Source organism: Pseudomonas syringae, assembly GCF_023278085.1.
In the GTDB taxonomy this organism is placed as follows: Bacteria; Pseudomonadota; Gammaproteobacteria; order Pseudomonadales; family Pseudomonadaceae; genus Aquipseudomonas; species Aquipseudomonas syringae_Q.
Genome location: NZ_CP066265.1, coordinates 4095411 through 4153081, shown reverse-complemented (window position 1 = coordinate 4153081; position 57671 = coordinate 4095411). Strand labels below are relative to the sequence as shown.

Annotated in this window: 45 protein-coding genes (2 of these 45 cut by a window edge); 14 read left to right on the top strand and 31 right to left on the bottom strand. The window is 59.8% G+C overall.

The features are described from left to right. The 3 genes from I9H07_RS18525 to I9H07_RS18515 form a co-directional block, all read left to right on the top strand. Positions 1 to 111 carry the end of a nuclear transport factor 2 family protein gene (locus I9H07_RS18525; RefSeq protein WP_236424081.1) on the top strand. The gene continues 381 nt to the left of window position 1, outside the view, so the window shows 111 of its 492 coding nt (coding positions 382-492); its start codon lies off the left edge, out of view; it ends in the stop codon at positions 109 to 111. After that, complete coding sequence (locus I9H07_RS18520) at positions 104 to 445, top strand: GIY-YIG nuclease family protein (protein WP_024673719.1); 342 nt, start codon at positions 104 to 106, stop codon at positions 443 to 445. Before I9H07_RS18525 ends, I9H07_RS18520 begins: the two co-directional genes overlap by 8 nt. Positions 446 to 509: 64 nt before the next feature. Continuing rightward, complete coding sequence (locus I9H07_RS18515) at positions 510 to 1442, top strand: glutathione S-transferase family protein (RefSeq protein WP_058391205.1); 933 nt, start codon at positions 510 to 512, stop codon at positions 1440 to 1442. Between the two features lie 62 nt (positions 1443 to 1504). Here I9H07_RS18515 and I9H07_RS18510 read toward each other — a convergent pair whose 3' ends face one another. Both I9H07_RS18510 and yejK read right to left on the bottom strand, forming a co-directional pair. Further along, positions 1505 to 1855, bottom strand: coding sequence for a glutaredoxin family protein (locus I9H07_RS18510; protein WP_236424083.1), 351 nt, complete (start codon positions 1853 to 1855; stop codon positions 1505 to 1507). A 5-nt stretch (positions 1856 to 1860) separates the two neighbouring features. Beyond that, the gene (gene yejK, locus I9H07_RS18505) at positions 1861 to 2862 is read right to left on the bottom strand and encodes a nucleoid-associated protein YejK (protein ID WP_024645628.1); all 1002 of its coding nucleotides are present in this window, start codon (positions 2860 to 2862) and stop codon (positions 1861 to 1863) included. 393 nt (positions 2863 to 3255) lie between these two features. Between yejK and I9H07_RS18500 the strand changes: the two genes are divergently transcribed. After that, complete coding sequence (locus tag I9H07_RS18500) at positions 3256 to 3537, top strand: HU family DNA-binding protein (protein WP_020292090.1); 282 nt, start codon at positions 3256 to 3258, stop codon at positions 3535 to 3537. A 268-nt stretch (positions 3538 to 3805) separates the two neighbouring features. On the opposite strand, the gene rlmF is transcribed toward I9H07_RS18500, so the two are convergent. The 5 genes from rlmF to I9H07_RS18475 form a co-directional block, all read right to left on the bottom strand. After that, entirely contained in the window at positions 3806 to 4792 is a 987-nt protein-coding gene (gene rlmF, locus I9H07_RS18495) for a 23S rRNA (adenine(1618)-N(6))-methyltransferase RlmF (protein ID WP_024675738.1), read from the bottom strand. A 142-nt stretch (positions 4793 to 4934) separates the two neighbouring features. Continuing rightward, on the bottom strand, positions 4935 to 7781 hold the full coding sequence (locus I9H07_RS18490; protein WP_236424084.1) for a valine--tRNA ligase: 2847 nt from the start codon (positions 7779 to 7781) through the stop codon (positions 4935 to 4937). A 148-nt stretch (positions 7782 to 7929) separates the two neighbouring features. Then, positions 7930 to 8367, bottom strand: coding sequence for a DNA polymerase III subunit chi (locus I9H07_RS18485; RefSeq protein ID WP_236424089.1), 438 nt, complete (start codon positions 8365 to 8367; stop codon positions 7930 to 7932). A 7-nt stretch (positions 8368 to 8374) separates the two neighbouring features. Then, complete coding sequence (locus I9H07_RS18480; RefSeq protein WP_058824924.1) at positions 8375 to 8803, bottom strand: DNA polymerase III subunit chi; 429 nt, start codon at positions 8801 to 8803, stop codon at positions 8375 to 8377. A gap of 59 nt (positions 8804 to 8862) precedes the next feature. Further along, positions 8863 to 10353 (bottom strand): leucyl aminopeptidase, encoded by a 1491-nt coding sequence (locus I9H07_RS18475; RefSeq protein ID WP_236426489.1) that lies wholly within the window; start codon positions 10351 to 10353, stop codon positions 8863 to 8865. A gap of 318 nt (positions 10354 to 10671) precedes the next feature. On the opposite strand from I9H07_RS18475, the gene lptF reads away from it, so the two are divergent. The 3 genes from lptF (at position 10672) to I9H07_RS18460 (ending at position 14270) form a co-directional block, all read left to right on the top strand. Continuing rightward, complete coding sequence (gene lptF / locus I9H07_RS18470; protein WP_024675733.1) at positions 10672 to 11799, top strand: LPS export ABC transporter permease LptF; 1128 nt, start codon at positions 10672 to 10674, stop codon at positions 11797 to 11799. Next, entirely contained in the window at positions 11786 to 12847 is a 1062-nt protein-coding gene (gene lptG, locus I9H07_RS18465) for an LPS export ABC transporter permease LptG (protein ID WP_024675732.1), read from the top strand. The genes lptF and lptG overlap by 14 nt, the downstream gene beginning before the upstream one ends. Before the next feature lie 200 nt (positions 12848 to 13047). After that, positions 13048 to 14270, top strand: a protein-coding gene (locus I9H07_RS18460) for an IS3 family transposase (protein WP_200866803.1) whose coding sequence is annotated in 2 segments (ribosomal slippage) — positions 13048 to 13399 and positions 13399 to 14270 — 1224 coding nt in all. Because the reading frame shifts where the segments join, the coding sequence is not laid out codon by codon here. Between the two features lie 55 nt (positions 14271 to 14325). Here I9H07_RS18460 and I9H07_RS18455 read toward each other — a convergent pair. From I9H07_RS18455 to I9H07_RS18410, 9 genes are all read right to left on the bottom strand, one after another. Next, on the bottom strand, positions 14326 to 14538 hold the full coding sequence (locus I9H07_RS18455) for a cold-shock protein (RefSeq protein ID WP_005891387.1): 213 nt from the start codon (positions 14536 to 14538) through the stop codon (positions 14326 to 14328). A 403-nt stretch (positions 14539 to 14941) separates the two neighbouring features. After that, positions 14942 to 16066, bottom strand: a complete 1125-nt coding sequence (gcvT, locus tag I9H07_RS18450) for a glycine cleavage system aminomethyltransferase GcvT (protein WP_236425636.1) — start codon at positions 16064 to 16066, stop codon at positions 14942 to 14944. Between the two features lie 66 nt (positions 16067 to 16132). Further along, positions 16133 to 18997: an aminomethyl-transferring glycine dehydrogenase gene (gcvP, locus tag I9H07_RS18445; RefSeq protein WP_236533979.1), complete on the bottom strand. Its 2865-nt coding sequence runs from the start codon at positions 18995 to 18997 to the stop codon at positions 16133 to 16135. Positions 18998 to 19007: 10 nt separating this feature from the next. Beyond that, complete coding sequence (gcvH, locus tag I9H07_RS18440) at positions 19008 to 19391, bottom strand: glycine cleavage system protein GcvH (protein ID WP_024675729.1); 384 nt, start codon at positions 19389 to 19391, stop codon at positions 19008 to 19010. A gap of 348 nt (positions 19392 to 19739) precedes the next feature. Continuing rightward, complete coding sequence (locus tag I9H07_RS18435; protein WP_024675728.1) at positions 19740 to 21233, bottom strand: TolC family protein; 1494 nt, start codon at positions 21231 to 21233, stop codon at positions 19740 to 19742. A 93-nt stretch (positions 21234 to 21326) separates the two neighbouring features. Beyond that, the gene (locus I9H07_RS18430) at positions 21327 to 27977 is read right to left on the bottom strand and encodes an Ig-like domain-containing protein (protein ID WP_432760455.1); all 6651 of its coding nucleotides are present in this window, start codon (positions 27975 to 27977) and stop codon (positions 21327 to 21329) included. Further along, a complete protein-coding gene (locus I9H07_RS25155; protein WP_248957186.1) occupies positions 27932 to 29365 on the bottom strand; it encodes an Ig-like domain-containing protein in 1434 nt (477 codons plus the stop codon). Before I9H07_RS25155 ends, I9H07_RS18430 begins: the two co-directional genes overlap by 46 nt. A 214-nt stretch (positions 29366 to 29579) precedes the next feature. Then, positions 29580 to 30983: a DUF4347 domain-containing protein gene (locus I9H07_RS25150; protein WP_432760450.1), complete on the bottom strand. Its 1404-nt coding sequence runs from the start codon at positions 30981 to 30983 to the stop codon at positions 29580 to 29582. Positions 30984 to 31098: 115 nt separating this feature from the next. Further along, positions 31099 to 31935 carry a sulfotransferase family protein gene (locus I9H07_RS18410; RefSeq protein ID WP_058391211.1) on the bottom strand — a complete coding sequence of 279 codons (837 nt, stop codon included), beginning with the start codon at positions 31933 to 31935 and terminating at the stop codon, positions 31099 to 31101. Positions 31936 to 32287: 352 nt separating this feature from the next. On the opposite strand from I9H07_RS18410, the gene I9H07_RS18405 reads away from it, so the two are divergent. After that, positions 32288 to 32878, top strand: coding sequence for a phage tail protein (locus tag I9H07_RS18405; RefSeq protein ID WP_024675979.1), 591 nt, complete (start codon positions 32288 to 32290; stop codon positions 32876 to 32878). Between the two features lie 53 nt (positions 32879 to 32931). Next, the gene (locus I9H07_RS18400; RefSeq protein WP_058391212.1) at positions 32932 to 33243 is read left to right on the top strand and encodes a hypothetical protein; all 312 of its coding nucleotides are present in this window, start codon (positions 32932 to 32934) and stop codon (positions 33241 to 33243) included. Here the strand turns inward: I9H07_RS18400 and I9H07_RS18395 are convergent. From I9H07_RS18395 to gap, 15 genes are all read right to left on the bottom strand, one after another. Beyond that, positions 33236 to 33748: a GNAT family N-acetyltransferase gene (locus I9H07_RS18395; RefSeq protein ID WP_058391213.1), complete on the bottom strand. Its 513-nt coding sequence runs from the start codon at positions 33746 to 33748 to the stop codon at positions 33236 to 33238. The two genes, I9H07_RS18400 and I9H07_RS18395, sit on opposite strands and share 8 nt — an antisense overlap. A gap of 29 nt (positions 33749 to 33777) precedes the next feature. After that, positions 33778 to 35874 carry a biotin/lipoyl-binding protein gene (locus I9H07_RS18390; protein WP_058391214.1) on the bottom strand — a complete coding sequence of 699 codons (2097 nt, stop codon included), beginning with the start codon at positions 35872 to 35874 and terminating at the stop codon, positions 33778 to 33780. Then, positions 35874 to 37196, bottom strand: a complete 1323-nt coding sequence (locus tag I9H07_RS18385; protein WP_024675975.1) for an efflux RND transporter periplasmic adaptor subunit — start codon at positions 37194 to 37196, stop codon at positions 35874 to 35876. The genes I9H07_RS18390 and I9H07_RS18385 overlap by 1 nt, the downstream gene beginning before the upstream one ends. Further along, positions 37193 to 37942, bottom strand: a complete 750-nt coding sequence (locus I9H07_RS18380) for an efflux RND transporter periplasmic adaptor subunit (protein WP_201022788.1) — start codon at positions 37940 to 37942, stop codon at positions 37193 to 37195. Before I9H07_RS18380 ends, I9H07_RS18385 begins: the two co-directional genes overlap by 4 nt. A gap of 87 nt (positions 37943 to 38029) precedes the next feature. Continuing rightward, positions 38030 to 40147 carry a putative bifunctional diguanylate cyclase/phosphodiesterase gene (locus I9H07_RS18375; protein ID WP_236425457.1) on the bottom strand — a complete coding sequence of 706 codons (2118 nt, stop codon included), beginning with the start codon at positions 40145 to 40147 and terminating at the stop codon, positions 38030 to 38032. Positions 40148 to 40156: 9 nt separating this feature from the next. Continuing rightward, positions 40157 to 40546, bottom strand: coding sequence for a response regulator (locus I9H07_RS18370; protein WP_024675972.1), 390 nt, complete (start codon positions 40544 to 40546; stop codon positions 40157 to 40159). Next, positions 40531 to 42261: a PAS domain-containing sensor histidine kinase gene (locus tag I9H07_RS18365; protein ID WP_058824202.1), complete on the bottom strand. Its 1731-nt coding sequence runs from the start codon at positions 42259 to 42261 to the stop codon at positions 40531 to 40533. The genes I9H07_RS18370 and I9H07_RS18365 overlap by 16 nt, the downstream gene beginning before the upstream one ends. Before the next feature lie 174 nt (positions 42262 to 42435). Next, complete coding sequence (locus I9H07_RS18360) at positions 42436 to 43944, bottom strand: sigma-54-dependent transcriptional regulator (protein WP_024675970.1); 1509 nt, start codon at positions 43942 to 43944, stop codon at positions 42436 to 42438. Positions 43945 to 44399: 455 nt separating this feature from the next. Further along, complete coding sequence (locus tag I9H07_RS18355; protein ID WP_024673302.1) at positions 44400 to 44756, bottom strand: DUF5064 family protein; 357 nt, start codon at positions 44754 to 44756, stop codon at positions 44400 to 44402. 103 nt (positions 44757 to 44859) lie between these two features. Next, positions 44860 to 45318, bottom strand: a complete 459-nt coding sequence (locus I9H07_RS18350) for a YbaN family protein (RefSeq protein ID WP_236425456.1) — start codon at positions 45316 to 45318, stop codon at positions 44860 to 44862. Then, positions 45315 to 45929: a biliverdin-producing heme oxygenase gene (locus I9H07_RS18345; RefSeq protein ID WP_024673300.1), complete on the bottom strand. Its 615-nt coding sequence runs from the start codon at positions 45927 to 45929 to the stop codon at positions 45315 to 45317. Before I9H07_RS18345 ends, I9H07_RS18350 begins: the two co-directional genes overlap by 4 nt. Positions 45930 to 46044: 115 nt before the next feature. Continuing rightward, positions 46045 to 48618: a TonB-dependent hemoglobin/transferrin/lactoferrin family receptor gene (locus I9H07_RS18340; protein ID WP_236426135.1), complete on the bottom strand. Its 2574-nt coding sequence runs from the start codon at positions 48616 to 48618 to the stop codon at positions 46045 to 46047. Positions 48619 to 48739: 121 nt separating this feature from the next. After that, positions 48740 to 49705 carry a FecR family protein gene (locus tag I9H07_RS18335; protein ID WP_058391220.1) on the bottom strand — a complete coding sequence of 322 codons (966 nt, stop codon included), beginning with the start codon at positions 49703 to 49705 and terminating at the stop codon, positions 48740 to 48742. A gap of 57 nt (positions 49706 to 49762) precedes the next feature. Then, a complete protein-coding gene (locus tag I9H07_RS18330) occupies positions 49763 to 50281 on the bottom strand; it encodes an RNA polymerase sigma factor (RefSeq protein WP_058824199.1) in 519 nt (172 codons plus the stop codon). A 308-nt stretch (positions 50282 to 50589) separates the two neighbouring features. After that, complete coding sequence (gene gap, locus I9H07_RS18325; RefSeq protein ID WP_007253014.1) at positions 50590 to 51591, bottom strand: type I glyceraldehyde-3-phosphate dehydrogenase; 1002 nt, start codon at positions 51589 to 51591, stop codon at positions 50590 to 50592. A 219-nt stretch (positions 51592 to 51810) separates the two neighbouring features. On the opposite strand from gap, the gene edd reads away from it, so the two are divergent. From edd to I9H07_RS18300, 5 genes are all read left to right on the top strand, one after another. Next, entirely contained in the window at positions 51811 to 53637 is a 1827-nt protein-coding gene (gene edd / locus I9H07_RS18320) for a phosphogluconate dehydratase (RefSeq protein WP_024673013.1), read from the top strand. Then, complete coding sequence (locus tag I9H07_RS18315) at positions 53634 to 54599, top strand: glucokinase (protein ID WP_024673014.1); 966 nt, start codon at positions 53634 to 53636, stop codon at positions 54597 to 54599. Before edd ends, I9H07_RS18315 begins: the two co-directional genes overlap by 4 nt. A gap of 50 nt (positions 54600 to 54649) precedes the next feature. Further along, the gene (locus tag I9H07_RS18310; protein WP_024673015.1) at positions 54650 to 55387 is read left to right on the top strand and encodes a response regulator; all 738 of its coding nucleotides are present in this window, start codon (positions 54650 to 54652) and stop codon (positions 55385 to 55387) included. A gap of 61 nt (positions 55388 to 55448) precedes the next feature. Then, on the top strand, positions 55449 to 56855 hold the full coding sequence (locus I9H07_RS18305; RefSeq protein WP_024673016.1) for an ATP-binding protein: 1407 nt from the start codon (positions 55449 to 55451) through the stop codon (positions 56853 to 56855). A 171-nt stretch (positions 56856 to 57026) separates the two neighbouring features. Further along, positions 57027 to 57671 carry the 5' portion of an ABC transporter substrate-binding protein gene (locus I9H07_RS18300; RefSeq protein WP_236424468.1) on the top strand. Its footprint extends 642 nt past the window's final position, so 645 of the gene's 1287 nt are visible here — the first part of the coding sequence; its start codon is at positions 57027 to 57029; its stop codon lies off the right edge, out of view.

The window sequence follows — 57671 nt, the reverse complement described above, 5'->3', positions numbered from 1 at the left end:
GCGCTGGGCTTGAAAGGCCTGTTGCTCGGCTGGACACCGCTGGTCCGCAACGCCGTGCGCACCCAGGCGCTCAAGGGCCTCCAAGCCTTTACCGAGAGTCGCCGTGCCTGACGCTCAAGCCTCAGCCGCACCCCCTGCTGCCGAGCAGGCCGCTGGCAAACCCTGGTACGTTTATCTGGTGCGGGCTGCCAACGGCTCGCTGTACTGCGGCATCAGCGACGATCCGCAACGGCGTTTTGCCGCGCATCAAAATGGCAAGGGCGCGCGCTTTTTCTGTTCCAGCCCGGCGATGGCGCTGGTGTATGTCGAGCAGTGGCCCAGCAAGGGAGAGGCGTTGCGTCACGAGCGCCTGATCAAGAAACTGAGGAAGAGCGCCAAGGAAGCGCTGGCTGCCAGCTACGCCAGATCGCCGATTCACGAGCGTGATGCTGCGCCATCAGTTTGAGTCTGTGGGCGGGCAGGGCGCACGGGGTTAAGCTGTCGGCTTTCCACGTGCGCAGAGGCTGAACATGTCCGAACTGATTCTTCACCATTACCCCACGTCGCTGTTCGCCGAAAAAGCCCGTCTGATGCTGGGCTTCAAAGGCCTCACATGGCGTTCGGTGACCATCCCTTCGATCATGCCCAAGCCTGACCTGACTGCGTTGACCGGCGGCTATCGCAGAACGCCGGTGTTGCAGGCCGGTGCGGATATCTACTGCGATACCGCATTGATGGCGCGGCGTCTGGAGCAGGAAAAGGCTTCGCCCGCGTTTTTTCCGCAAGGTCAGGAATTTGCGGTTGCCGGTCTGGCGGCGTGGGCCGATTCGGTGCTGTTCCTGCATGCCGTGAGCCTGGTGTTTCAGCCTGAATCGATGGCTGTGCGCTTCGCCAAAGTGCCGCCCGACGCCGCCAAGGCATTCGTCGCCGACCGTTCCACGCTGTTCAACGGTGGTACTGCGTCGCGCCCGCCAGTCGAGCAGGTCAAACACCAGTGGCCGACGCTCATGTCACGGCTGGAATTGCAGCTGTCGCGCGGTGGCGATTTCCTGTTCGGCCAACCTTCCATCGCCGACTTTTCAGTTGCCCACACGCTGTGGTTCCTCAAGCAGACGCCGGTGACTGCGCCATTTGTCGATGAGTATCCAAGTGTCAGTGCCTGGCTGGGTCGCGTGCTGGGGTTTGGTCATGGCAGCTTTACCGACCTGAGTTCGGCCGATGCCATCGAGATTGCCAGGAACGCAACGCCTGCGCCGCTGCCCGATGAAGCTTTCGTCGATCCGAACGGCTTCAAGGCAGGCGACAAGGTTGCGGTGTCTGCAGTCGACTATGGCGTCGAAGCGGTTGAGGGTGAGCTGGTATTTACCGGGTGCGAAGAACTGATCCTGCGCCGCGAGGACGATCGTGCGGGTGTCGTGCACGTACACTTCCCAAGAATGGGGTATCGGATCGAGAAGCGCTGACGTTCGATGACGCTCTGCGTCACAGAGAGGACGCGGAGCGTTGGCATGATAGCCAGGTGGGGTTACTTCAACGCCGCCAAGATCTCGTCCGGGGCGAAACCCCGGATCAGGGTGCCGTTGACGTCGATCAGCGGGATGCCTCGCCCGCCCAGTGCTTCGTAGGCCTTGCGGCCTTCTTCGGACTTCTCGATGTCAAACTCCTGATACGCAATCCCTTTGCTGTCCAGAAAACGCCGGGTCTGTTTGCAGTAACCGCACCAGTCGGTGGTGTACATCACCACTTTTGCCTGGCTGTAGCTGTGTGCAACGTCGGCTGGGGGAGGACTGACGAAATGCTCGATCCTGCCCCAGTTCTGGTAAATGACCACGACCAGCATGATCAGGGCAAACTTCTTGAGGGTACGCATCAGCATGCGGGTTACCGTCGCTTCAACTGGTCGGTCAGTTGGGTTGGCAGCCCTTTGATGATCAACGTGCCTGCCGTCTCGTCGTATTCGATCTTGTCGCCCAGCAGGTGGGCTTCAAAACTGATCGACAGGCCTTCTGCGCGGCCAGTGAAGCGCCGGAACTGGTTGAGGGTGCGCTTGTCCGCCGGTATTTCCGGAGACAGGCCGTAATCCTTGTTGCGAATGTGATCATAGAACGCGCGCGGGCGCTCTTCGTCGATCAGCTCGGACAGCTCTTCCAGGCCCATCGGCTCGCCCATCTTGCTCTGGCTGCTGGCGTAATCGACCAGTGTTTTGGTCTTCTCGCGCGCCGAGTCCTCCGGCAGGTCTTCGCTTTCGACGAAATCACTGAACGCCTTGAGCAGGGTGCGGGTTTCGCCCGGGCCGTCCACGCCTTCCTGGCAACCGATGAAGTCGCGGAAGTACTCCGAGACCTTCTTGCCATTCTTGCCTTTGATGAACGAGATGTACTGCTTGGACTGCTTGTTGTTCTGCCACTCGGAAATATTGATCCGGGCGGCGAGGTGCAACTGGCCAAGGTCGAGGTGTCGGGACGGGGTCACGTCCAGTTCGGCATTCACTGCCACGCCTTCGCTGTGGTGCAGCAGGGCGATGGCCAGGTAGTCGGTCATGCCCTGCTGATAATGGGCGAACAGAACGTGGCCACCCACTGACAGGTTGGATTCTTCCATGAGCTTCTGCAGGTGCTCGACGGCCACCCGCGAGAACGCCGTGAAGTCGCTGCCGCCGTCGATATATTCTTTCAGCCAGCCGCTGAAAGGATGGGCGCCGGACTCAGGATGGAACAGGCCCCATGCCTTGCCCTGTTTGGCGTTATAGCTTTCATTGAGGTCGGCCAGCATGTTCTCGATGGCCTGGGACTCGGCGAGTTCGGAGTCGCGGGCATGGAGAACAGCGGGCGTACCGTCGGGTTTCTTCTCGATCAGGTGGACGATGCAATGGCGGATCGGCATGGACTTCTCGGCTGAAAAAGGTGAAGAGCGTGCAGCTCGTTGCAATGCGCCAAGTGTAACGCACGCATGTGCCTGCGGGCCTTGATCCGACTGGTTTTCGCGTTTGAACACCGCTTGCTGATCGATTTTTGCGCAATTGCCATCAAAACCTGACCAAAAGGATAGGTAGGAGCGGATATTTGCCCGGCTCTGTGCTAGTTTTGCGCGGTCTTGCGCACTTAGCGCGTCAAGCATGCAGATTGTGTACACGTAGGCCGAACCATTACCCGGTTTCAGTATCTACACTTTCGCGATTAATCGTGGCTGCTAGCGGTTGGCGAGGTTTTTTGCCTGGCTACTGGCCAACGTTGCGCTCTGCAATCCAAATGAATTTGATAGGGAAGGAACACCACCATGGCTCTTACTAAAGACCAATTGATCGCCGATATCGCTGAAGCTATCGACGCGCCAAAAACCACCGCGCGTAATGCTCTTGAGCAATTGGGCCAAATTGTTGCCGACCAATTGGAAAACGGCGTGGAAATCACTTTGCCAGGTATCGGCAAACTGAAAGTTGCAGAGCGTCCAGCGCGTACCGGTCGCAACCCTTCGACTGGCGCCGCCATCGAAATCGCTGCCAAGAAAGTTATCAAGTTCGTACCAGCCAAAGTGCTGAGCGACTCGATCAACAAGTAAGCAACCGCTTGCTGTGAAAAAGCCGTGCACCGGATAACCGGGCACGGCTTTTTTGTGGATGCTTGGTCAGAGGCCTCGCGCAGCATCGGACGCAGAGCGTCCAGAACGGCATGCCGACGCGGAGCGTCGCACGATAGTGGGCGTAGCTCTGCAGATGTCTATCGTTCCTCACGCTCCGCGTGGGAATGCCGTTCGTGACGCTCTGCGTCACATCAGTGAGCCGCGCTGCACCCTCTGGATCGGACGCTGAGCGCCTGGAGCGTGCCAGTCACAGCTGCGCGCGTTGTGCCTTGTCAAGAAAGGTCCAGGCCACGAAGCGGCTTTGTTTCTGGCCCTGGCCCATTTCCACGACTTTTACCTCAAGCGCGCCGGCTTTCTTCAAGGCGCTCTGGATCGGGGGCAGGTTGCTGGCCTTGGAGACCAGGGTGCTGAACCACACCACCTGGCCGGGCAGTCTGGCGCTTTCCTGAATCAGCTGGGTCACAAAGCCGATCTCGCCGCCTTCGCACCACAATTCCTGAGACTGGCCACCGAAATTGAGTACCGGTAGTTTGCGCTTGGGGTCAGCTTTGCCCAGCGCGCGCCATTTGCGCTGGCTGCCGCGCTGGGCTTCATCCAGCGAGGCGTGGAAGGGCGGGTTGCAGAGGCTCACGGCGAAGCGTTCAGTGCTGTCGAGCAGCCCCAGCAGGATCTGTTTGCGATTAGTCTGTGGGCGCACTGTGATCGCCTTGTGCAAGCCGTTGGCTTTGACGATGGTGGTCGCAGCCGCGATGGCGGTGGTGTCGATGTCCGACCCCACGAACTGCCAGCCATAGTCGCTGTGCCCCAGCAGCGGGTAGATGCAGTTGGCGCCCGTGCCGATATCCAGTGCCTTGACTGACGGCCCCCGCGGGATCACACCGGCATTGTCCTCGGCCAGCAGGTCAGCGAGAAAGTGCAGGTAGTCGGCACGCCCCGGGATGGGCGGGCACAGATAATCCGCCGGAATATCCCAATGCGCGATGCCATAGAAAGATTTGAGCAGGGCGCGATTGAATACCCTGACCGCCTGCGGGTTGGCAAAGTCGATGCTTTCCTTGCCATAAGGATTGAGGATCACGAAAGCGGCCAGCTCAGGACTGGATTTGATCAGCTTCGGAAAATCGTAATGCCCCTGATGCCGATTGCGCGGGTGCAAGGTGGCCTTTTCACGCGGTGCAGCAGGCTTTGCTGCCCGCTGAGGTTTTTTGCGCGGTGGTTTTGGGGTATCGGTCATGGATTCGCTGTTCAGCCGTGCTGTTGAGTGGCCTGGCTTATTCGCGAGCAAGGCGGCAATACGCCTTGCTCGCGAATAAGTCAGTACGGAACGTCAGATAACAAAAAGCCAGCCCGGATAGGGGCTGGCTTGTCTGGCCACCTTACAGGCTGGCGATGCGTGCGTGTTGCTCGGCCAGTTTGCCCAGTGCCTGTTCGGCTTCGGTCAGCTTGGCGCGTTCCTTGGCGATGACTTCAGGCGGTGCCTTGTCAACGAACGCTGCGTTGGACAGCTTGCCACCGACACGTTGCACCTCGCCTTGCAGACGCTGGATCTCCTTGTCCAGACGCGCCAGTTCGGCACCCTTGTCAATCAGCCCGGCCATCGGCACCAGCACTTCCATGTCACCCACCAGTGCGGTGGCCGACAACGGTGCCTCGGCCCCTTCGGTCAACACGGTCATTGATTCAAGCTTGGCCAGCTTCTTGAGCAGGTAATCGTTCTCGCTCAGGCGACGCTGGTCTTCGGCGCTGACGTTCTTGAGGAACAGCTGCAGCGGCTTGCCCGGACCGATGTTCATCTCGCCACGGATATTACGCACGGCGAGCATCAGGCCCTTGAGCCATTCGATGTCGTCTTCGGCAGCCTGATCAATGCGCGCTTCGTTGGCCACTGGCCAAGGCTGCAGCATGATGGTCTTGCCTTCCACACCGGCCAGCGGCGCGAGGCGCTGCCAGATTTCTTCGGTGATGAACGGCATGAACGGGTGCGCCAGGCGCAACGCGACTTCCAGTACGCGCACCAGCGTGCGACGCGTGCCGCGCTGACGCTCGACCGGTGCGGTTTCGTCCCACAGCACGGGCTTGGACAGCTCCAGATACCAGTCGCAATACTGGTTCCAGATGAACTCGTACAACGCCTGCGCGGCGAGGTCGAAGCGGAATTGATCCAGTTGACGGGTCACTTCGGCTTCGGTGCGTTGCAGTTGCGAGATGATCCAGCGATCAGCCAGCGACAGCTCGACGGATTCGCCGTTCTGACCACAGTCTTCGCCCTTGTCCAGCACGTAGCGTGCGGCGTTCCAGATCTTGTTGCAGAAGTTGCGGTAGCCTTCCACGCGGCCCATGTCGAACTTGATGTCGCGACCGGTGGATGCCAGCGAACAGAAGGTGAAGCGCAGGGCGTCGGTGCCGTAGCTGGCAATGCCGTCGGCGAATTCCTGACGGGTCTGCTTCTCGATCTTCTTCGCCAGTTGCGGCTGCATCAGGCCATTGGTGCGTTTCTGCACCAGGGTTTCCAGGTCGATACCGTCAACAATGTCCAGCGGGTCGAGGACGTTGCCCTTGGACTTGGACATCTTCTGGCCTTGGCCATCACGCACCAGGCCGTGGACGTAGACCGTCTTGAACGGGACTTGCGGTGTGCCGTCCTCGTTCTTCACCAGGTGCATGGTCAGCATGATCATCCGGGCGACCCAGAAGAAAATGATGTCGAAACCGGTGACCAGCACGTCGGTGGAGTGGAAGGTTTCCAGCGCTTTGGTCTTTTCCGGCCAGCCAAGCGTGGAGAAGGTCCACAGCCCCGAGCTGAACCAGGTGTCGAGTACGTCGTTGTCCTGTTGCAGCGCAACCTCGGGGCCAAGGTTGTGTTTGGCACGCACTTCGGCTTCGTCGCGGCCGACATAGACCTTGCCGGACTCGTCGTACCAGGCCGGGATGCGGTGGCCCCACCAGAGCTGACGGCTGATGCACCAGTCCTGGATGTCACGCATCCACGAGAAGTACATGTTTTCGTATTGCTTGGGCACGAACGCGATACGGCCGTCTTCGACAGCAGCAATCGCGGGTTCGGCCAGCGGCTTGGTCGACACGTACCACTGATCGGTCAGCCACGGCTCGATGATGGTGCCGGAGCGGTCGCCTTTCGGCACTTTCAGCGCGTGATCATCGACGCTGACCAGCAGGCCGGCGGCGTCGAATGCAGCAACGATCTGTTTGCGGGCTTCAAACCGGTCGAGCCCGGCATAGGCCGCAGGCAGGCTGCCGTCGACGCTTTCGTTCAGCGTGCCATCAAGGTTGAACACCTGAGCAGCAGGCAGAACGCTGGCATTCTTGTCGAAGATGTTCAGCAGCGGCAGGTTATGGCGCTTGCCGACTTCATAGTCGTTGAAATCGTGAGCCGGGGTGATTTTCACGCAGCCGGTGCCGAATTCAGGATCGCAGTAATCATCGGCGATGATCGGAATGCGGCGGCCGACCAGCGGCAATTCGACAAATTTCCCGATCAGGGCCTTGTAGCGCTCGTCCTCCGGGTTCACCGCAACAGCGGCGTCACCGAGCATGGTTTCCGGGCGGGTAGTGGCAACGATCAGGTAATCCAGGCCTTCGGCGGTTTTCGCGCCGTCGGCCAGTGGATAGCGCAGGTTCCACAGATGGCCTTTCTCGTCGTGGTTTTCCACTTCGAGGTCGGAAATCGCGGTGTGCAGCTTGGTGTCCCAGTTGACCAGGCGCTTGCCACGGTAGATCAGGCCGTCTTCATGCAGGCGCACGAAGGCTTCCTTCACGGCGTCGGACAGGCCGTCGTCCATGGTGAAGCGTTCACGGCTCCAGTCGACCGACGAGCCCAGGCGACGGATCTGACGGCTGATGTTGCCGCCGGACTCGGCCTTCCATTCCCAGATCTTGTCCAGAAACTTCTCGCGGCCCAGCTCGTGACGGCTGATGCCCTGCGCTTCGAGACGACGCTCTACCAGCATCTGCGTGGCGATACCGGCGTGGTCGGTACCCGGTTGCCACAGCGTATTGCGACCCTGCATGCGCCGGAAACGGATCAGCGCGTCCATGATCGCGTTGTTGAAACCGTGACCCATGTGCAGGCTGCCGGTGACATTCGGCGGCGGAATCATGATGGTGTACGAGTCACCCGCGCCTTGCGGAGCGAAGTAATTCTCGGACTCCCAGGTCTGATACCAGGAAGTTTCAATGGCGTGCGGCTGGTAGGTCTTGTCCATGCGCGGGGGGAACCTGTGACATTAATTCGGGAAAGCCGATAAGTATAGCCCTTGCGGGCAGCGACAAGCTATGAGCTGCAAGCTGCAAGTAAAAGCAACAGCCTTTCTCTTGAAGCTTGAAGCTTGAAGCTTGAAGCTTGCAGCTGTCTTAACTGCCCTTGGCTGCCGCGATGAGACGTTCCATTCTCGCTTCGAGCCGACGTTTGATTTCGGTTTCAATGTGCGGGGCGAAATCGTCGATCACGTCTTGCATGATCAATTGCGCGGCGGCACGCAGTTCGCTGTCCAGATGCAGCAGCGCATCGGGGTTGGGCTGCGTTTGAGCCTGGGGTGCCTGCTGGAGCTGCGCGACGGGCATAGCCTGCACATCCGGCGTCAGGGTCGGGATGTCGTCTTCGTCAACGTCTTCCGGGTGTGTCGATGCAGGCCGGTTGCCCACCATATCGAACAGCAGCGGAATTTGCCCTTCACGATGCACCGTGTCGGTCAGCAGAGGGGAGTGTGTGGCGTCATCGCCGAGCAATTGGCGGATCGATTCGAGGTCGTCCAGCAAATGCGCGGATTCAGCTTTTTTTGAAGTGTCCATCGTGTCCTCAAAGACGCTGCAGTCGGTGATCTTGCGGAGGATAGCCCTGTTCGCGGTAGGCACGAAAGCTCTCGCGTGCCGCAAGGCGTATGGCCGGGTCTTCGACGACCACTTCTGCCACGCGGGCAAAGCGGGTGAAAAAGGCCGGGATGTTCAGGTCGAGGTTGACCAGCAGATCGTCGTGCGCGCCCGAGTCATCGCCCAGGCCCAGCACAACAGGCGCGTCGTGATCGCTCTCGGCGTCGCCATGGGGCAGGAACACTTCGCCCTTGAAGCGCCAGAGTCGTGCGTCAAGGTCTTCACGCTGCGCAGCATCGCTGCAATGCAGGTAAACCCTGTGGCCGAGACGCCAGGCTTTTTCCGTGAGCTTGCAGGCAAAATCCAGGCGAGCGGCAGGGTCGGCGCTTGGCAGGATGTAAAAGTCGACTTGAGTCATGTGTGGTCCGGAACCTGTGGCGTATCGACGCTCAAGTCGATACGCCAGGGTTGCTGTTTTTAAACGCCAGCGCGGTCGAGCAGGTACTGGGTCAGCAGCGGAACCGGACGCCCGGTGGCGCCTTTGTCCTTGCCGCCGCTCAGCCATGCAGTGCCGGCGATGTCCAGATGCGCCCACTCGTAAGCCTTGGTGAACCGCGACAGGAAGCAGGCAGCGGTGATGGTGCCGCCTTTCGGACCGCCGATGTTGGCAATGTCGGCGAACGGGCTGTCCAGTTGCTCTTGATATTCATCAAACAGCGGCAACTGCCAGGCACGGTCATCGGCTTGCTTGCCCGCGTCGAGCAATTGATTGATCAGCGCGTCGTTGTTGCCCAGCAGGCCGGAGGTGTGGCCGCCCAGCGCAACCACGCATGCGCCGGTCAGGGTCGCGATATCGATCACGGCCTGTGGCTTGAAACGTTCGGCATAGGTCAGGGCATCACACAGCACCAGACGGCCTTCGGCGTCAGTGTTGAGGATTTCGACGGTCTGGCCGCTCATGGTCGTGACGATGTCGCCCGGGCGAGTGGCGGTGCCGCTCGGCATGTTTTCAGCGCAGGCCAGAATACACACCACGTTGATCGGCAGTTTCAATTCCAGCACCGCGCGCAAGGTGCCGAACACGCTGGCAGCACCGCACATGTCGAACTTCATCTCGTCCATGCCCGAGGCAGGCTTGATGCTGATGCCGCCGGTGTCAAAGGTAATGCCTTTGCCGACCAGTACGAAGGGCTTGTCGCCTTTTTTGCCGCCCTGATAGTTCATGACGATCAGGCGTGGTGGCTGGGCGCTGCCCTGGGCGACGGCGAGAAACGAGCCCATGCCCAGTTCGGCGAGTTTCTTCTCGTCGTGAATCTCTACTTTCAGGTTCTTGTGGGCCTTGCCCAGTGCCTTGGCTTCTTCGCCCAGATAGGTCGGGTGGCAGATGTTCGGTGGCAGGTTGCCCAGGTCGCGGGTCAGTGCCATGCCGGTGGCGATCGCCTGAGCATGAGCAGAGGCGCGTTCGACATCGGCCACGCTGATCTTGTCAGTCAGTAGGGTGATTTTCTTCAGCGGGCGAACGTCGGCTTTCTGGGTCTTGAAGCGGTCGAAGACGTATTCGCCATCGGCCAGCGCCTCGACCAGCAGACGAGCTTTGCCGTAGGTATCGCGGTTCTTCACGGACAGGTCATCAAGCGCAATCGCGGCATCGCTGCCGCCCAGGCCTTTGAGGCAGGAGAGAACGCCACCGACCAGTTTCTTCAATTGACGGTCCGACAGCTCGCCGTCCTTGCCGGTACCGATCAGCAGCACACGCTCGGCCTTTATGTTGGGCAGGTTGGCCAGCAGCAGGCTCTGGCCTGACTTGCCCGCCAGGTCGCCGCGCTTCAGAACGGCGGAGATAGCGCCGCCGCTGAGGGTGTCGACAGCCTGGGCAGTGCCAGCCAGCACACGGCTTTCACTGACGGTGACCACCAGCGTTGCGGTTTTCAAGGTTTCTGGGCTTACGCTTTTAACAACCAATTCCATGTGGGGTCCCCGAATAGGCGATGAGAGTCGCAATATGAATGATGTTCGCGGCAGGGCCAGGGTGTTCTCAAGGGCGATGGCCGCGCTAAGCCTTGCAGTTTGACCCCCCTGTACGACTGCTGACAACCCCGCAGAGCCGCCTGCTTTACCTGTATGTGCGAACTATCCCCGGTGTGCAGTGACAGAAACACACAATCACAGGATAATGCCGCATATTTTTTGATGCCCGCGCCTTTTGCAGGCGTGAATTTCCGGTTGCCGTGGCTCACAATTTTCCCTGTTTGGCTGCCTGAGCCTGACAACTCTGGAGTGTCTGGTTTGATTGTCTTTCGTTATCTGTCCCGAGAAGTGCTGCTTACCCTGAGCGCGGTCAGCGCCGTGCTGCTGGTGTTTATCATGAGCGGACGCTTCATCAAGTACCTGGCGCAGGCCGCTTCCGGTGCGCTTGATCCAGGCGTGCTGTTCATGATCATGGGCTTCCGCCTGCCGGGCTTTCTGCAGGTGATCCTGCCGCTGGGGCTGTTTCTCGGCATCCTGATGGCGTATGGCCGGTTGTATCTGGAAAGTGAAATGACCGTGCTGGCTGCGACCGGCATGAGCCAGCAGCGTCTGCTCGCCATTACCATGGGCCCGGCGGCGCTGGTCGGGCTGGTGGTTGCCTGGCTGAGTTTCAGCCTGGCGCCGCAGGGTGCTGCGCAGTTTTCGTTGCTGATCAATCAGCAGGATGCCATGACCGAGTTCGACACGCTGGTGCCAGGTCGTTTTCAGGCACTGCGCGACGGCACGCGTATCACCTACACCAAGGAACTGTCGGAGGATCGCTCGCAGCTGGCGGGCGTCTTCATTTCTGAAAAACGCATGTCCAGTGACACGAGCAAGGACAACGGCATCACCGTTCTGGTAGCCGAGAAGGGGCATCAGGAGGTCCAGCCCAATGGCAGTCGTTTCCTGATTCTGGAAAACGGCTATCGCTACGACGGTACTCCGGGCGCTGCCGACTATCGCGTGATCAAGTACGACACCTATGGCGCGGCGTTGCCCAAGCCTGAAATCAGTGAAGAAATCACCGACCGTGAAGCCATTCCGACCAGCGAACTGTTCGGCAATCCGGCAGCGCGTTCCGTGGCCGAGCTGCAATGGCGTATATCGCTGCCGCTGTCGGTGTTCATCGTAACCTTGATGGCTATTCCGCTGTCGCGGGTCAACCCGCGTCAGGGCCGTTACCTGAAGCTGCTTCCGGCGATTCTTCTGTACATGTCGTATCTGGCCATTCTGATTTCGGTGCGCAGTTCGCTGGAGAAAGGCAAGCTGCCGCTCAGCCTCGGCATGTGGTGGGTGCACGCTATCTATCTGGCGATCGGTCTGGTGTTGTTCTATTGGGAGCCCATACGGCTGAAGATGGCGAGTCGTCGTAGCGTCACGGAGGTGACTCGTGGTCAAGCTTGATCGTTACATCGGTAAAAGCGTGCTGCTGGCCATCCTCGCGGTTCTGGGGATCATTCTGGGCCTGGTTTCATTGTTCGCATTCATCGACGAGATGGGCGATATCAGTGACACCTACACGCTTGTGGATGCCCTCAGCTACGTCATGATGACTGCGCCGCGCCGCGTCTACGACACCTTGCCGATGGCAGCGCTGATCGGTTGTCTGATCGGTCTGGGTACGCTGGCCAGCAGCAGTGAGCTGACCATCATGCGCGCGGCCGGTGTGTCCATCGGGCGCATCGTCTGGGCGGTCATGAAACCGATGCTGCTGCTGATGATTTCCGGCGTGCTGGTGGGCGAGTACGTCGCACCCTATGCCGAGAACCAGGCCCAAGCGGCTCGTTCGCTGGCCCAGGGCTCGGGTGATGCGCAAAGCGCCCGGCATGGTCTGTGGCACCGCCAGGGCAATGAATTCATCCACATCAATACGGTGCAGCCCAACGGGTTGATGTTGGGGGTGACGCGTTATCGCTTCGACGATCAGCGTCACATGCTGACCTCCAGTTTCGCAAAGGAAGCCCACTTCAAGACCGATTACTGGGAATTGAAGGAAGTCACCACCACGAAATTCAATGAAGGCAGCACCGAAGTCGTCAATACGCCGGACGAGCGCTGGGATGTATCGCTGAGTCCGCAATTGCTCAGCACGGTCATCATGCCGCCCGAGTCGCTGTCGATCAGCGGCCTCTGGAGTTATTCCCATTACCTGGCTGATCAGGGCCTGAGCAACGGCCGCTACTGGCTGGCGTTCTGGACCAAGGTGTTGCAACCGGCCGTGACCGTGGCACTGGTGCTGATGGCCATCTCGTTCATCTTCGGCCCGTTGCGTTCTGTAACGCTGGGCCAGCGCGTGTTCACCGGTGTTGTGGTCGGCTTTACCTTCCGCATCATTCAGGACCTGCTGGGCCCGTCGAGTCTGCTGTTCGGCTTCCCGCCACTGCTGGCAGTGCTGCTGCCTGCTGCGGTCTGTGCACTGGCAGGCGTGTTGCTGCTGCGCCGCGCCGGGTAGGTCGGAACATCACTGAAAAAGCCGACGTCGAGTCGGCTTTTTCATGGGCGATGGTTAGCGCCATTTGCCGCTGAAGCTCGCAGTGTTATCTGACCGCAGATGCAAAAAAGCCTCTGACAGCGATGCCAGAGGCTTTTTGTGTACAGCTGTCCCGTCCTGAATAAGGTTTACACCTTCTGACCTTTCCTCAGGAGGACTCAATGGATACGGGTAAAAGGCGCAGCCAGCGCGATTACACGCTAGCCTTTAAATTATCGGTCGTAGATCAGGTTGAAAAAGGCGAGTTGAGTTATAAAGAAGCCCAACGACGCTATGGCATCCAAGGCCGGTCGACGGTGCTGGTCTGGTTACGAAAGCACGGTCGACAGGATTGGAGCCAAGGCGCATCAATTCGAGAGCCGAGGAGCAGGTCCATGACCGAGCCAACCCTCCCGCCGACACCCGAGCAGCGGATTAAAGAGCTTGAAGAACAGCTGATGCTGAGCAATCAGAAGGCCCAGTTCTTTGAAGCCGTCGTCAACGTTCTGAAAAATGACTACGGCGTTTCTGTCGTAAAAAAGCGACCCGGCAAGTCCTCTCGCAAGGGCAAATCCAAGACCTGAGTATTAGCAGGGCTTGCCTGTTCATGGGCATTTCGCGCCAAGCGTATTACAAGCGTAATCGCGTTTTTGATGCCAGGGTCCGCCAGGACCAAGAGGTAATGGATTTCGTTCTGGAAAAGCGTCGTCGCCAGCCAAGGTTGGGAGCGCGCAAGTTGCACTACTTGATGAGCGTCGAAGCTCCTGCGTCGTTGTGCGTGGGTAGAGACCGTCTGTTTACCATCCTTCGTGATGCGCGCGAACTGGTTGCGCGCAAACGGGCTTATCACAAGACCACTCATAGTCATCATCGCTTTCGCCGCCACCCCAACCTGCTCAAAGCAGGTCCGGAACAAGTCGTGGCCAATGGACCCGAACAGGTCTGGGTTGCAGACATCACCTATCTGCCTACGCAGGAAAGCGTGGCATACGTGAGCCTTGTAACCGATGCGTACTCACGCAAGATCGTTGGTCATCATGTGCATGAAAGCCTGCATACCCAGTCGGTGATAAAGGCACTGGAAAAAGCGGTAGGTGAGCGAAAAACCGATCAGATGCTGATTCATCATTCAGATCGCGGCGCCCAGTACTGTTCCGATCTCTATCAGCAGCTGCATACCAGGCATGGAATCCGGTGCTCGATGACTGATGGCTATGACTGCTATCAGAACGCTATGGCCGAGCGAGTAAACGGGATTTTGAAGACCGAGTTTCTACTCCATCGACCTAAAGACTTGGCAGATGCAGTGAAAATGGTGGATGAATCGGTGCAGATCTACAACGGAGAGCGGCCACACTTATCCCTGAAATACAAAACGCCCGATGCGGTGCATCGGGCGTTTTGAGCGTGAAACAGGTGTAAACCTATTTCAGGACTAGACAAGCATGAGAAGGCTGCGTTTAGCCTTCAGCCTGAACTTCGTCAGCCTGCAGACCTTTCTGGCCCTGTACCGCAACGAAGGTAACTTTCTGGCCTTCTTTCAGGCTCTTGAAGCCATTACCCTGAATCGCCCGGAAGTGTACGAACAGATCCGGCCCGCTCTCAGGAGTGATAAAACCAAAACCTTTTTCGTCGTTGAACCACTTGACGGTACCGCTCTGACGTTCAGCCATTTTCTTATTTCCTTTGACGCTTGAATTAATGACAGCCTCTTCCACAGGAAAGAGTACTGGGGCTGGTTGCAGGAAGTAAGAAACGTAGAACGGGTGTAGCAACCTAGAGCTACTGCCCAGGTCCAGATTCAGCGACCCATGCAAACACAGTTCAGAAACTCTACGCCAACTCTCATTACAAAAACAAGCCCCTGTTGTTTACCCGCTTCGTACCGTGTTTCCGGGGGCTTCAGCGAGATTTTGCCGGTATTCACTGATACTGTGCAGGCGCAGGCTCGCTATAATATTTTGCACTTTATAGGTGCATTTTTTGCATAACAGATTCGCTGTTCCCAATGGAATTAAGTCGTTGGCAACAGCGAACAGGGCGCGATGTACAGGGTTGTTTTTTTGACGCCTTTATTTAGCCACGGAAGTAACGTTGCGCAACGAAAGGCATTTTAGTCACCCGCATTGGAACTTTCTTGCCGCGCACCATGGCCCAGACCTCTGTGTCCAGTGCTGTGTGCTGGCTGTCCAGATAACCCATCGCCAGCGGTCCGCCCAGGCTTGGGCCGAAGCCGCCACTGCACACTGTGCCGATGACTGCGTCCTGTGCATCGACGATCTGCGTGCCTTCACGTACCGGTGTGCGCTCCTGCGGCAGCAGGCCGACGCGCTTCTTGTCCACCCCGTTTTGCTGCTGGGCAAAAATCTGCTCGGCACCGGGGAATCCGCCCGCGCGCGCGCCATCAGCGCGGCGTACTTTGGAGATCGCCCACAACAGGCTGGCCTGAATCGGCGAAGTCTCAGTGTCCATGTCATGGCCGTACAGGCACAGACCGACCTCCAGACGCAACGAATCACGCGCGCCGAGGCCGATAGGCGCGACTTCCGGCTCATCGAGCAAGCGTCGCGCCAGTGCTTCTGCCAGCTCAGCCGGAACTGAAATCTCATAGCCGTCTTCGCCGGTGTAGCCCGAGCGGCTGACGAAGCACTGAGCGCCCAGCAGCGTGACGCTGGTGAACTGCATGAAGGTCATGCTAGCCACTTCAGGTGCCAAGCGTGCCAGCACCGTTACGGCCGCCGGTCCTTGCAGTGCGAGCAGGGCGCGCTCTTCAAACAGCGGTTCGATCGTGCATTGACCGGCCAAGTGCTTGCGCAGATGTGCGAGGTCCTGCTCCTTGCAGGCGGCGTTGACCACCAGCAGCAACTGATCATTGCCAAGGTTGGCGACCATCAGGTCGTCGAGGATGCCGCCCGATTCGTCAGTGAACATCGCATAGCGCTGCATACCAACCGGCAGATCGATGATGTCGACCGGCACCAGGGTTTCCAGCGCCTTTGCAGCGCCCGCACCGCCAAGGCGAATCTGCCCCATGTGCGAGACGTCGAACAGTCCGGCCTGAGCGCGGGTGTGCAAGTGTTCCTTCATCACGCCAGCCGGGTATTGCACGGGCATGTCGTAGCCAGCGAAAGGCACCATCTTCGCGCCCAGTTCGCGGTGAAGTGCGTGCAGCGGGGTGGTGAGCAGCTTATCGGTGGACATGTTGAATTCCTTGTTGGGCGGGCCATGTGCCTGCGTCAGGATGAATGGCACAGCCAGCGGGGCAAATCAGGCTTCCTGATAGCTCTCGATGGACGGGCAGGCGCAGACCAGGTTGCGGTCGCCGAATACGTTGTCGACGCGCCCGACCGGAGGCCAGTACTTGTTCTCGATCAACGAGTCGACCGGGTACACCGCCTGCTCACGGCTATAAGGATGGCTCCACTGGCCGACGATTTCCGCAGCGGTGTGCGGCGCGTTCTTCAGCGGGTTGTCTTCCTTGTCCAGCGTGCCGTCCTCGACTGCACGGATTTCCTCGCGGATCTTGATCATGGCGTCGCAGAAACGGTCCAGCTCTTCTCGGGATTCGCTCTCGGTCGGCTCGATCATCAGGGTTCCGGCCACCGGGAACGACATGGTCGGCGCGTGGAAACCGAAGTCGATCAGGCGCTTGGCCACGTCGTCGACGCTGATGCCGCTGCTGTCCTTGATCGGGCGCAGGTCAAGAATGCATTCGTGCGCCACCAGACCGTTGGTGCCGGTGTACAGCACCGGGTAGTGCTCCTCGAGACGACGCGAGATGTAATTGGCGTTGAGAATCGCCAGTTGTGAAGCGCGCTTGAGGCCTTCGCCACCCATCATGCGGATGTACATCCAGGTGATCGGCAGGATGCTGGCGCTGCCGAACGGCGCCGCGCAGACCGCGCCTTCCTTGCGTTCCATGCGGGCATGACCGGGCATGAACGGCGCGAGGTGCGACTTGACGCCAATCGGGCCGACGCCAGGGCCGCCACCACCGTGCGGAATGCAGAAGGTCTTGTGCAGGTTGAGGTGCGAGACGTCGCCGCCGAACTTGCCCGGCGCGCACAGGCCAACCATCGCGTTCATGTTGGCGCCATCAATGTAAATCTGACCGCCATTGTCGTGCACGATGCCGCAGATTTCGCGGATGCCTTCTTCGAACACGCCGTGGGTCGACGGGTAGGTGATCATCATGGCCGCAAGCTGGTCACGATGCTGAACGGCCTTGGCGCGCAGGTCTTCGATGTCGACGTTGCCGCGGGCATCGCAAGCGGTCACCACCACCCGCATGCCCGCCATGTTGGCGGTCGCCGGGTTGGTGCCGTGGGCCGATGACGGGATCAGGCAGATATCACGGTGTTGATCGCCACGGCTCTGATGGTAGGCGCGGATCGCCAGCAGACCGGCGTATTCACCCTGCGAGCCGGCGTTGGGTTGCAGCGAGATTGCGTCATAACCGGTGGCTGCGCAGAGCATGGCCTCCAGCTCGTCGGTCAGTTGCTGATAACCGGCGCTTTGCTCGGCAGGCGCGAACGGGTGCAGGTTACCGAACTCGGCCCAGGTCACCGGGATCATTTCGCTGGCGGCGTTGAGTTTCATGGTGCAGGAGCCCAGCGGGATCATGGTGCGGTCCAGCGCCAGGTCCTTGTCAGCCAGCTTGCGCAGGTAGCGCATCAGCTCGGTTTCAGAGTGGTAGCGGTTGAACACCGGGTGACTGAGGATTGTCGACTGGCGCAGCAGGGCTGTCGGCAGACGCGACTGAACGTTGCCCGCCAGTGCGGCGAAGTCCGGAATGCTCTGGCCATCGCCGGCGAAGATTTCCCACAATGTTTCGACCGCCGACTGCGAGGTGGTCTCGTCGAGTGACAGGCCCAGACGCTGGTCGTCGATCTCGCGCAGGTTGATGTGGCGGGCGCGGGCGGCGGCGTGCAGTGCGGCGGTCTTGCTGCCGGTATCCAGCGTCAGGCTGTCGAAGAAGAAAGCCTGTTCGGCTTTCAGGCCCAACTGGCTCAAGCCTTCGGCAAGGATCGCCGTTAGCTGGTGAACGCGCTTGGCGATCTGCGTCAGGCCGCGGGGGCCGTGATACACCGCGTACATGCTGGCGATGTTGGCCAGCAAAACTTGCGCGGTGCAGATGTTACTGGTGGCCTTCTCACGACGAATATGCTGCTCGCGGGTTTGCATGGCGAGGCGCAGGGCCTGCTTGCCGTGGCGGTCCACCGAGACACCGACCAGGCGGCCCGGCATGTCACGCTTGAATGCGTCGCGCGTCGAGAAATAGGCCGCATGCGGGCCGCCGAAGCCCAGCGGAACACCAAAGCGTTGCGCGCTGCCGATCGCCACGTCTGCGCCAAACTCGCCTGGCGGGGTCAGCAGGGTCAGGGCCAGCAGGTCAGCCGCAACCGCTACCAGCGCGTGGGCACTGTGGAAACGCTCGACCAGCTCGCGGTAATCGAACACGTCGCCATTACTCGCCGGGTATTGCAGCAGCGCACCGAAATAATCGCTGACATCGCCCAGGTCTGCCTCATCTGCGACAACAACCGTGATACCCAGCGGCTCGGCGCGGGTGCGCAATACATCGAGTGTCTGCGGGTGACAGTGGCTGGAGGCGAAGAACTGCTGGCTGCCTTTGTTCTTGCTCAGGCGCTTGCAGAACGTCATCGCTTCCGCCGCTGCGGTGGCTTCGTCGAGCAACGAGGCATTGGCAATCGGCAGGCCGGTCAGGTCGCTGATCAGGGTCTGGAAATTGAGTAGTGATTCCAGGCGGCCTTGGGATATTTCTGGCTGGTAGGGCGTGTACGCGGTGTACCAGGCCGGGTTTTCCAGCAGGTTGCGCAGGATTGGGGCCGGTGTGTGGGTGTTGTAGTAACCCTGGCCGATGTAGGTCTTGAACAGCTGGTTCTTGCTGGCGATGGCTTTGATGGACGCCAGCGCATCGGCTTCGCTCTGTCCGGCAGGCAGGTTGAGCACGCTGGTGCCCTTGATGCTTTCCGGGATCACGCTATCGCTGAGTGCTTCGATGGAGTCAAAACCCAGCGTTTGCAGCATGGCCAGCTCGTCGTCGGCGCGTGGGCCGATGTGGCGGGCGATGAATTCGTTGGCGGTGGTCAGTTGAATAGGGTCAGTCATGGCGTGCTCCTCAGGCTTCGGCGTTGGCTTTGATCAGGCGGTCGTAGGCGTCCTGATCCAGCAGGCCGTTGATGGCCGTGGCATCTTGCGGGATGAAGCGAAAGAACCAGCCTGCGCCAAGCGCGTCTTCGTTGACCAGCTCTGGCGTAGCGTCGAGCGCCGAATTGACGTTGACCACTTCACCGTCCAGCGGCATGTTGATGCTGCTGGCGGCTTTTACCGACTCCACCACCGACACTTCGGCGTGTTGAGTGTAGGTCTGCAATTCCGGAAGCTGCACGAAAACCACATCGCCAAGCGACTCTTGCGCGTACGGCGTGATGCCCACCGTCACGCTGCCGTCGGTTTCGGCACGCAGCCATTCGTGATCAACGGTAAATCGCAACTCGCTCATGCAGACTCCTCGGATGATAAGGGTGCGCGCTTGGCGCAAAACACAATGGCTTTGACTTAGCAATTTCGCGGCCATGTTTAATTTTTATTTTAAAATCAAGTGGTTGGGGTTTTGCGAGGGAGGCGGGTGATTGAGAGCTGTAGCGAAATCGCTACAGATCATCGCCAACGGAAAATGCCTTTCTGATCAACGCCTTGATACCAAGGGGTTGCAGTAACCTGGAGCGAAATCATTACGCTGTAATGATTTCGTTTCAGAAGACGCGCGGTGAGGGTGCGCTGAGGAGTACCGATCACGTGACATCCAGATGCGCATAGGCGCTGACTGGATACCGAATCTCGCAGAAGCCTACGGCTTGGGTACGGCAGTGGCGACGGAAATATTGCCTGCTTCCCATTGCGACTCCCGCGCATTCAGGGCGGTTGCAATCGACTGCACCTTGGTGGACGGCAGCTCTGATGGCAGCGGATCCAGACCTGCACTGGCGAAGATCTGACCGTAGGCGTTGCGCAGGTCAGCGTACGCCAGGTCTCGACGCAAATCGGCCTGCAGGGTGTTCAGCTCGCCCTGAATCAAATCCAGCTCGCCCAGCCCTGCGGCTTTATAACGGTTGCGCAGTTGACCGACAATCTGGCTGTCGATGTCCGACAATTGCTGGCTGGTTTTGAACTGGCGCAATGCTTCATGGTAGTTGGCGTTGGCCACGTAGAGCTGGGCCAGAATGGCAATGGACATTGCCTGACGACGTGCGGTGGCGACTTCTTCACCTGCCTTGGCGACGTCAATGGCGGCAGGTGCCGAGAGTACGTTGAACAGGTTCCAGGTGACTTTCACACCCAGATCAGCCCATTTGTCGTTGACCAGAAACGAGTTGCTGTCGTAATGACCGCCCGCCGAAAATTCCAGGCCGGGCAGCATGCGCAGCATCGCCTTGCGGGTTTCGGCCGAGCTGATACGGGTCTGATAATCCTGCTCGCGTAGCTCGGGGCGGCTCGCCAGCGCCTCGTTTTCCAGGCGCGCCATGTCGACTCGGAGTTCCGGGATCGGGTAATCGTCCGGTGTAGCCAGGGTAAGATCAGTGCCCAGCGGCAGGTTGATCAGGGTGGCCAGTTCGGTCTTGGCCAGCGAAAGCGCCTTGCGTTGCTCTTCCAGTTGACGCGTTGCCTGAATTAGCGAGCGCTGATAACCCAGCGCCTGCACCGGGTCCCCCACGCGTTGTTCGCTCATTTTCTGGCTGTTGTCCTGCGCTTTTTCAACGCGGACCATCAGGCTGTCGATCTGCTTGAGCATGCGTTCGGCAGCCACAGCGCGCCAGTAGGCTGAACGCACGTCCTGAACGATGGTGTTGATGACCTTGCGACGTCGTTCCTGAACGATCAGGCGCTGGTCGCCTTGCTGTTTGGCGCTGATGTAGCTGACGCCGAAGTCGAGCACGTTCCAGACCATGGTCAGGTCAGCGACCCGGCGACTGCGGTCTTGAGAGGTCGATGGTTCGAGAGACTGAGTGCCGGTCTGGACGCTTTCGCTGCTGGAGGCGCTGACGTTGCTGCGCCCGGCGTAGCCTGCGGACAATGCCATGCGCGGCAGCATGTCGAAACTGGCGAGGTCCAGTTGGCGCTTGGCCAGCGCCTCCTCCATGATTTTCAAGCGTGCTTCGAGGTTGTACTTCACCGCGCGAGCCATGGCCTGATGGAGGGTCAAAGCACCGTTCAATGGCTCCTGATCCCTGTACATCAGTTGCAGATCGCTCTTGGCGCGCTGCTCGCTGGCGCTTCGGTCGATGGGCTGGCTGGTGACAGCACAACCGCTCACTACCAGCGCCAGCAGACTGATGCTGAACAACTTCTGACTTCTTTTCATGCTCCGACCACCCCTGACTACCACATTCTTTTTTATGAGCGCCGCACATGGGCGGCGCATTACTCAAGCCCTGTCTCAGGCTTGCGCTTCACTCACACCGACTTCCCCTAAAGCCCATGCCAGTGCGCGTAGTTTTTCCTGCTCGTTATCGGTGATCTGCTGCAACTGCTGGCCCAGGGTCAGCGCGCCGAACCCGGACTGAATGCTCTGCGAAGACTCTTGCAAGCCACTGCCGGTGCGGCCATCGAATGCTCCGGTGGCCGAGGTATCCGTAGCCGCTTCGCGGGAAAACAGCGTCGACAGCGTACTTGTGCCGAATACGCTGCCCTCGCCACTGCCGAAGCCGAGGAACCCCGACCCCTGACCACCGACGCTGCTGGAGTCGAAGACTTGCGCAATAAAACTCGGTGCCAGTGCACGATTGGTAATGAAGATATTGCCCACCGGCGGCAGATCACCCCCGGTGGTGCGCTGCTCGAAGAGCGGCGAAAAGCTCAATGGCGAGCCCAGATTGCCGGTCGGTGGATTAAACACGCTCGGTTGCAGCGGGAGATTGGCCGTGCTGATCAACGCTGCCGGCGTGTCGACGCGGAACTGCGGGTCGCCCGCCTGCGATGTGGCAGTGGCAGTGATGGTGTAGTTCGGCGACAGCGCGATGCCGGTGCCCGCGTTACCGGCCCGGTCAGTTACCGTGCTGCTGTCCAGCACAACGAAGTTGCTCGGGTCAGTGACGTTCGCAGTCGGCGTCAGGGTCGCGGTCCAGGTGGCACCGCCATCGCCGCTGGCCAGATTGGACAGCGTGCCATTGGCCACGCTGACGTCCGACAGGGTGAAGTTGTTCACCGGCTCGCTGAAAGCGAATGTCACCTGTGACGTCTGACCCGTTGCCAGGTTCGGGTTGGCGATGGATACGGTCGCCGTCGGACGCTGGTTATCGATGCTGTAGTTGCTGGAGAGCGCTATGGCCGTGCCCGCGTTGCCGGCCAGATCAATGACGGTCGAGCTGTCCAGAACAATGAAGTTGTTGGGCGCGGTGGTGACGTTGGCATCCGGCGTCAGGGTTGCGGTCCAGGTGAGGCCGCCGTCGCTGCTGCTCAGGCTGGACAGTGTGCCATTACCTACGCTGATGTCCGACAGATCGAAATTGGTTACCCGTTCGCTGAAGGCAAAGGTCACCAGCGACGTCTGGCCAATGCCCAGATTCGGATTGGCAACAGTAATGGTCGCGGTAGGCCGCACCGTATCGATCGCATAGTTGTTCGACGACGTAATGCCGCTGCCGGTGTTACCTGAAGCGTCAGCGACTCCGGTGTTGTCCAGCGTAATCAGGTTGCTCGCATCGGTCACGTTTGCGTTCGGCGTGAAGGTTGCAGTCCAGGTAATGCCTCCGTCGTTGCTACTGACTGCGCTCAAGGTGCCATTGGCAACTGCGAGGTCGGCATTGCTGAAGCCATTGACCGCTTCGCTGAAGGTAATCGTGACTTGCGAGGTTTGGTTCGCAGACAGGGCGCTGTCGGCGACCACGATACTGGCGGTTGGGCGGGCCTGATCAACGGCGTAGCTATTGGATTGCGTCGTGCCACTCCCTGCATTGCCTGCCAGGTCCGTCAGGCCGCCGTTATTAAGCGTCACCACGTTGTTGGTGCTCGCAGCGTTTGCATCGGGGGTCAGGGTTGCGGTCCAGGTGATACCGCCGTCGCTGCTGCTGACAGTGCTCAAGGTGCCATTGGCGATGGTCAGGTCGGCGTTGCTGAACCCGCTGACCGCTTCGCTGAACGTAATGGTCACTCGTGATGTTTCACCGATGGTCAGAAGGCTGTCAGCGATCACGACAGTTGCAGTCGGGCGCTGAGTATCGATGGCGTAGTTGTTTGAAACCGTGGCGCCGCTGCCGGCATTGCCCGACGCGTTGGTAACGCCGGTGTTATCCAGCGTGATCAGGTTGCCTGCGTCGGTCACGTTTGCGTTTGGCGTGAAGGTCGCAGTCCAGGTGATGCCGCCATCGCTGCTGGACACCGCGCTCAGCGTACCATTAGCGACACTCAGGTCGGCGTTGCTGAACCCGCTGACCGCCTGGCTGAATGTGACGGTGACCAGAGACGTTTCACCTGCGGACAGGGCGTTATCGGCCATTACGATGGTGGCGGAAGGTCTGGTCGTATCGACGGTGAAACTGCCCGAACTGACGATGCCGCTGCCCGTGTTGCCCGCCAGATCGGTGACACCTGCACTGTTCAGGCTGATCTGCCCGGTGCTGGCATTCACATTGGCGCCGGGTGTGAAAGTGGCGGTCCAGGTGATGCCGCCGTCACTGCTGCTGACCGGGCTCAAAGTGCCATTCGGAACATTCAGGTCGCTGTTGTCGAAACCGCTGACTGCCTCACTGAAGGTGATGGTCACCAGCGAGGTTTCGCCCACGCTCAGGGCGCTGTCCGCGACCACGATGCTGGCTGTCGGGCGCGCAGTGTCGAGTGCGTAATTGTTCGACGTGCTTAGTCCGCTGCCGGCGTTACCGGCCAGATCAGCGACGCCGCCGTTGTTCAAAGTGACCGAATTGCTGTTGTTGGTGATCCCGGCGGTCGGCGTCAGGGTTGCCGTCCAGGTAATACCGCCATCGCTGCTGCTGACCGCGCTCAGGGTGCCATTGCTGATAGTCAGGTCAGCATTGGTGAAACCGCTCACCGCTTCGCTGAAAGTGATGGTCACCAACGAGGTTTCACCTATGGACAGGGCGCTGTCGGCCACTACGATGGTCGCCGTTGGCAGCGCCGTGTCGATAGCGTAGTTGTTCGATGAGGTAATGCCGCTGCCGATGTTGCCCGACGCGTTGGCAACGCCGCTGTTGTCCAGCGTGATCAGGTTGCTCGTATCGGTGACATTGACTGTCGGTGTCAGGGTCGCGGTCCAGGTGATACCGCCGTCGCTGCTGCTGACGGCGCTCAGCGTGCCATTCGGTACGCTCAGGTCGGTATTGCTAAAGCCGCTCACTGCCTCGCTGAAGGTAATGGTCACCAGCGAGGTTTCACCCACAGACAGAGCGCTGTCTGCGACCACGACGGTGGCGGTCGGCTGAACAGTGTCGATGGTGAAATTACCCGAGTTGGTGACACCGGCCCCTGCGTTACCCGCCAGGTCCGCGACGCCCGCATTGTTCAGGCTGATCAGGTTGGTGCTGTCAGCCACATTGACGGTTGGCGTGTAGGTCGCGGTCCAGGTGATACCGCCGTCACTGCTGCTGACCGGGCTCAAAGTGCCATTCGGAACATTCAGGTCGCTGTTGTCGAAACCGCTGACTGCCTCACTGAAGGTGATGGTCACCAGCGAGGTTTCGCCCACGCTCAGGGCGCTGTCCGCGACCACGATGCTGGCTGTCGGGCGCGCAGTGTCGAGTGCGTAATTGTTCGACGTGCTTAGTCCGCTGCCGGCGTTACCGGCCAGATCAGCGACGCCGCCGTTGTTCAAAGTGACCGAATTGCTGTTGTTGGTGATCCCGGCGGACGGCGTCAGGGTTGCCGTCCAGGTAATACCGCCATCGCTGCTGCTGACCGCGCTCAGGGTGCCATTGCTGATAGTCAGGTCAGCATTGGTGAAACCGCTCACCGCTTCGCTGAAAGTGATGGTCACCAGCGAGGTTTCACCTATGGACAGGGCGCTGTCGGCCACTACGATGGTCGCCGTCGGCAGCGCCGTGTCGATAGCGTAGTTGTTCGATGAGCTAATGCCGCTGCCGATGTTGCCCGACGCGTTGGCAACGCCGCTGTTGTCCAGCGTGATCAGGTTGCTGGTGTCGGTGACATTGACTGTCGGTGTCAGGGTCGCGGTCCAGGTGATACCGCCGTCGCTGCTGCTGACGGCGCTCAGCGTGCCGTTCGGTACGCTCAGATCGGCGTTGCTAAAGCCGCTCACTGCCTCGCTGAAGGTAATGGTCACCAACGAGGTTTCACCCACAGACAGAGCGCTGTCTGCGACCACGACGGTGGCCGTTGGCTGCTGAGTGGCAATGGTGAAATTGCCGGAGTCGGTCGTGCCGCTGCCGATATTACCGGCCAGATCGGTCACGCCTGTGTTGTTCAGAGTGATGAGGTTAGTGGTATCGGCGACATTGGCATTTGGCGTGTAGGTTGCAGTCCAGGTGATACCGCCGTCGCCGCTGCTGACCTGGCTCAAAGTGCCATTCGGAACATTCAGGTCGCTGTTGTCGAAACCGCTGACTGCCTCATTGAAGGTGATGGTCACCAGCGAGGTTTCGCCCACGCTCAGGGCGCTGTCTGCGACCACGATGCTGGCAGTCGGGCGCGCGGTATCGATTGCGTAATTGTTCGACGTGCTCAGACCGCTGCCGGCATTTCCGGCCAGATCAGCAACGCCGCCATTGTTCAGAATGATCGAATTGCTGTTGTTGGTGACCCCGACGGCCGGCGTCAGCGTTGCAGTCCAGGTAATACCGCCATCGCTGCTGCTGACGGCGCTCAGGGTGCCATTACTGACGTTCAGGTCGGCATTGCTGAAACCGCTGACCGCCTCGTTGAAGGTGATGGTCACCAGCGAGGTTTCAGCTATGAACAGGGCGTTGTCTGCCACCACGATGTTGGCGGTCGGACGCAGGGTGTCGATGGCGTAATTGTTGGAGTTGATCGTGCCTGTGCCTGCGTTGCCGGAAGCGTTGGCAACACCGCTTGCATCCAGCGTGATCAGGTTGCTGGTATCGGTTACGTTCGCGCTTGGTGTGAGGGTTGCGGTCCAGGTGATGCCGCCGTTGCTGCTGCTCACCGCGCTCAAGGTGCCATTGGCAACGGTCAGGTCGGCATTGGTGAACCCGGTAACGGCTTCGCTGAAGGTAATGGTCACCAGCGAGGTTTCACCCGCAGACAGAGCGCTGTCTGCGACCACGACGGTGGCGGTCGGCTGAACAGTGTCGATGGTGAAATTACCCGAGTTGGTGACACCGTTGCCTGCGTTACCCGCGAGGTCCGCGACGCCCGCATTGTTCAGGCTGATCAGGTTGGTGCTGTCAGCCACATTGACGGTTGGCGTGTAGGTCGCGGTCCAGGTGATACCGCCGTCACTGCTGCTGACCGGGCTCAAAGTGCCATTCGGAACATTCAGGTCGCTGTTGTCGAAACCGCTGACTGCCTCATTGAAGGTGATGGTCACCAGCGAGGTTTCGCCCACTGACAGCGTGCTGTCTGCAACCACGATAGTCGCCGTCGGGGCTGCCGAGTCGACCGCGTAGTTGCTGGAAAGCGTCAGGCCGCTGCCGGCGTTACCCGCCAGATCAGTCACACCGGCATTGTTCAGGACTATCGAGTTGCTGGCGCTGGTGGTGCCTGCGGTCGGCGTCAGGGTTGCCGTCCAGGTAATACCGCCATCGCTGCTGCTGACCGCGCTCAGTGTGCCATTACTGATAGTCAGGTCAGCATTGGTAAAACCGCTCACCGCTTCGCTGAAGGTGATGGTCACCAGCGAGGTTTCACCTATGGACAGGGCGTTGTCGGCAATTACGACGGTCGCCGTCGGCAGCGCGGTGTCGATGACGTAGTTATTCGAGGACGTAATGCCATTACCGGTCACGCCAGAGCCATTGGCAAACCCGGCGTTGTCCAGCGTGATCAGGTTGCTGGTGTCGGTGACGTTTGCAGTCGGCGTCAGGGTGGCGGTCCAGGTGATACCGCCATCGCTGCTGCTGACGGCGCTCAAGGTGCCGTTTTCAACCGTCAGATCGGCGTTGCTGAAGCCGCTCACTGCCTCGCTGAAGGTAATGGTCACCAGCGAGGTTTCACCCGCAGACAGAGCGCTGTCTGCGACCACGACGGTGGCGGTCGGCTGCTGAGTGGCAATGGTGAAATTGCCGGAGTCGGTCGTGCCGCTGCCGATATTACCTGCCAGATCGGTCACGCCTGTTTTGTTCAGAGTGATGACGTTAGTGGTATCGGCGACATTGGCATTTGGCGTGTAGGTTGCAGTCCAGGTGATACCGCCGTCGCCGCTGCTGACGGCGCTCAGCGTGCCGTTCGGTACGCTCAGATCGGCGTTGCTAAAGCCGCTCACTGCCTCGCTGAAGGTGATGGTTACCAGTGAGGTTTCACCCCCGGTCAAGGCATTGTCCGACATCGCGATACTGGCTGTCGGGCGCGCTGTGTCGATGGCGTAGTTGTTCGAGGTGCTCAGACCGCTGCCTGCGTTACCGGCCAGATCGGCCACACCGCCGTTGTTCAGAATCACCGAATTGCTGTTGCTGGTAATCCCTGTTGTCGGCGTCAGGGTAGCAGTCCAGGTAATACCGCCATCGCTGCTGCTGACGGCGCTCAACGTGCCATTACTGACGTTCAGGTCGGCATTGCTGAAACCGCTGACCGCCTCGTTGAAGGTGATGGTCACCAGCGAGGTTTCAGCTATGGACAGGGCGTTGTCTGCCACCACGATGTTGGCGGTCGGACGCAGGGTGTCGATGGCGTAATTGTTGGAGTTGATCGTGCCTGTGCCTGCGTTGCCGGAAGCGTTGGCAACACCGCTTGCATCCAGCGTGATCAGGTTGCTGGTGTCGGTCACGTTTGCGCTTGGTGTGAGGGTTGCGGTCCAGGTGATGCCGCCGTTGCTGCTGCTCACCGCGCTCAAGGTGCCATTGGCAACGGTCAGGTCGGCATTGGTGAACCCGGTTACGGCTTCGCTGAAGGTAATGGTCACCAGCGAGGTTTCACCCGCAGACAGAGCGCTGTCTGCGACCACGACGGTGGCGCTCGGGCGCACGGTGTCGATGGTGAAGTTGCCCGAGTTGCTGGTCCCGACCCCTGCGTTACCCGCCAGGTCCGCGCGACGCCCGCATTGTTCAGGCTGATCAGGTTGGTGGTGTCGTTGACGTTGTTGTTCGGCGTGTAGGTCGCGGTCCAGGTGATGCCGCCGTCGCTGCTGGTGACGGTACTCAAGGTGCCGTTGGGCACGGTCAGGTCGGCATTGGTAAACCCGCTGACGGCTTCGCTGAAGGTAATGGTCACCAGCGATGTTTCACCGGCCGTGAGGCTGGCGTCTGCCACCAGAATGCTTGCGGTCGGACGCTGGGTATCGATGGCGTAGTTGTTCGAGTCGGTGGTGCCCGACCCTGTATTGCCCGCTGCATCGCTGACGCCCGTGTTGGCCAGGGTAATCACATTGGTGCTGTCAGTGATGTTGTTGGTCGGCGTAAACGTCGCAGTCCAGACAACGTTGTTGCTGGTGGTCAAGCTACTCAGGGTGCCATTGACAACGGTCAGGTCCGCGTTGGTGAAACCCGTCACCGCTTCGCTGAAGGTGATGGTCACCTGTGAGGTTTCACCAATGCTCAGAGCGCTGTCGGCCAGCACGATGGTTGCGGTCGGGCGCGACGTGTCTATGGCGTAGTTGTTGGACGTGGCGACGCCTGTCCCCGCATTGCCGGACAAGTCCTGCACACCGGCCCGGTTCAGGCTGATCTGGTTGACGGTGCTGGTCAGGTTGGCGGTCGGCGTCAGCGTCGCGGTCCAGGTTTTGCCGCCGTCACTGCTGCTGACAGCGGTCAATGTGCCGTTGGCCACCGTGAGGTCGGCATTGTCGAAGCCGGCGACCACTTCACTGAAGGTAATGGTGACCAGTGACGTTTCGCCTGCCGCCAGGGCGGTGTCCGCCACCGCGACAGTCACTGTCGGCGGCACGGTATCGGACACTGCGTAGTTATTGGAGGTCACTGTCCCGGTGCCGATATTGCCGGCAGAATCCTGCACCGCCGATAACGGCAGGCTGATGGCGTTGGAACTGTCAGAAATATCGCCCGAGGCCGTGAGAGTAGCTGTCCAGGTAATGTTGTTGGTGGTCACCAGGTTGCTCAACGTACCGTTGGGTACGGTGATCTCGGAGATTTCCAGGCCGAAGACCGGCTCACTGAACGTGAACGTGACCAGCGACGTGCCGCCCGAACTCAAGGACGTGTTGGCAATCACGATGCTGGAGCCTGTCGGCGCAGTTGTATCAGCGGTATAGGCAATGTTCAGCGTGCCGCCATCGTTGAGGATGTTATTGACGGCAGTGGGTGATGTGCCGTTGACGCTGCCCGTACTGCCGTTTCCTTGGCCGCCTGCGCCGCTGCCGCCCACGTTGCCGGTCATCGCCGAGTTATTGCTGGAAGTGATGTTGACCGTGCCTTTGTTCCAGATCGCGCCGATGCCACGGCCACCGTTGCCACCAATCGTGCCGCCGCCACCACCGCCACCGCCGGCACCGATATTGCTGCTGATGGTCGAGGTACCGATGATCGCCAGAGTGCCGGTCGAAGCGTTGTAAATGCCGCCGACTGCTGATCCACCTCTGCCGCCATTGGCGTCAAAGCCCGAGCCGCCGCCACCGCCACCAATGGTTCGGGCTCCGCTGGTCGCTGTACCGCCTGCGCCACCGTTGGTGTAACCGACAGGCGTACCATTTCCTCCGGCCCCGCCGCCGCTTGAATTGCCGCCCTGGCCTGCCAGATAGGCAGTGCTGAACGATGCCCCGCTGCCGCCGGTATTGGCTGACGGGGCGGTGGAGGTAGGTGCCGGCACTGCCACCCGCAGCGCCGTTCTGCCCGCCAATGCCGCCGCCACCGCCGCCGCCGCCGCCCACGTTTGGCGAGTTGACGCCACCGCCGCCGCCACCGCCCGCAGCCGAGTTCGCGGTTACTGTGACGTTGCGCAGCGTGAGGTTGCCGGCGTTATTGATGCCGCCACCCAGTGCGTCAGAGGCTGCAATGCTCGCGCCGCTGCTCGCACCCGCGGTGCTGGCTACGCCTCGGGTGATGATCACGCCGTCGAGTGTGGCCGTTACCCCGGAATTGACCCTGATCACGCTCGTTCTGTTCTGGCCGTCCAGCGTCACGTCAGCAACGCCGTCGTTGTTCAGGTCACCATCGAGGGTGATGTTCTTGCTGACCACCAGCTGGCTTTGCAGCGCAACGGTCATGCCGGTCGAAAAGGTCACGATATCGCCGTTCTGGGCATTGGTCAGCGCTTCACGCAGGCTGCCTGTGCCGGTGTTGCTGGTAGACGTCACGGTGAAGGTCGCCAGCCCCCACTGGTAGGCGTCCATCGACTGTTGCGACAGGGCGCTGACGCTTTCGATGCTGCCGGTGGCAATCTCCAGATCCCAGTCGCCGCCCACGCCGGTGCGGTTGGTGGACGCAGCAACGTCACGGCCAGTGAGGGTGGCCAGCGAGTCCACAAAGCTCAGGCCGGTGTCGCTCTCGGCGGTGTTGCAGGCGTAGATCAGAATATCGCCGCCGGCGTTCATGTCGTTGCCGATTTCGGCCAGCAGCGCGCTGCGTTGTGCAATGTTGTCGGCAGAGACGTAACTGTTGCCCAGCCACAGGTCGCCGGAGTTGCCGTGCGCAATGATCTGCACTGAGCTGACGCCCTGATGGGATTCAAGGTAATCGGCAATCTGTTGCAGGCCATCCTTGGTAGCGTCTAGTTCGACTACTTGGGCACCAGGCGCAACGCCTGCCAGAAGGCTGGCAGAATCCTTGACCCTGGAATCGACAAACACAACGGTGGTGCCGGGCACGGCGGCGGGTGTTGCGGCCACGTCCGAAGAGGCTGGCGCTTGCGCATGATGATCGTTGCTGGCGCTGTTGGCCTGCTCGGCACTCTTGGCCGATGCATCGGGCGTGGGCTGGCTGTCGGGCTGGGCCGCTTCAGCGACCGTCGCCGCGACCGCACCGTCGAACAGCATGCGCGGTTCGAGAGACATGATCATGGGGGAAACGGGGGAGGTTGCACTCGACGGTGCCCGCTTTGCAGTCCGCGACTTTTGTTTATTCCACCACATGCTGCTCACCAGAGATCGAACGTTACGACTGATAAAACCGCGATCAACTGACCGCGGCGTCTGATTTCATGCGGATGACATTGGCTGCGCTGGCAGATCCGTCATTCCAGAACGACAACTTTGAATACTGCTCGAACAGGTCCGGCGGCAGGATGGTGGACCTGGGCTCCAGCGCAACGCGCGGCTTGACCTTGTGCAGACCGGACATGCCCAGCGCGTCGTCGAACTGGGGGGCGTCATAGGCGAGGTTGTTGAAGTCGTGCTCAAACCACGGTTCTTCGATGAAGTCGTAGATCAGCCGTATGACACGCTCCGGGGCCTGTGACAGCAGTTCGTAATCGATCAGAAGAATCGAGTCGGCATGCTCGCCGTAATAGGCTTCCTTGAGCGATGCCCAGGCAAAGCCCACCAGACGGTTGCGCTGCGCCAGCGTCTCGACCCGGCTGTAAACCGTGTTGCGCTCGACGTCATCGTTGAACAGCTTGGTGTTTTCGAAAGGGTTGGCACGGTACAAGCGCTCGATGCTGTCCATCACCCAGGCGACGTTGCGTACGCAGGCAATCATTTTGCTTTGTGGGAACAGGTCCATGAGCGCGGGCAGACGGGAGCTCCAGCCGCGGTTGGTATCGAACACCACGTCTTTGTCGGCCTTGTCGGCGTAATAGGATTCGAAAATTCCGCGCAACAAGCGGCGACGTACGTCGGTACTGATCACTGAAGAGAATTCACTGCCAGCGCTGCACTGGCCAAGAATGCTGGAAAACAGCGAACCGACCGGGCTGCTCATGCCCGCATGGAAGCGTGGGTTTTGCAGAAGAATAGCCGAAAGCAGGGTGGAGCCCGATCGTGGCAAGCCTGCGATGAAATGAAATTTTTGCATCCATGCGCCCCGCAAAACAGCTATTCAGGTGAGTGTTCGAACGGCGTAACGAAATGTACTTATATGCCAAGAGTTCGACACAAGTCCGCATGTCTTTAGGCCATCAGCGAAGGAATAGTGGATGCAGCGTCCGCCGGCCCGGTTTCATTGGGTTATCCCCGGATTGAAAGGACGACTATCAGATGAACGGTAGTGAACTTCCCGTCACTATGGCAGTGCGGTGTCACTGGGTGTAAAGGTTATAAAACACTTACACACCCGAAAACTGCGTCTACGCTCTCACCTTGCCACCTGAAACCGTAATCTGGTGGATAGACGTTTCCCATGGCATGACAGAGAAGGATGAGGGTATATGGAAGTTTTTATGGGTTCGATCATGATGTTTGGTTTTGATTTTGCACCTTATGGCTGGGTGCAATGCAACGGACAAACAATGAGCGTCAACCAATACCAGGCTTTGTATTCGCTAATGGGTGTCACGTACGGAGGTAACGGTTCGTCAACCTTCATGGTGCCCAATTTGCAAGGTCGAGTGCCGGTGAATCAGGGCTCCGGCGTCAACCTCACTCCCCGTGTGATGGGCGCCAGTTCGGGGGTTGAGAAGGTAACGGTTGCCATTGCCAATATGCCAGCCCATGTACATGCACTGAGCACACTGACAGCGACCACCACGATCAATCTGGCCAATCCGGCAGTGGCCGGGGCGACCATCGCGCCAACCACCGACAATGCGTTCATTGGCGCTTCTACCACCGGGCCGATGTCCGCCAATATCTTCTCGCCGAGTGCGGGAACAACGCCTGTCGTACAAAAAGGTGTGACCACCGCTGTGAGTGGAACCATGCAGCCCGTTGGCGGCAGCTTGCCTCTCGACAGCATGAATCCGTTTCTGGTCGTAAACTTCAGCATTGCCCTGCAAGGGATTTTTCCAACCCGGAGTTGAGTGGGTCGCGCCCAGGGACGGGCTTTTTCTGTATTTCGCGCTGGAGATGCTTAATGCTGCAAGACATTACTGTCGAACACTTTCGAGTGGTGGTCGGTACTACCTGCCTACTGCAATTGAGCGATGGCAGCCAGTTGCCGGTCCAGGTTTCATCGGTCGCAGAACGGCCGCAGGCGCGCGCCTCGCAAGATCAACGCCTGCCGTTCAACGTATCTCTGGACTCTTTGCAGCCCAGCGACTTTATCGACGGCCCATGCGCCATCGAGCTACCGGAAACCGGCCTGCTGCAGGAGGTTTTCGTGTCTCGCGTACCTGCCATGGGGCGTGACAACCGGTTAGCCTACTATTGCATCAGCTTCAATTGACGGCAGCGGCCTGACCTGGATACCAGATCAGCCGCTCGGCGGCCACGTCCCGTTCCTGAACCTCAAACCCCAGCGCCAGATAATGCTGGCGCGCGTGGGGGTTGTTAGCCCAGACCACCGTTGCGACCGGACAGCGTATCTGCTCGGCCGCCTGCTGCACGCCTTGCACGACATTACGGCCATAACCCTTGCCACGCGCTGCCGGAATGAACGCCAGATACAGCACGCGAATCTCGTTGTGTCCGAAGTCTGTGACCAGCGCGCCAATAGACGTGCCGAGCTTTTCGATCACGTAGTGCATGGCGTTCGGGAAGTGTTCCCCCAGGCCCAGGTCCTGCACACGAAACTGCTGGGCGATGACGTCCTCCACCTGATCGCGTTCACCGTCGATCAATTGCAGATCGGGCCGCGCGGAGTGATAGAGCGTCTGCAGAAAGGCGCTGTCGGTTTCTCTCGATGGTCGTACGACCAGTCCATCGAGATTGGCGAAAGGTTTTTTTGTCATCAGGGCTGTCCTCTGTCCATGTGTCAGCTTCAGAACCCGCTTTCACGCACTCCAAGTGCGGCAAGCCTGCGCCAGGTTGCGCCCAGCAGGGATTCGCTACGACCGTCCAGCACGGCGACGCCACGCAGCGGCTGGGACGGTGCGGCAGTATTGTCGACCAGTTTGAGGCGTACACCATACTGGCCCTGGACCGGTTCGGCGCGCTGGTTTTCGTCTCGACGCACAGCAATCGGTCCGTGGTGATCGGAACTCAACGCTTCTTGATCCAGCCATGCCACGCCGTTGGCATCGACTTCCTGAAGTTCCACGAGCAGCGACTCACGCATCGGATCATCGGCAATAAAGCGTCCACGATCACCGGGTGCGATACGCCACAGAGCGTTCTCGGCCACGTAACCGCGAATTCGCGTGCCGCCTTCGACAATCCTCAACAGCGGGTCCTTGGTCGACACCCAGCGACCTGCGCTCAGTTGGGGCAGCAGGTCACGCACCTGCCCGGCCTTGGGGGCGCGTAACAGCAGGCGTTCGCGTCGTGCGGCCAGGCCGCGATACTCGGCAACTGCTTCGGCCAGACGCTGTTCGAGAATCCCGGCATCGGCGGCGGTTTCGCTACGGCCTGCCTGACGACGCATCTGCAACTGCAAGATGTTGATTTCACGGCGCACGATACTTTGCCGCGAATCGATATCCGGGGATTCCAGCTCCATCAGCACGGCACCTTGTTCGACCTTCTGGCCGTCGTGCACATTGACCTGCTTGACTCTGGCAGCGGCCGGGGCATGAATGGCAGTTACGCTTTCGGCTTCCAGCATCACCGGCAACTCGACACTGCTGTGCCACGGCACGATCAGCAGCAAGAGCAGCGCCAGCAAGCCTGCCGCACTGATGAGCACGCGGGGTGCGTAAGCCTGTTCGCGGTGTGACCACCAGTGGCGACATTCCTTGAAAATCGGCAGAAAAATGAACCAGCCCAGTTCCACCAGCATCAGGAAAACCCCCAGTAATTTGAAAAACAGGTGGTAGACCGCCAGCGCGATACCGAAAAACAACGCCGCACGCCACAACCAGGACAGATAACCCCACCACAGCAGGCGACGCTGCATGGCCGCTGACCACGGCTCTGGCGCAGGCAGGCCGTAACCGAACAGGGCCTCGCGCAGCCGCCAGCGACACAGGGCGAAAGCCCGGCCCTGAAGGTTATCGACTTCCCACAAATCACTGATCAGAAAATAGCCATCAAAACGCATGAACGGGTTGAGGTTGACCACAACAGTGGTCAGCCACGTCGCGCTGGCAAGCATGAAGGCTGCGGTGCGCGCCGGGCCGTCGGGCAGCAGCGACCAGGCCAGCAATGCGATGCAGGCGAGGAGCATTTCCGCCAGCACACCACCTGCGCCGATCAGCAGGCGGGCACGTCGATCATTGACGCGCCAGGCATCGCTGACGTCGGTATAGAACAGCGGCAAAAGGACCATGAACGCCACGCCCATGCTCTGCACCCGACAGCCGGCGCGCTTGGCCATGAATGCGTGGCCGAACTCATGACAGAGTTTGGCGAAGAACAACGCCACGCCGAACGCCAGCGCGCCGCCGAGACTGAACAGGTGCGGGAAGGTACCGATAAAACGCTGCCAGTCGCGGGCTACCAGAAAAATCCCCAGCCCCAGGGTAATCGGCAGCCCGTAGCGCATCAACCCTGGGCCGTAGCGCGCCAGCCACGGCCAGACACGGTTGAGAAATGCATCTGGCCGCCAGAGTGGAATACGGAAGAACAGGTATTGATGCAAGAGCATCTGCCACAGCCCATGACGTGCCGCCGATGCCTTGTAGGCGTAACTGGCGCGCTGTTCCGGGTCGTGCGCTGCGATCAGGTCATGGCCGCGCAAAAAGCGCAGCAGTTCATCAATCTCGGTGTTGCCTAGCGGCAGGCCTGGCTCCCGATTGGCCGCTTGCAGCACGCGTGAGGCATCGCCCAGTGCCCAATGGCGCAACAGGCGAATGGCTTGGGTGCCGAGCTTGAAGTAACGACCGCGAAGCGGGTCGGCCAGGGTCCAGCGCGGCGAGCCATCAAGTGCCGGGGCGGCAGGCGTGAGCTGCAGGTCAGCACGCAGGCCGGGCAGGTTCATTACAGGCCCACGCTCTGACGCAACGCGGCGAGAGGACGGCGCAGCAGGTACAGGGCGAGCGGCGCACGGTCACCGAATACCTTGGCTGTTCCGCGCAGACCGATGCGTGGCGGCGGCGAGTCGAGAAAACTGGCATCCAGGCGATAAGCCAGTTGCCCGCCGGGCGTGGGTTGCGCCTCGTAGGCCGCGCGTTCCAGGCGAGCCGCGTGGCGTTGCAGCGGATCGCTGTCCAGAAACAGCGCGATTTCTGCATCCGGTTGCAGCGCAATGGCGTCGCCTACTGCCAGCTCTATGCGCAGCTCGGCCTGGTTCGGGTCGGCAATTTCCAGCAGGCGCTCGCCGGTCTGCACCGGTTTGCCAAGCCAGCGCTGGGCATCGGCGAACACGGCAATGCCGTCGCGCTCGGCACGCACCTCACTGCGCTTCAACAGCTCGCGGGCGTAATCACGTTCTGCGCGTTTCTGTTCGACGCGGGCTGCCAGCAGGTCGATTCTCGAGCTGGATTCAGCATCGGCGAAAGACCGTTGCGAATTGGCTTTCAGTTCTGCCTCGGCAACGCCCAATGCTCGCTCGGCTACATCCGCCTGAGCCTTGAGTGTGGTGTTCTCGAAACGCAGCAGCAGGTCGCCGGTCTTGACGATCTGATTGGGCTTGACCAGAAACTCGGCCACTACGCCATCCAGTGGCGCCGCCACCACCCGACCGCCCAGCGGGACAACCTCGGCCGGTGCCAGCACCGACTGGCGCACCGGAATCAGCAGGCATGACAAGGCGAGGACCACCAGCAATGCCTGACGCTTGCGGTTGAAGCGCAGACGCCACGGCTTGCCAGGTTGCAAGGCGAGCCACGCATGGCTGCAGGTGTCCCCCAGTTGCGCCAGCAACACCTGCTCTGCAGACGACCAAGGCGTGTCGCGGGCCAGCCACAGGCCGCCAAATACTTCACCTTTGCGGTCTTGCAACGGCAGCCAGAACACGTGGGGCGCCGACAGACTGTTCCAGTCATCGCGCACTGATGCACTGAGCGAATCCATGTGCACCACGCGCGCCGGCTTGATCAGCTCAAGTTTGAGCAACTGGCCGACGGCATGCTCGACGAAGGCCACAAACGGGGCATTGGGTTCGATCACGCTCACACCTGTCACCGAACGTACCTTGCCGGCAATCACCAGTGCAGCGTGGCGATAGCCAAACAGACTCTGGCCATCATTGACCAGGCTGTAAGCCAGCTGTTCGGTGGTCCGAGCGGCGCGGGTCAGTCGTTCAAGGTCAAGAAACTGCGCGAAAACCCGTTCAGCAGCGCCGGATACGGGGGCGTTCACTTGAACTCCGCAAAATGCGCCGTACCGCTCATGCCTCCTAGCAGCCCCTCGGCTTTGGGCAGGCTGGCGATCAATAGCAGGGTCTGGCTGCCTTCGTCGATGCGTGCGCCGAGTCGTTTGACGGTGGCGGTCAGCGGCTGGCCTGTTTCGTCGGGCACGAAGCTGAAAGTCTGGCCGGGCTTGAGTTTGCTCATCCAGCGTGAGGGCACCAGCAGATGAAGTTCCAGCGTACGGTTATCGACGATTTCCAGCATCGGCGTGCCGGCGGCGACACTTTCGTAACGCTTGACCTTACGCTCTACGACTTGCCCGTCGTAGGGCGCAACCACGCTGCAACGCTTGATCTGAACCTGATAAACGCCGGACTGTGCCTGGGTCTCTGAGAGCTTTGCTTCGGCGCGTGCCACTTCGAAGCGGCCTACTGAATTGAGCGAGGCCAGTTGCCGATTGTGCGCCAGTTCCTCACTGGCACCACGGCTTGCTGCCTGAGCGGCATTGAGCTGTGCCTGATAGGCAGAGCAATCGAAGCGGGCGAGGGTATCGCCCTTTTTGAACGACTCGCCTTCCTGAAAAGGCAGGTCAACGATACGTCCTGACAGTTCGCTGGCGAGGACCGCCTGATTGGTTGCCCGCAGCACGCCGCGTGCTTCGCTGGAAGGTGCTGAGGTGCCGGCTTGTGCGTTGTCGTCGATCAGCCCGGTATCTGCTGGCGTCTGTGCCTGAGCGAGGTTCGCCACACTTAGCATCCCTAAAAGTACAGCGTGCAAACACCGCATGCAGCGAACTCCTTCAAAAATGGCGTATTCGGCACAGCCTGTGCCGATCGTGCAGTGTTACCCGAACTGCTTCTCCGGTGCACTTAAAAACGTTTCAAGCTCTGCCAGCGGCAGCGGCTTGCTGATCAGGTAACCCTGAATCTGATCGCACTGATTTTCCCGCAGAAAAGCCAGCTGCTCAGGCGTTTCCACGCCTTCGGCAATGACCTTCAGACCCAGGCTGTGTGCCAGTTCGATGATTGCTCGGGCAATCGCCGCGTCCTGTGGGTTGCTGGTCACTTCGCGAATGAACGCAATGTCGATTTTAAGCTTGTCGATAGGGAATCGGCGCAGGTACGCCAGACTTGAATAGCCGGTACCGAAATCGTCGATGGAAATACTGACCCCGTTGGCCCTCAGGGTTTCCAGGGTCGCGATGGTGTGAGAGGTGTTTTCCATCAGCGAGCTTTCTGTCAGTTCCACCTCCAGCCACTGCGGTGCGACCCGATGACGGGTCAGCGCCTGACGGATATCGGCGACCAGGCTGCTGTTGGAAATCTGCTGGCCGGAGACGTTGACCGCCACCTGGAACAGCCCCAGCCCCGAGCGTTGCCACTGCGCAATCTGGGCGCAGACACGATCGACTACCCAGTTGCCGACCTCACCGATCAGCCCCAGGCTTTCCAGTACCGGAACGAAAACCGCAGGCGATACGCCTTGCTGGCCTGGGCGCGGCCAACGCAGCAAGGCTTCCAGCCCGCATATCTGGCCGGTGACGAGGTTAAGCTTGGGCTGGTAGACGATCTCGAACGCGTGTTTTTCCACGGCATCGCGCAAGGCGGCTTCAAGGTCCAGGCGCGCCGAGACGTCTGCGTTCATCTGCGCGGTATAAAACCGGTAGGTGTCCGGGCCGATCTTCTTCGCACTGTTCATCGCGGTGTACGCGTGTCTGACCAGCTCGCGTGCGTCTTCGCCGTCTTCCGGATACAGCGCGATGCCGATACTGGCGGTCATGACGATGCTTTGACCCTCGACCAGAAAAGGCACTCGCAATGCTTTACGAATGCGCTCAAGTGTCTGGCGGGTATCGGCCTGGCCTACGCGGATCATCAGAATCAACGCAAACTGATCACCGTCCACGCGTCCGAGCGTATCGCTGGCATTCAGGCACTCCGACAGGCGATGGCTGACTTCCAGCAATACCTGATCGCCCAGAACGTGGCCCCAGGTTTCGTTGATGTTCTTGAAGCCATCCAGATTGACTGTCAGCACTGCCAGCTTCCAGCGACTGATCGCTGCCTGGGTGAGGCCCATCTGCAGGCTGGTGAAAAACAGGTCGCGGTTCGGCAGGCCGGTCAGCGTGTCGTAATGGGCCATGGTCAGCAGGCGTTGATCGCTTTCCTTGCGTCGAGTGATGTCACGCACGATGCCGACGATGACCCAGTCTTCACCGGTGCGATACGCCTGACGATGTATTTCCACTTCCACATCCCGACCGCTTTTGTCACGGATCTGGGTTTCCAGCGGTTCGCTGGGGCCTTTACCGGCAATGATCTTGTCGTACACCACCTCCAGGTTCTCCATGGAGGTTTCGCCCAGCTCGGCAGGCGTCTTGTGCGACAGTTCCTCGGCGGTATAGCCCAGTAACTGACAGGCCCTGCGGTTGAATTCGATCAGGCTCATGGTGTTGCGATTGATCAGGAAGATCGCATCTTCCGAAGCGTCCATGACCGTACGAAAGCGTTCCAGATCGATGGTGCGCTGTTGCAACTGCTCTTCGAGAATCAGGCTGTGACTTTTCAGGTAATCGCCAAACGATTTGAGCCGCAGCAGGTTGCGCACCCGCAGCCACAGTTCGGCACTGTCCACAGGTTTGTTGAGATACTCCTCGGCACCTGCTTCAAGCCCGGACAGACGCGCGCTCTGCGCGTCGAGTGCCGAGAGCATGATGATCGGGATATTGGCCGTGTTTTTCCCGGCCTTCAGTTGGGCGGCGACCTCATAGCCGTCCATCCCGGGCATCATGATGTCCAGCAGGATCAGGTCCGGAGCGTGAAGGTCGACCATCTCCAGCGCCACTAGCCCCGACTCTGCCGTCAGCGTCCGGTAGCCCTGGTTCTGCAACAGAACTTCCAGCAGGTCGCGTACATGCACATCGTCATCGACAATCAGGATCGTTGCGGCGCTCTCGGTCATGGCGTCTGCTCAGGTAGTTGGCTGTTGGGCCAGGCTTTTGTCGAGGAGGGAATCGATAACCCGGTACAACTCCTGGTAGCGCACGGGCTTGATGATGTAAGCGTTGCAGCCTGCCAGGCGGATTTTCTCTTCGTCTTCCTTCATCGCCATCGCAGTCAGTGCGACCACAGGTATTGCTGCTGTGCTGGCGTCGTTCTTCAATAATGAGGTGGCTTTCAGACCGTCCATTTCCGGCAGATGAATGTCCATCAGGATCAGATCCGGCTGATGCTCGCGGGCCAGTTTCAGGCCGGTTTCGGCATCTGTCGCACACAGCACGACATGCCCGGCGCTGGTCAGCAGCAGCTCGGCCAGACGCATGTTGGCGGCGTTATCTTCGACGATCATGATATGGGCCACGGCGCCTCCCCGGAACCGAGTTTGCGAATCGGCAGCCAGACCACGAAGCGAGCGCCCAGGTCTTTGACACTGGCCACCGCAACGCTACCGCCATGCAGTTCTGCAAGTTGCTTGACCATCGCCAGGCCCAGCCCCGTGCCTTCGAATTTACGCGCCAGGCCACTGTCGATCTGACTGAACGCCTTGAACAGCTTGTTCATGTCGCTTTGGGCGATGCCGATGCCAGTGTCACTGACACTCAGCTCCAGAAACTGCTCATAGTCGCCGGGCGGCAGTGGAAATACGTGAGTCGGCCAGTCGCCATCAAGCACGCCTGCCTGTGTGCTCGGCACCTGACGCACCGACAGCGTCACCCAGTCTCCCGGCGCGCTGAACTTCACCGCGTTGGCCAGCAGGTTGTAGACGATCTGCTTGGTCTTGCGCCGGTCGAGTTCCAGCAGGCCGAAGTCGGCTTCGGTCTCCAGCTTCAACTGGATGCGCTGCAGCGCTGCCTGTTCGCGGACGATCAGCAGGCTGTTGCTTAACAGTTCGTCCAGATCGACCTGTTCCAGCTCCAGGCTCATCATGCCGGCCTCGACCTTGGACAGGTCGAGAATGTCGTTGATCAGCGAGAGCAAATGCTGGCCACTGTTGAAAATGTCGCCGATATAGCCGCGCTGGGCGTCACTCATGTCGCCGACCATGCCGTCCTTCAGGGCCTCCGAAAAGCCGATGATTGCGTTCAAGGGGGTGCGCAATTCATGGGACATCGTGGCCAGAAACTCGGACTTCATGTGGCTTGCATGCTCCAGCTCGATGTTTTTCTCTTCCAGCGTGCGTTCGAAACGCTTGCGCTCGGTCACGTCGCGAGCAGCGGCAAACACACCCTTGAGCTTGCGATCGCGATCATGAAAGGTCGCGGCGTTGTACGACACGACTGTTTCGGTGCCGTCGTAGGCGCGCACGGTCAGCTCGTAATCGCTGACCTTGTGTTCGCTGATCACGCGCTTGATCGCCGCATCGGCGCTTGCCGGATCTGTGAAAAAGTTCTTGCAGGGCGCGCCGATCAACTCGTCGCGGGTGCGTCCGGTCAGTGCCATCATCTGCTTGTTGACGTCGGAAATGATGCCCTGCGGGTCGGTCATCATCAGCGCATCGATGTTCGATTCGATCAGCGAGCGGGTGTAGAACTGCTGGTCTCGCAGACGCTGGTCTAGCAACGCCTGGGCTTCTTCTTCCTGTTTGCGCGCCGTGTTATCGGTGCCGATGAGCAGGTAGCCAATGATGGTTTCGGTGTTGTCGCGCAGTGAGGTGACCGACACCATCGCTGACAGGCGGCTACCATCCTTGCGGATGTAGGTCAGCTCATAGATGTCTTCGATACCGCGCGAAGCCTTGAACACCAAGGCTTCAAAGCCAGGCGTGATAGGCGTGTTCAGCTCATGGCTCAGCGCTGCGGCGCGGATGATCAGCTCGGCAGGGTCGGAAATATCGGCCGGGGTGATTTTGTCGACCACGTCTTCGGAGTGATAACCGAGCATGCGTTCGGCGCCGACGTTGAAAATCTGGATGACGCCATGTTCATCGGTGGCGATGCTGGAGAAATAGGCACTGTTGAAAATGGCATCCTGAAGCGCACCGGTCTTCAGCAGGATTTTCTGCCGGCGGGACTCGACGATCGTTTCGGCACGAGACTGCGGCTCGGCGGTCTGGCGGTCTACTGGCGGGGTTTGCATGATTCTTTCCCGTTGCTACGTGACCCTGTCTGCCATGACGGCCGTAATGAACACTTACGGACACCCATTCAAATGGATGTTAAGAGGTTTATCGAACATACCAGAACGCTATCGGCAGTTTGTTTATTTAATGAAGTTTTTCTAAATAATTTTTTATACGAATCTGCTGCCAAGCTATGGCTTGGCAGGTATTCCGTACTTTCGCAGGCGCTGTGCGATGGCCGTGTGCGAGGTGTGCAGGCGGGCCGCCAGCTGACGAGTGGAGGGATAATCGGCGTAAAGCTTTTCCAGCAATTCTTTTTCAAACGCGGCTACAGCGTTCTCGAGGCTGTCGATCGGGGCGTCGTTCTGACGCGCCACCGCCGTGCCGGCAATGTCCAGATCACCTATATCCACATGAGTGGCTTCGCAGATGGCAGCCGCACGAAATATCACGTTTTGTAATTGGCGCACATTACCCGGCCAGCGGTTGCCCAGCAGGGCGGGGTAAGTGGCGTGCGCCAGTCTGCAGACCGGGCGCTGGATCTGTGCGCAGGCCTGTTCCATGAAGTAACGGGCCAGCAGCAGGATGTCCTGACCACGCTCACGCAACGGCGGTACATGCAGGTTGAGCACGTTGAGACGATAAAACAGGTCTTCGCGGAAGGTGCCTTCGCTGACCATTTTTTCCAGGTCGCGGTGGGTTGCGCTCAGTATCCGCACATTGACCCTGATTTCCCGATCTCCGCCAACGCGCCGAAAGCTGCCGTCGTTAAGAAAACGCAGCAGTTTGGCTTGCAGGTACGGCGACATTTCGCCGATCTCATCAAGGAAGACAGTGCCCTGGTTAGCCAGCTCCATGAGCCCAGGCTTGCCGCCGCGCGCGGCGCCGGTAAATGCACCGGGCGCATAGCCAAACAGCTCGCTTTCAGCCAGATTCTCCGGGAGCGCCGCACAGTTCAGCGCGAGGAACGGCTCGCCATGGCGTGCACTGCTGGCATGGCAGGCTCTGGCCACGAGTTCCTTGCCGGTGCCCGTCTCACCCTGAATCAGCAAGGGAGCGTCAAGCGTCGCCACACGTTGTGCGCGGGCCTTGAGCGTGCGGATGGCCGCTGAGTCGCCCAGCAAGGCATCGAAACCTTCGGCGTGATCATGGTGCAACGCCGACAGGCGCTCGCCGATCCGGCTGGGCAGGTAGAGCGTAATCAGCGCGCCGGCTTCGGTGATCGGTGTCGCATCGAGCAGCAAGGCTTCACCGTTCAGGGTGATCTCGCGCAATGGCAACCGAAAGCCGTTTTCCAGCAGCGTTGTCTGCAAGCCGGGTGCTGCCAGCAGTTCGTCGATGGATTCACCTGACGGCTCACGGCCAATGAGCGCCATGAGCGCAGGATTGGCCAGCAACACATACCCTGCACTGTCCAGCGCAAGCACCGGGTCGGTCATGGCGGCGAGCAGGGCATCCAGTTGCAGATGGCGGCGCTGACCGGGGAGGATATCCACGACCGTGATCGCTTCCACCCCCCTGACCCTGAACAGCGCATCCTTGAGTTCTTCGAGCATCTGATGGCTGAGGGTTGGCGCATCGATGTAGACGTTGGGCGGTACCATCTCCACTGCGTCCAGATTCAGATTGCGCCCACCCAGAATGGCCAGTACTTCCTGGGTGATACCGACGCGGTCGATGAAGCTGACGTGAATGCGCATGAGGCGTTAACGGTTCGCAACGGAAGGGGCGGCAAGTATGCCCTGTGGCGGCGGGTTTGGTGAAATTCGGTGGCGTACGTGTTCCGCACGTTCCCGCGTAGAAATGCCCTAAGTCTGCGCCACGCTACACATTAAGGGTTGGACGCAGAGCGTCCAGAACGGCATGCCGACGCGGAGCGTCGCACGATAGTTGAGATTATCGTTCCTCACGCTCCAGCGTGGGAATGCCGTGGGTGACGCTCTGCGTCACAAGTCTGCGCCACAGCGCATGTTCAAGATCGGACGCAGAGCGTCCAGAACGGCATGCCGACGCGGAGCGTCGCACGATAGTTGGGGTTATCGTTCCTCACGCTCCAGCGTGGGAATGCCCTTCGTGACGCTCCGCGTCACACATTAAGGGGTGGACGCAGAGCATGGGCCATGATGGTCTTGGCTTGAAGCTTGAAACTTCAGCTCTACTCCAGATGCTCCGGCTTCACAGGCTCGCCGGATTTGACGTTCAGTTTGTTGCGAATGTCTTCGAACATCTGGTCGTAGTCTTTGTGGCTGGCAATTGGCAACGCGGCGGAATTGGGCAGGCCGTGTCTGATGGCGATGCGGCTGGCGTCGTGGGCGAAGTTGAATGCAAGGTCGCGGGTCAGCTGGAACTGTTCTTCAAACGGCTTGCCACCGATTTCACCTTGCATGGTGAAATGCATGGAGGTGCCTTCCTTGGGATCTTCGTTCACCACATAGCGCAGGTGGATGTCATAGCTGATATCTGAAGGTTGCAGCGCTACGTGGGTGAGATGTAGATGGCCTGGCTCGTACATGAAGTTACTCCATCAAATGATAAGTCTGCTCAGTCAGACACTGATCGCGCCGAAGCGGTTCATCGCTTATGCGAAGTGTGCTGCTCATGTTCGGCTTTGTTGCTCAGCGGTCCACTTTGACCGGTTCCGGTCTCGACCATATCCATACATTGCCCAGCGCCATCCCGCTCAGGGCCAGATACAGCCACCAGGCGTGACCGATCAGGCTCAGCATGACCACAGCACACACCAGCATACTGATGGTTGCGCTGATCTTGGCCTTGCGGGCGACCAGTCTGCCATTACGCCAGTTGTACAGGATTGGCCCGAATACGCGATGGTTTTCCAGCCAGGCATTCAGTCGCGGCGAACTGCGTGTTGCTGCCCAGGCCGCCAGCAGAATGAATTCAGTGGTCGGCAGGCCAGGAACAAAGATCGCAACGATACCTATGGCAAGCGCGGTATAGGCGAGGATGCCGTATAAAAGGCGTGAAATTCGTGAGCCGGGTGGTTTGTACGTCATGGTCTCTACAGGCTGGTTCGGAAAGCCCGACCAGCTTAACAGCACCGGGCGCTTTTTCATGCCTGCGCTGCTTCGGCGACAGGTGCATCGGTGTAGGCGTGCTGCAGCAGTACATTGAAACGCTCGAAAGCGGCAATGGCACCCTGATCAAGTTGCGCTTCCTGCTCGGCAGTCAGTGGCATTTCGTCAAGGGTTCTGACAAAAGTCTTCCAGCCAGCGGCGCGGCCACCTTCGGGCTCGCCCAGGTGTCTGGCACCGAAACGGTCGCTCAGGTTCAACGCTTCGGCGCGTTTGATCAGGAACGCCGCACCCAGCTTGGAACCTTCTGAAACGAACAGCCAGCCCAGTGCCTCGGCCTTGCTTGTGCTTTGTACTGCGCCGGGCACGGGCAGCGGGATGTCCATATTCAGGTCGGCAAGGTCTGCCTTGGCCTGTGCCGCCCGGCAGCGCGCGGGCAGATCGTGGATGATCGCCTGTAGCGCCGGGTCGTTGTACAGGCTTTGCAGTTCGCTCTGGAACAGGTACTGGGCGACCACAAAGCGTGAATAGCTGGCCAGCGTTGCAAACGGTGCGTGGGCCTTGACCGCCTTGTCGAGCTGTTCATGCGGCGCATGAGTGATCTGATTGAGGCGTTGTGAGCGCAGGGTCGGTGTGGTCGGGTCGAGGGGCATCGAAGTCTTCCTTGCTGAAAAAAGAGGGCTTGTTGAATAGACGAACAGCCAGCCCCGAGAGCGTAAAAAAGCCTGCCGCCAACGTTTGACGGCGGGCTTTCAGTCACTGTCGGGGTCAGATGTCCCACACCACGTTGACGCTGAAGTTGCGTCCCGGCTGGGTCAGGCGGTCAAGATTGGCAGGCGCAGTCACGCCAGCCTCACCGACACCGTCGTAGCCGCGTACGTCGTCCCAGCGCCAGTATTTCTTGTCGGTCAGGTTGTACAGGCCGGCATTCACAGTCACGTCGTTGCTGACCTTGTAATAGCCGGTCAGGTCCAGAATGCCGAAGCCCGGTGTCTTGAACTGGCTGGAGGTGCCATCCGGCGTGTGAAAGCTGCTGTCGTCCACGCGGGTTTTACGCTTGACCAGCGTCCAGCTCAGCAGGCTGCCGTAGGTGTTCTGTTCATACCCCAGGCCGATGACGCCGGTCAGCGGGTTGACGCTGTTGATCGGCGCGCCGGTATCGTTGTTGCGGCCGTGGACGTAAGCAATGGATGCCTGGCTGTACAGACCGCTCGGCGCGCCCAGGCTGTCGAGATTCAGACGCCCCTTGAACTCGGCGCCCTTCATGGTGGCGTGCTTGATATTGTTCGACTGGAAGGTCAGTTCGTCATAACCGGGGGTGATCGCGTCCTCGTTGATGAAGTCGCGGTACTTGTTATAGAACACGGCGATGTCGAACGAACCGGACTCGAAGCGGCCGCGCAGCCCCGTTTCATAACTTTTGCTGGTCTCCGGCTTCAGGTTCGGGTTCGGCTCGACAGTGTAGTCAGCACTCGGGTTTTCGAAGCGACCATAAAGTGATTTTGCCGAGGGCGTGCGGAACCCTTCGGCATACTGGCCATACCATGTGTACTGGTCGGTCAGCGCGTAGGTCACGCCAAACTTGGGCGACAGGCGATGCCAGGTCTTCGTTTCATCGTTGGCCTCGCTCGGGTCTGTCAGGTCGACCGAGTTGAGAAACGCCTGAGTGAACCTGGGTTCGAGTCGCGTGTGGTCGTAGCGCACGCCGGGCATGAAGGTCCAGTCGTTCCAGCTGATCTGATCCTGCGCGAACAGGGCATAGCTGGTGATGGTCGGGTCCGGGAAGTCGCTGGTGGCGGCCAGCCGATCGCTCGGGCTGTCGGCGCCGACCACACGACACGAGCCGAACACACGGGCACAGGTCCCGCTACCGCTGCGCAGCCCGGTGACTTTCTGTTGCTTGATGGTGGTGCCGTAGGTCAGCACATGGTCAGTGCTGGCGATGGAGAATGCCTTGTCCAGCTGGGCATCGAAGATCCACTGTTTTTCCTGATACTCCGTCTCGCGCTGGCGATATACATCGCGGGAGAACGGGAAATAACGTTCGTGAGTGCTCTGGTCGGTCTTGGCGGTCTGGTAATTCAGGCTCCACTTGAGGTTATCCACCAGCAGGCTGTCGAGACTGAACGTGTTCTCGACCCCGAAGCGTTCGCGGGTAATGGTGTCGTTGCCTTCGCGCGAGCGATACATACCTAGCCCGCTGCCATTGGCGAACGGTCCACCCACCGCGCTTTTCAGGTTGCTGTCGCGATCATCCTTGTACTTTTCATAGGCCAGCACCAGGCGCGAGCCGTCGCCATAATTCCAGCCCAGTTTGCCCAGGATGTTGGTGCTGCGGGCGTCCTGAGGGTTGGCTTCGGTGCGGTTCAGGCCAGTGCCGCCCGTCTCGCCATAAGATTCGGTTTCGTGACCGTTACGCTGGCTCAAGTGCAGCAGAGCGTCGAACTCGCCCTGACGCCCGGCGAGCGTGGCCGAGTTCAGCCAGCTCTCGTCTGCCGAGCTGTAGCCGGTTTTCAGGCGTGCGCCGACGTCCTGGCCGGGTTTGATGATGTCATCCGGGTCCAGCGTGTAATAACTGACGACGCCGCCGATGGCGCTGCTGCCGTACAGGGCTGATGCCGGGCCGCGAAGGATTTCCACGCGCTTGACTATCTCGGGGTCGACGTAGTTGCGGTGGGTCTGCGCATAAGGGCCAGTGAAGAAACTGTCGGGCACTTCAACGCCATCGACCTGGGTCAGGATGCGGTTGCCGTCGATCCCGCGAATGTTGTAACCGGTCGTGCCTGCACGCTGCCCTGCGCCGCCCACTGAAACACCTGGCTCGTAGCGCACCAGATCGCGAATGGTATTGACGTTCTGACGATCCAGCTGTTCGCGTGATTGAACACTGACAGTGCTGGGTACGGTGACCACTTCCTGCGCCTGACGCGTTGCGCTCACCGTGATCTGATCCAGCGCCATGACCCCGGCAATGCGCTTTTCCAGCACCACGTTGTTGTTGCCCAGGTTGCGATAGCTCAGCGAGCTGCCCGCCAGTAATTTGTCCAGAGCGGCTGCCGCGCTCAGATTACCGTTTGCGCCCTGTGACGTTACGTTTTGCGCCAGCTCGGATGACACACCGACTTGCCAGCCGGTAACGCGGCTGAATTCGTTCAGGGCTGACACCAGCGGTTGCTGGCTGATCGAGAAGCTGTAGGTGCCTGCCGGGCGTGCCGACGGTGCATTTTCGCTGGATGCGTGGGCAGGCAGTACTTGCAGGCCTGCGCCGAGGAGTGCGAGGGTCAGCAGTGAAAGGGTAAGCCGTGCGCGGTGTCGGGCGACAGGCGTGAACGTGGATGACATCGGTAGCGCTCCCTGGGGTGTGGCTCGTTATAGTGTTTACAAACTGTTTCGGGATGAGAATCAGTTGCATCTGCTATAACTAGACGAACGGCCAGTGGCTATCGAGTAAAAAAATCCGGTCTCAGTTGAGGATCACCAACGCGGGCATTTCATGCACGCTTGCCGAGGTGATCTGCGCCAGCGAACGCACTACGTCCAGCGGGTTGTCCAGGCGGTAGTTTCCGGTGACTGCCACGCGATCCAGTTGCGCGTTGGTGTTGATGATCCAGCCGGGATAGTAGCGGCGCAGTTCAGCCAGCACCTCGCTCAACGGGCTGTTGTCGAAGATCAGTCGGCCCTGCACCCAGGCCAGGTCGCGGGCCGGATCAAGCTTTTCCCGATGCCCGAAGCCGCCAGGCCCGACGCGAATGCGTTCCCCGGCCGCAAGGCTGAGGCTGGAGTCGCCTCGTAACGCACGCACATCGACAGCACCGCGCTGCACGTCCACTTGCGCGACGCCATCCAGATAACGCACGGAAAACTCGGTGCTGTTGGCGCTCATGCGTACCGGGCCTGCGTCGATTTCGAGTGGCAGACCCGGCCTGGACGGTACCTCGAAAAATGCTTCGCCTTGAAGCAGCCGGGCAGAGCGCTGCTGGTCATCGATGCGGCTGGAGAACGCCGAGTCGGTGTTGAGCAAAACCCTGGAGCCATCGGCCAGCTCGAGACGCTGACGCTCGCCGACCACTGTCAGATGGTCCGCTTGCAGGCGTAAGGGCAGGTTGCTGAAGCTGAACAGCCCCAGCAGCAGAACCGCGGCGGTCGCCAGAGGTTTCCAGTGCGGGCGGATACGTCGCCACGCCGAACGCTTGCGCGGTTGCGCAATATCTTCAGCCGCGAGTTGAACAGGTTGCGACTGCCAGATCGCCCGGGCCTTGTCGAACGCACGCGCATGCTCTGGATCGGCATTCAGCCATTCCTGAAAACAGGCCAGTCGCTCCGCATCGGCGTCCTCCAGTTCGATCAGCCAGGTCAGCGCCTGATCCATTGCACTATCGCTCAATACGTCCTGTGCAATCGCTTGAGGACGTTCTGTTCTCGGGGGCACGGTGTTCCTCTGAGTCCTGAAACTGTGTCGATAAGAGTCTGGAGCCTGCGGCAGCATTCAGGGCGGGTCAAGCCTTGAGATCACGCCTACGCAGATCGCCATGATCAGTTTCAGTTCCTTTTGCACGGTGCTGGCCGAGACCTGCAACTGCTCGGCGATCTCCAGGTAACTGCAGCCATTGAGGCGGCTGAGCGTGAAGATTTTCTGCTGACGCGGGCTCAGTGTGCTCAGGCTGGCGCTCAGCCCTTCGAGCAGGCGTTTGGCATGAGCGGCATCCTCGGGTGCGCCGAGTTGCGCAACGACACTTTCCAGCTGGGCGGGTGAGACATCCTCGATCATGGTGCGGCCATGAATACGCCGTGCACGCAGATGGTCCAGCGCCAGATTGCGGGCGGTCTGAAAGACGAAAGGTTCGAGATGGTCGACGGGGTGTTCGGTCAACGCGCGACTGACGCGCAGCCAGGTTTCCTGAAGCAGGTCCTCGGCGGCACTGTGGCTACCGACCATGCGCTGCAAGGTGCGCAACAGCACGGCACGCTGGGCCAGAAAGACATTATTGAAATGAGACTGCGACACACGTGAGCCCGACCGAAGATTCAGGCAAATGATAATGCTTCTCATCTTTCGGTCGGGTCAAGCGCAGATCTGTAAATATTTATCCCGGAATGTCTCGTTTCTTACGTTCCGGTATGGATTGCCTGTTGTGACACCGCGCACATTAATCTGTGTCGCACGGCTCGCTCAAGACCGGACGCAGCGCGTCCAGAACGGCGTTAGCACGCTGGAGCGTGGGAACGAGAGTGAATCCAGGAGATACCTCTCGTTCCGCAGCATCGGAACGCTTGTTACGGCGCTCAGCCTCCCTCCAGGCGCTCATGAAGCTGTTACTGCGCGTTATGCAGCGCCAGGCAGTTGTCGAGCATGCGGTTAGAGAATGCCCACTCGTTGTCGTACCAGGACAGCACCTTGAGCAACTTGCCGCTGACTTTGGTGTGATTGGCGTCGAAGATCGACGACAGCGGGTTATGGTTGAAGTCGTGGGAGACCAGCGGCAGGGTGTTGTAACCCAGCACTTTGGAATGCTGACTGGCTTCTTTCATCAATGCGTTGACTTCTTCAGCGGTGGTTTCCCGCTTCAGGGTCACGGTCAGGTCGACCAGCGACACATTGATGACAGGCACGCGCACGGCCATGCCGGTCAGTTTGCCTGCCAGTTCCGGCAGTACCAGGCCGACGGCTTCGGCAGCGCCGGTCTTGCTCGGAATCATCGACTGCGTGGCCGAACGGGCGCGGTACGGGTCGGTGTGGTAGACGTCGATCAGGTTCTGGTCGTTGGTGTAGGCATGAATGGTGGTCATCAGGCCGGTTTCGATGCCCAGTTCACGATGCAGCACCTGAGCAACCGGTGCCAGGCAGTTGGTGGTGCAGGAGGCGCTGGAGATAATCTGGTGCGACTGACGCAATGTGTCGTGGTTGACACCATAGACGATGGTGGCATCGGCACCGCTGGCCGGGGCGGAGATAATCACCTTGCGGGCACCGGCAGTCAGATGCGCGGCGGCCTTGTCGCGGCTGGTGAACAGACCGGTGCATTCGAACACCACGTCGATGTTCTGCGCTTTCCACGGCAGTTCGGCAGGGTTGCGAATCGCGCTGACCGAAATACGGTCACCGTTGACCGTCAGGCTTTCCTTGTCGCACTCGACCGTGCCGCTGAAAGGGCCGTGTACGGTGTCGAAACGCAGCAGGTGTGCGTTCATTTCGCTGTCGCCCAGATCGTTGATGGCGACGACCTGCAGGTCCTGACGGTAGCCTTGGGTATACAGTGCGCGTAGGACGTTGCGGCCGATTCGGCCAAAACCGTTGATTGCGATACGAAGAGTCATACAGCCGTCCTTCTGAATTTGTTGTTGGAATTACAAGATTATTCTCATGGAAATAGAAAACAAGCCTTTTTAGTGGCAATATTTTGTTTTATCTACAACTACAAGCCTGAAAGGCCCTCCGGGTTGATCGAGATAAGGGTTCTGCTTCCTGACTGTCGCAGCTCGATAACCGGAACTGTCTTTACGGGTGACCTTAGACGTTAGCCTGGAGTTCACCACATGCATCCCCGCATTCTTGAGGTAACCGAGCGGCTCATCGCTCGCAGCCGTGACACCCGTCAGCGTTATCTTGAATTGATTCGCGGTGCAGCGAGCGAAGGCCCGATGCGCGGCAAACTGCAATGTGCCAACTTTGCTCACGGGGTCGCTGCCTGCGGCCCGGAAGACAAGCAAAACCTGCGTCTGATGAACGCCGCCAACGTGGCGATCGTGTCTTCCTACAACGAGATGCTTTCGGCGCATCAGCCTTACGAACATTTCCCTACCCAGATCAAACAGGCGTTACGTGACATTGGATCTGTCGGTCAGTTTGCCGGTGGTGTACCGGCCATGTGCGATGGCGTGACTCAGGGCGAGCCGGGCATGGAGCTGGCCATCGCCAGCCGCGAAGTGATCGCCATGTCCACCGCCATCGCGCTGTCGCACAACATGTTCGATGCCGCGCTGATGCTGGGTATCTGCGACAAGATCGTCCCCGGCCTGATGATGGGCGCGTTGCGTTTTGGTCATCTGCCGACCCTTTTCGTGCCGGGCGGGCCGATGGTGTCGGGCATTTCCAACAAGGAAAAAGCTGACGTGCGGCAGCGTTACGCAGAAGGCAAGGCCACCCGCGAAGAGCTGCTGGACTCGGAAATGAAGTCCTATCATGGCCCCGGCACCTGCACCTTTTACGGCACTGCCAACACTAACCAGTTGCTGATGGAAGTCATGGGCATGCACCTTCCCGGTGCCTCGTTCGTCAATCCCTACACGCCATTGCGCGATGCACTGACCGCCGAAGCGGCGCAGCAGGTCACTCGTCTGACCAAGCAAAGCGGCAACTTCATGCCGATCGGCGAAATCGTCGATGAGCGCTCGCTGGTCAATTCCATCGTCGCGCTGCACGCCACCGGCGGTTCGACCAACCACACGCTGCACATGCCCGCTATCGCCCAGGCTGCCGGTATCCAGCTGACCTGGCAGGATATGGCGGATCTGTCGGAAGTGGTGCCGACTCTCAGCCACGTTTATCCGAACGGCAAGGCTGACATCAACCACTTCCAGGCTGCCGGCGGCATGTCGTTCCTGATTCGCGAGCTGCTGGCCGCCGGTCTGCTGCACGAGAACGTCAATACCGTGGCCGGTTATGGCCTCAGTCGTTACACCAAAGAGCCGTTCCTGGAGGACGGCAAACTGGTCTGGCGCGAAGGCCCTCTGGACAGCCTGGACGAAAATATCCTGCGCCCGGTGTCTCGTCCGTTTTCGCCGGAAGGTGGCCTGCGGGTCATGGAAGGCAACCTGGGCCGTGGCGTGATGAAAGTGTCTGCTGTCGCTCCAGAGCATCAGATTGTCGAAGCGCCGGCCAAGGTCTTCGAAGATCAGCAGGACCTGGCTGATGCGTTCAAGGCCGGTGAACTGGAATGTGATTTCGTCGCCGTGATGCGTTTCCAGGGGCCGCGCTCCAACGGCATGCCCGAACTGCACAAGATGACGCCGTTTCTGGGCGTTCTGCAGGACCGTGGCTTCAAGGTTGCGCTGGTGACTGATGGACGGATGTCAGGCGCCTCAGGCAAGATCCCGGCGGCCATTCATGTCTGCCCGGAAGCGTTTGATGGTGGCCCGCTGGCGCTGGTGCGCGAAGGTGATGTCATCCGCGTGGATGGCGTAAAAGGCACGTTACAAGTGCTGGTCGAGGCGTCAGAATTGGCCGCCCGTGAACCGGCCGTCAATCAGCTCGACAACAGTGTCGGCTGCGGTCGCGAGCTGTTTGGATTCATGCGCATGGCCTTCAGCTCCGCAGAGCAGGGCGCCAGCGCCTTTACCTCTAGTCTGGAGAAGCTCAAGTGAAGTTGGCCCTGGTCGGTGATATAGGCGGTACCAATGCGCGTTTTGCCATTTGGGAAGACGACACGCTGCATTCTGTCCGGGTATTCCCGACCATTGACTACGCGGGCCCGGAAAAGGCCATCGAAGTCTATATGCAGGACCTTGAGTTGCAGCGCGGTGATATCGGTTATGTGTGCCTGGCAGTAGCCGGGCCGGTCGACGGGGATCTGTTTCAGTTCACCAACAGTCACTGGCAACTCAGCCGCGAGGCGTTCTGCGCCGACCTGAAAGTCGATCACCTGTTGCTGATCAACGACTTCACCGCCATGGCGCTGGGCATGACCCGGCTCAAGGACGACGAGTACCTGACCGTCTGTCACGGCCAGGGCAAACCGGATCGTCCGCGTGTGGTGGTGGGGCCGGGCACCGGGTTGGGCGTCGGTACGCTCATCAAGCTGGAAGGCAGTCGCTGGATGGCCTTGCCGGGGGAGGGTGGGCATGCCGACCTGCCGATTGGCAGCGCACGCGAAGCGTTGCTGTGGGCGCGGCTGATGGCCGAACGCGAGCATGTCAGTGCCGAAGTGGTGCTCAGTGGTGCTGGCCTGTTGCTGCTGTATCAGGTCAGTTGTGCGCTGGACAACGTCGAGCCGGTGTTAAAGTCGCCTTCCGCGATCACCTCGGCGGCATTGGCGGGCGATCCGGTGGCGGCTGCGGTACTGGAACAGTTCTGTGTATTTCTGGGGCGCGTGGTCGGCAATAACGTGCTCATTCAGGGCGGCCTGGGCGGTGTTTACATTGTCGGTGGCGTGGTCCCCAGGTTCATCGACTTCTTCATCAACAGCGGCTTCAAGCGCGCCATGGCTGAAAAAGGTGTCATGAGCGACTATTTCAAAGGCCTGCCGGTCTGGCTGGTCACAGCCGAATACCCTGGCCTGATGGGGTCGGGCGTGGCTTTGCAACAGGCTTTCGGTTCGGAGATCTGAGCAACATCCCATAACAACAAAGCTTCGCAGCCAAACAAGGACGCTTCAAATTGAGTTCAGTCAGTAAATCGATCCTGCTGGTGGATGACGATCAGGAGATTCGCGAATTGCTGGACACCTACCTGAGTCGTGCCGGTTTTCAGGTACGTACCGTGGGCGATGGCGCCGGCTTTCGTCAGGCGTTCAACGAGGCGTCGAGTGATTTGCTGATCCTCGATGTCATGCTGCCCGACGAAGACGGTTTCAGCCTGTGCAAATGGGTGCGCCAGCATCCGCGCCAGCCGCATGTGCCGATCATCATGCTCACTGCCAGTTCCGACGAAGCCGACCGCGTTATCGGTCTGGAGCTGGGCGCCGATGATTATCTCGGCAAGCCGTTCAGCCCGCGCGAGCTTCAGGCGAGGATCAAGGCGCTGCTGCGCCGTGCCCAGTTCGGTCAGGAACGTACGGGCGGCGATGTGATTGTGTTCGACGAATGGCGACTGGACATGGTCAGCCACCGACTGTTTCACAATGACGGCGAAGAAGTGATCCTGTCCGGTGCCGACTTTGCGCTGCTCAAGCTGTTCCTCGACAACCCGCAGCAGATTCTCGACCGCGACACCATCGGCAATGCCACTCGCGGGCGCGAGCTGATGCCGCTGGAGCGGATCGTCGACATGGCGGTCAGTCGCCTGCGCCAGCGTCTGCGGGATACCGGCAAATCGCCGCGTCTGATCCGGACGATTCGCGGCAGCGGTTACCTGCTGGCGGCGAACGTCAATACGCAAGCGGGCGGCAATTATTAAGCCGTCTGCTGCAGGCCGGAAAAAAACCGGTCTGGCACTGCCGCGCTCGCTGCTGGGCCGCATGCTTCTGCTGACCTTGCTGGCGGTGCTGATGGCTCAGGCGCTGTCCAGTGTGATCTGGCTGTCGCAGCTGCGTGCCACACAGATGGAGGGGTTGGTCACCAGCGCGCGCAGCCTGGCGTATTCGATGTCGGCCAGTGTCAGTTACTTTCGCTCATTGCCGCTGGCTTACCGGCCGATGGTCCTGGATCAGCTGCGCAGCATGGGCGGCACACGTTTCGTGGTCTCGCTCAATGATCACCCGCTGGACATGCCGATCATGCAGCCCACGCCCCGCAAACAGGCGGTGCTGGACGTGGTCGGCGACGTATTGCGCCAGCGTCTGGGCAACGACCCGGCCATCTCGGTATGGTTTGCGCGCCCGGAAGAACTGCGGATCTTCAATAGCGGCCTGAAGCTCGACGAGCTGCCACGGTCCTGGGCGCATTACGCGTTGACCCTCGAACCGGTGAACCCGCCGGTGCTGGTGACGCAGATCGAAATGGCCCCCGGCGAATGGTTCTACATTGCCTCGCTGCTGCCTGAGCCCTACACGTCACTCGAAGAGCAGGAACTGCCGCTCCAGCAGGTCTCGTTCATTGTCCTGACCAGCGTGTTCCTGTTGCTGTTCATTGGCCTGCTGGTGCATTGGCAGAGCCGTCCGCTCAAGCGTCTGGCGCGGGCTGCGAGAGACATGTCGCTGGGCGCGGATGTAGTGCCGGTGGTCGAGGGTGGCGGCAGCGAGGTGGTGGAGGTCAGCCGCGCGTTCTACGCAATGCGTACCCGGATCAGCCGCTACCTGACTGAGCGGGGTCAGCTGTTCAGTGCGATTTCTCACGATCTGCGCACGCCCATTACCCGTTTGCGGCTGCGGGTCGAGTTGCTGGAGGACGAGCAGCTGCAACGTAAGTTCAGCCGCGACCTGGATGAGCTCGAACTGTTGGTCAAAGGCGCGCTGCAATGCGTCAAGGACACCGATATTCACGAAAACATCGAGCCTGTCGACCTGAATGCGCTGCTGGACTGCCTGGTCGAACCCTGGCTGCTCGCTGATGGTAGCGGGCGGGTCACGCAGCAGGGCGAGGCACAGGCTGCGTATTCCGGTAAACCGCTGGCGCTCAAGCGCTGCATCGGCAACCTGATCGACAATGCCCTCAAGTATGGGAACCGGGCGCACCTGAAGGTTGAGGACGATGCTCAGGCGTTTGTTTTGCATGTGGATGACGAAGGCCCTGGCGTTCCTGAAAAGCGTCTGGAGCATGTGTTCGAGCCCCATTTCCGCCTGGCAGGCAATCAGCAGCAAGGTTATGGCCTTGGCCTGGGGATCGCGCGCAACATCGCGCACAGCCACGGCGGCGAAGTCAGTTTGCAGAACCTGCGCGGTGGCGGGTTGCGGGTGACGTTGTATCTGCCGCGAACGGCGGAATGATCTGCCAGATAGTGGCCTTTATGTCCGGGTTGCGGTGAGATTTCCAAATGTCACCATCCTGTGACATTTTCGCATCCCTTCGTTACTGTTGTGGCGTGGCGCTTGGTTAGACTCCCACGAAGCGCAAGCACCAGACTTGCTCAGGCATAACAACAAGAAAGGTCAAATTCGATGAATTCCATGTCACGTCTCGCCGTTGTCATCTCTCTCGCTTCGTTGTTCCCTCTGAGCGCTAACGCCGCTGAATCCAAAGGCACTGTTGAAGTGGTGCATTGGTGGACGTCGGGTGGCGAAAAAGCTGCGGTCGATGTTCTGAAAGCCCAGGTTGAAAAAGACGGCTTCGTCTGGAAAGACGGCGCAGTCGCCGGTGGTGGCGGTTCAACAGCCATGACCGTGCTCAAGAGCCGTGCCGTTGCAGGCAACCCGCCAGGCGTTGCCCAGATCAAAGGCCCGGACATCCAGGAATGGGCGTCTACCGGCCTGCTGGATACCGACGCGTTGAAAGACGTTGCCAAGGCCGAGAAGTGGGACTCCCTGCTCGACAAGAAAGTCTCCGACACTGTGAAGTACGACGGCGATTACGTCGCCGTGCCGGTGAACATTCACCGCGTCAACTGGCTGTGGATCAACCCTGAAGTCTTCAAGAAAGCCGGTATCGACAAGGCACCCACCACCCTCGAAGAATTCTATGCAGCAGGCGACAAGCTGAAAAAAGCCGGCTTCATTCCGCTGGCGCATGGCGGTCAGCCTTGGCAGGACAGCACCGTATTCGAAGCCGTTGTGCTCTCGGTCATGGGCGCTGACGGCTACAAGAAG

What these genes read in the sequence shown, in the direction of transcription:
- I9H07_RS18515 (WP_058391205.1), top strand. Translation starts at nt 510, where the DNA reads ATGTCCGAACTGATTCTTCACCATTACCCCACGTCGCTGTTCGCCGAA.
- I9H07_RS18510 (WP_236424083.1), bottom strand. Translation starts at nt 1,855, where the DNA reads ATGCTGATGCGTACCCTCAAGAAGTTTGCCCTGATCATGCTGGTCGTG.
- yejK (WP_024645628.1), bottom strand. Translation starts at nt 2,862, where the DNA reads ATGCCGATCCGCCATTGCATCGTCCACCTGATCGAGAAGAAACCCGAC.
- I9H07_RS18500 (WP_020292090.1), top strand. Translation starts at nt 3,256, where the DNA reads ATGGCTCTTACTAAAGACCAATTGATCGCCGATATCGCTGAAGCTATC.
- rlmF (WP_024675738.1), bottom strand. Translation starts at nt 4,792, where the DNA reads ATGACCGATACCCCAAAACCACCGCGCAAAAAACCTCAGCGGGCAGCA.
- I9H07_RS18490 (WP_236424084.1), bottom strand. Translation starts at nt 7,781, where the DNA reads ATGGACAAGACCTACCAGCCGCACGCCATTGAAACTTCCTGGTATCAG.
- I9H07_RS18485 (WP_236424089.1), bottom strand. Translation starts at nt 8,367, where the DNA reads ATGGACACTTCAAAAAAAGCTGAATCCGCGCATTTGCTGGACGACCTC.
- I9H07_RS18480 (WP_058824924.1), bottom strand. Translation starts at nt 8,803, where the DNA reads ATGACTCAAGTCGACTTTTACATCCTGCCAAGCGCCGACCCTGCCGCT.
- I9H07_RS18475 (WP_236426489.1), bottom strand. Translation starts at nt 10,353, where the DNA reads ATGGAATTGGTTGTTAAAAGCGTAAGCCCAGAAACCTTGAAAACCGCA.
- I9H07_RS18455 (WP_005891387.1), bottom strand. Translation starts at nt 14,538, where the DNA reads ATGGCTGAACGTCAGAGCGGTACCGTCAAGTGGTTCAACGACGAAAAA.
- gcvT (WP_236425636.1), bottom strand. Translation starts at nt 16,066, where the DNA reads ATGTCCACCGATAAGCTGCTCACCACCCCGCTGCACGCACTTCACCGC.
- gcvP (WP_236533979.1), bottom strand. Translation starts at nt 18,997, where the DNA reads ATGACTGACCCTATTCAACTGACCACCGCCAACGAATTCATCGCCCGC.
- gcvH (WP_024675729.1), bottom strand. Translation starts at nt 19,391, where the DNA reads ATGAGCGAGTTGCGATTTACCGTTGATCACGAATGGCTGCGTGCCGAA.
- I9H07_RS25155 (WP_248957186.1), bottom strand. Translation starts at nt 29,365, where the DNA reads ATGACCGGCAACGTGGGCGGCAGCGGCGCAGGCGGCCAAGGAAACGGC.
- I9H07_RS25150 (WP_432760450.1), bottom strand. Translation starts at nt 30,983, where the DNA reads ATGATCATGTCTCTCGAACCGCGCATGCTGTTCGACGGTGCGGTCGCG.
- I9H07_RS18410 (WP_058391211.1), bottom strand. Translation starts at nt 31,935, where the DNA reads ATGCAAAAATTTCATTTCATCGCAGGCTTGCCACGATCGGGCTCCACC.
- I9H07_RS18405 (WP_024675979.1), top strand. Translation starts at nt 32,288, where the DNA reads ATGGAAGTTTTTATGGGTTCGATCATGATGTTTGGTTTTGATTTTGCA.
- I9H07_RS18400 (WP_058391212.1), top strand. Translation starts at nt 32,932, where the DNA reads ATGCTGCAAGACATTACTGTCGAACACTTTCGAGTGGTGGTCGGTACT.
- I9H07_RS18395 (WP_058391213.1), bottom strand. Translation starts at nt 33,748, where the DNA reads ATGACAAAAAAACCTTTCGCCAATCTCGATGGACTGGTCGTACGACCA.
- I9H07_RS18390 (WP_058391214.1), bottom strand. Translation starts at nt 35,874, where the DNA reads ATGAACCTGCCCGGCCTGCGTGCTGACCTGCAGCTCACGCCTGCCGCC.
- I9H07_RS18380 (WP_201022788.1), bottom strand. Translation starts at nt 37,942, where the DNA reads ATGCTAAGTGTGGCGAACCTCGCTCAGGCACAGACGCCAGCAGATACC.
- I9H07_RS18375 (WP_236425457.1), bottom strand. Translation starts at nt 40,147, where the DNA reads ATGACCGAGAGCGCCGCAACGATCCTGATTGTCGATGACGATGTGCAT.
- I9H07_RS18365 (WP_058824202.1), bottom strand. Translation starts at nt 42,261, where the DNA reads ATGCAAACCCCGCCAGTAGACCGCCAGACCGCCGAGCCGCAGTCTCGT.
- I9H07_RS18360 (WP_024675970.1), bottom strand. Translation starts at nt 43,944, where the DNA reads ATGCGCATTCACGTCAGCTTCATCGACCGCGTCGGTATCACCCAGGAA.
- I9H07_RS18355 (WP_024673302.1), bottom strand. Translation starts at nt 44,756, where the DNA reads ATGTACGAGCCAGGCCATCTACATCTCACCCACGTAGCGCTGCAACCT.
- I9H07_RS18350 (WP_236425456.1), bottom strand. Translation starts at nt 45,318, where the DNA reads ATGAAAAAGCGCCCGGTGCTGTTAAGCTGGTCGGGCTTTCCGAACCAG.
- I9H07_RS18345 (WP_024673300.1), bottom strand. Translation starts at nt 45,929, where the DNA reads ATGCCCCTCGACCCGACCACACCGACCCTGCGCTCACAACGCCTCAAT.
- I9H07_RS18340 (WP_236426135.1), bottom strand. Translation starts at nt 48,618, where the DNA reads ATGTCATCCACGTTCACGCCTGTCGCCCGACACCGCGCACGGCTTACC.
- gap (WP_007253014.1), bottom strand. Translation starts at nt 51,591, where the DNA reads ATGACTCTTCGTATCGCAATCAACGGTTTTGGCCGAATCGGCCGCAAC.
- edd (WP_024673013.1), top strand. Translation starts at nt 51,811, where the DNA reads ATGCATCCCCGCATTCTTGAGGTAACCGAGCGGCTCATCGCTCGCAGC.
- I9H07_RS18305 (WP_024673016.1), top strand. Translation starts at nt 55,449, where the DNA reads ATGCTTCTGCTGACCTTGCTGGCGGTGCTGATGGCTCAGGCGCTGTCC.